Below are 56,833 nucleotides of genomic sequence, written 5' to 3' on the forward strand. Positions count from 1 at the left end.
CGGCGCGCACCGCGGCGTCGACGTGTGCGGCCGTCGCGAATTCCTGCCAGCCGATCGCCGCACCCGTCGACGCGTCGAAGATCGGCGCGCCGGGCGCGTCGGCATGCGTGCGTACGGGCTGGCCGGCGATGTGCGCCGCGGGCAGCACGAACGTGGGGGTGGAACGGGAAAGCTCGGCAGTGGACATGAGGGTCATCCTGTCGGTCGGGTTAGCGGTAGGCGACGCCGGGCATCACGCAGAGCATCTCGAACGCGAGGTTCGCGCCGGTGAGCGCGGTGGTGCCGGTCGGGTCGTACGGCGGCGCGACTTCGACGAGGTCGGCGCCGACGATGTTCAGGCCCTTCATCCCGCGCACGATCTCGAGACCTTGCTGCACGGTGAGGCCGCCGATTTCCGGCGTACCGGTGCCGGGCGCGAACGACGGATCGAGGCCGTCGATGTCGAAGCTCAGATAGACCGGCGTGTCGCCGACGCGTTCGCGCACCTGCGCCATCAGCGGCGCGAGCGACTTGTTCCAGCATTCTTCCGCCTGCACGACGGTGAAGCCCTGCTGGCGGCACCAGTCGAAATCGTCCGCGTGGTAGCCGGTGCCGCGCAGGCCGATCTGCGTGACCTTGTCGCATTGCAGCAGGCCGTCTTCCACCGCGCGGCGGAACGGCGTGCCGTGCGCGATCTTCTCGCCGAACATCGTGTCGTTCACGTCCGCGTGCGCGTCGACGTGCACGACGGCGACCTTGCCGTACTTCTTGTGCAGCGCGCGCAGGATCGGCCACGCGATCGTGTGGTCGCCGCCGAGCGTGATCGGCCGGCAGCCGTTCGCGACGATCTCGTCGTACGCCTCTTCGATGCGGCGCACCGAATCCTTCAGGTCGTACGGGTTGGTCGCGACATCGCCGATGTCGGCCACCTGCAGCGAATCGAACGGTGCGGCGCGCGTGGCCATGTTGTACGGGCGCAGCAGCACGGATTCGGTGCGGATCTGGCGCGGGCCGAAGCGCGAGCCCGAGCGGTTCGACGTGCCGAGATCGAGCGGCACGCCGACGAAGCACACGTCGAGGCCGTCGGTCGTGTCGGCTTGCGGCAGCCGCATCATCGTGGCGATGCCGCCAAAGCGCGGCATTTCGTTGCCGCCCATCGGTTGATTCAGTTCGCGGGGCATGGGCCGTCTCCTTTTTTGTGAGGTCAAGCGATCGGCCGATGGTAGAGGAGAACGTCCGCGCGAAGATTTTGAAGTCGCAACGTTTACATCGACGGGCTTCGATGCAAGTGGCGCCGCCGCATCGACGCGGCGCAACCGAAGGCGGCCGCGCGGCGCGGCCGGGCGCGTCAGCGCGGGATGGCGGGTGGTGTGGCGCCGTCGTGCGAGCCGGCGGCAGGGAAGGCGGTGGATGCCGAACCCCATGCGGCGAGTTCGCGCTTTGTGCGCACGCCGAGCTTCGCGAACGCACGCTTCACGTACGACTCGGCCGACGCGACCCGCACGCCGAGGATCTCGGCTGTCTCCGGCACGGTCTTGCCGGACAGCAGGTGCTTGCAGGTTTCGTATTCGCGCTTCGACAGCTTCACGCCGTCGGCCGCGATCCGCGCATCGAACTGTGCGAGCGGATGGACTTCGGGTGTCGGGTGCGCGACGCGCCGCACGGCCGTGGTCGACGCGTGCAGTTCGAGCAGCGGGAACAGCACGTCGCTGATGCTGCGAAAGCGGTTCATCTCGGCGAGCGTGAACGGCGGCCGGTCGCGGCCGCGCTCCAGCGCGATCGAATGCTGCGAATAGCGCGTGCCGCGCGCGAGCACGCATTCGTGGCCGATATGCACGTCGTCGAACAGCCGCTGGCGGAATTCGCCGGGCGGGATCGCCGCGATGTCGCGCACCACCAGCATCGTGCCCGTCTTGCCGCGCAGCCCCGCGAACAGCGGGTCGCTGTCGAGAAAGCGCTCGTAGTAGAGCGTCATCACGTCGGAGATTTCGGTGGATTCGGTGTCGATGCCGCTGCTGCCGATCCATTCGCATCGGTAGCCGGTGGGCATCGAGCCGTCGACGCGCGAACGTTCGACGTGCGCGACGTCGAGCGGAACCACGTCATTGAGCAGTTGCGTGAGGCGCGGCACGAAGTGCGGCGTGCCGACCGTCTCGATCAGCTCGCCCAGCGCCTTGAACGACACGTTGAAGCGGTCGTTGTCGCGGTGGAAGGGGTTCACGTTGAGCAGCATGCGGTTCCCCGGGTGAAAGGCGGCGCGATTGTAGCGGTCACAACGAAAAACGTCATTAGGGGGAAACACCGTCGGTTGTCCTGCCGACCCGTTTGCCCCGGAAAACACCGCTTGTCCCCCCCGGAGGGGGGCATACCGGGGCAGTGTAAATGAGTAACTTTGTCTCTGCTTTTTTCAATCAAGAGACGAAAGATTCACATGACCAAACTGATCAAGGACATCCTGCCGCTCGGCGCAGGTATCGGCGAATTCACGAAGCTCGACTTCGGCATGGACGAGAGCGACTGGCGCGCGGCGGAAGGCAAGAGCGGCAACTACATCATCGGCTGGTGGGAAGGGAAAGTCGGCTCGGTGGAGTTTCCGGAAACCGCGGCTGACGAAGCCGTGTGGCTCGTCGAGGGTCGGATCGCGCTGACCGACGTCGAAGGCAACCGCAAGGAATTCACGCCGGGTCAGGGCTACCTGCTGCCGGCCGGCTTCGCGGGCCGCTGGGAGACGATCGAGGACGCGAAGAAGTTCTACGTGCTGCTCGAGAAGTCGTGATGCCTGAAACCGCCGCCGTGGTGTCGTCGTCCGTGTGACGCGCGCACGGCGGTGGTTTCGTTTTTCGCGTGTGATGGCTGGGATCATGGAAATGGAAGTCAAAGCAAGAGAGACTGCACCGGTGCAGACGCACGCAATGCGTGGCGCGCCGGTCGCACTGGGCGTCGAAGCGGCGCTCGCGAATACGAAGCTGTTCCCGTACTGGCTCGACAATCCGGCGGCGCCGGCCACCGAGCCGGAACTCGTCGGCGACGTGACGGCCGACCTGCTGATCGTCGGCGGCGGCTTCACGGGGCTGTGGTCGGCCGTGCAGGCGAAGGAACAGATGCCGCACCTGAACGTGGTGCTGATCGAGGCCGGCAAGGTGGCGCACGGCGCGTCGGGCCGCGCGGGCGGGATCATCTCGACGTCGGTGATGCACGGGCTGCCGAACGCGGTGCGCGTGTTCCCGAACGACATCGCGCAGCTCGAGGAATTCGGCCATCACAACCTCGACGGTTTCGAGGACACGCTGAAGCGCTACGACATCGACGCCGACATCGAGTGGAACGGCGAGATGACGGTCGCGGTCGATCCCGAGCACATTGCGCACCTGAAGGGCGACTACGACCTGCATCGCGAGTACGGCCACAACGTCGTGCTGCTGAACCGCGAGGAAACGCTCGAACAACTGAATTCGCCGCTGTTCGCGGGCGCGCTGTGGTCGCGCAATCGCAGCGGCATCGTGCACCCGGCGAAGCTCGCGTGGGGGCTGAAGCGCGCGGCGCTGAAGCTCGGCGTGAAGCTGTACGAGCATACGCCGCTCGTGACCGTGACCGACGAAGGCAGCACGGTGTTCGTGACGACGCCGAAGGGCAGCGTGCGCGCGCCGCGCGTCGTGTTCGGCAGCGGCACCGCGAAGGTCGGGATTCCCGACATCAACCGCCGCGTGATGCAGGTGCGCGACCACGTGCTCGCGACCGAGCCGCTCACCGACGAGCAGCTTGCGCGGATCGGCTGGAAGAACCGCCAGGGCGTGTACGACACGCGCACGCAGCTCAACTATTTCCGGCTGACGAAGAACAACAACATCATCTTCGGCGGGCTGGTGAGCTATCACTTCGACGGCGATCCGGAGCCGCACCAGGACGGCCAGCGCGAAACCTACCACCGGCTCGCGGAAGCGTTCTACCGCACGTTCCCGCAACTGTGCGACGTGCGCTTCTCGCACGCGTGGGGCGGCCCGATCGACTACTGCTCGCGCGGCTCGGTGTTCGCGAAGCGCTATCTCGGCGACAAGGCCGTGTTCGTCGCCGGCTATACGGGCTTCGGCGTCGCGGCGAGCCGGTTCGGCGCGTTCATGGGGCTGAACATCCTGTTCGATCGCGACAGCCCCGAGCGCAAGCTCGACATCGCGAACCAGAGCCCGAGCTACATCCCGCCCGAGCCGATGCGCTGGGTCGCCGCGAAGATCACGTTCCATGCGTTCGACGGCGCGGATGCGGAAGGCGGCTGGAAGCGCGCGTGGATCAGCGGCATCAAGGCGATGGGCTTCCCGATGTAAACGACGATGCGGTGGCACGGCGCCACGCCGGGCCGCCGCCGTAGCGATACCAAAAACGATCCCCAGAGGACACGGTTCGCCCCGCGGACACGGAGAGAGACACCAGATGAATGTAGTCAACCTGCAGGATGAAGCGCGACAGGAAAGCGCGCTGTTCGTCGTCGTGATGCTGCTGCTCGGCATGCTCGGGCCGACGGTCTTCCTCGGCCTGCCCGCGATCGTCGGGCAGGTCGAGCGTCATTGGGGCTTCGGCGAAGCGGCGCTCGGGCTGTCGAGCTTCATCGAGGTGCTCGGCGAATCGACGGGCACGCTGCTCGTCGCGTTCGTGCTCGGCCGCCAGCCGGTCCGGTGGGTGCTCGCGGGCGCGGTGACGCTCGCGGCCGGCGCGAACCTCGGCACGCTCGCGACGCACGGGCTCGTCGCGTATTCGGCGTTGCAGTTCATCGCGGGCGTCGGCTCGGGCGGGCTGAACGGCATCGCGCTGCGCTACCTGTCGTATTCGCGCGCGCCGGAACGCAATCTCGGGATCATGCTGATGGGGCAGGTGACGTGGAGCATGGTGTTGCTCGCTTATATCTTCCCGATGCTGAGCGACACATGGGGCGCACATGGCGTGTTCGGGTTCGTCGCGTGCGTGCTCGGCGTGTTCGTGCTCGCGACGCCGCTGTTTCGCCGCGGCGAGACGCTGGCCGCACCGGCGCCCGACGGCGTGGCCGGCCGCATCGACCGCAAGGGCGCGATGCTCGTGCTGTGCGCGCAGCTCGCGCTGTACGGCGGCGTCGGCGTCGTGTGGACCTTCCTCGAGAAGATCGGCACCGCGGCGGGCCTGAGCGGCAAGTCGGTGTCGCTCGTGCTCGGCGCCGCGAACATCGCGAGCCTCGTGATCTGCGCGGCCATGCCGACGCTTGGTGCGGGCGCGGGCCTGCGCCGCTGGGCGCTCGTGAACCTCGGCGGCTGCGCGGTCGCGGCCGTGCTGCTCGCGCTGCCGGCCTCGGCCGTGACGTTCACGCTTGGCGCGATCGTGTTCATCGGCTGCTGGACCGGCGGCGCGCTGCTGATCTACGCGACGATTCCGCAGTACGACCTGGTCGGCAAGTCGGCCGCGCTGTCGCCGGGCTGCGTCGCGCTCGGCTACGGCGTGGGCTCGGTCGCGGGCGGCTCGCTGATCGAGAGCGCGGGCACGCAGTCGGCGCTGATCGCGGCGATCGTGCTGTGCGCGGTGGCGTTCCTTTGCTACCGGCGGCTGCGGCCGGCCGTGTTCGGCATGGAACGCGCGCTTGCGGTAGTACCTGAGTGACGGTTACGACGCGCGCTGCTGCCGATGGCGGCGCGCGTCCGGTTCGGTTCATCGGCGAAGGCGGCCGGCGTGGCGTGCAACGCGCGACGTGTCGGCCAGGTAACGCGCTCACGCGCAGCGGCTTGAAGCATGTTCTCGAATACCTCTGATCTCGATCTCCGGCTCATCCGGGTCTTTCTGGCCGTCGTCGACGCACGCGGCATCACGGCCGCCGAGGCGTCGCTCGGCGTGCGGCAGTCGACGATCAGCACGCAGCTGTCGGCGCTCGAAGCGCGCGTCGGCTTCAAGCTGTGCGATCGCGGGCGCGGCGGCTTTCGCCTGACGTCGAAGGGCGAACGCTTCGCGGCCACCGCGCGCACGCTCGTCGCGGCAACCTCCGAATTCGTCGCGCGGGTGCGCGACATCGATCGCAAGCTGGTCGGCACGCTGTCGATCGGCCTGATCGGCCAGGCGCCGCTCGTCGAGAACGCACGCGTGGCCGATGCGATCGGCGCGTTCCGCAAGCGCGACCAGGCCGTCACGTTCGCGATGAAGGTCGCGTCGCCGCAGGAGCTCGAGGAAAGCCTCGTCAACAACCAGCTCGATCTCGCGATCGGCTATTTCTGGCATCGCGTGCCCGGGCTGCTCTACACGCCGCTCTTTACCGAGCAGCAGGTGATCTACTGCGGGCGCGGGCATCCGCTGTTTCATGCGTCGCGGCCCGTGACGGCGGACGACCTGCAGCTTCACGACTGGGTCTGGCGCACCTATCCGGTGCCGGAGGAGCAGTATCCGCTGCCCGAGCGGCGCGTGACCGCGAGCGCGGACAGCATCGAGGCCGCGACGATCCTGATCCTGTCGGGCGGCCATCTCGGCTACCTGCCCGCGCACTACGCGGAGCCGTTCGAACAGCGGGGGCTCGTGAAGGCCGTCGGCCGTTCGACGTTCAGCTTCGACGTGCCGCTGCATCTCGCGATGAAGCGCAGCGCGAGCGACAAGCCGATCGTCGATGCGTTCTGCGAGGATCTGCTGCGCGCCTTCAACATCAAGGCGGCCGCACTGGCTGCATAAGCGCACGCCGCGCGTTCAGCAGTCCACCAGCACCCAGTCGAACAGCTCGCGGCGCGTGCGCACGCCGAGCTTCGCGAACGCGCGCTTCACGTACGACTCGGCCGTCGACAGCTTCACGTCGAGCTGCTGCGCGGCCTCGGGCACCGAGCGCCCGCACAGCATCAGCCGGCAGATCTCGTGCTCGCGGCGCGACAACTGCACGTCCTGCCGTTCGAGACGCGCGTCGAAGCTCGCCTGCGACGCGGTATTCACCGTTCCCGACGCCACGCGCCGCGCCGCGCAGCTACGCGCATGCAGCTCGAACATCGGGAACAGCAGGTCGACCATCTGCCTGAAGTGGAACAGCTCGTCCATCGTGAACGCGGGCCGCCCGACGGTGCGCGCCAGCCCGAGTGCGTATTGCAGGTGCGCGTTGCCGTGCACGAGCATGCATTCCTGCGCGATGCCCGGCTCATCGAAGATCCGGCGGCGAAACTCGCCTTGTGCGATCCCTTCCACGTGGCGCTGCACCAGCAGCGTGCCGGCCTTGCCGCGCAGCGGCGCGACCAGCGGATCGACCTGGCAGTAGTCCTGGTAGTAGACATCCATCACGCGCAGCGTATCGGCCGCGAAGCGCAGGCTGCCGCTGCCGAGCCATTCGACGACGAAACCCGACGTGCTCCCCGTATCCGCGCGCCAGCGTTCGAGGTGCACGGCGTCGGCGTCGATGCTGTCGTTGACGAACTCCGTGACCGCGCCGACGAAATCCGGCGTGCCGACCGCGCGCAACGTCGCGCCGAGCGTGTCGGGGCGCACGCCGATCAGGTAGTGGCCGCGGGCGGCCGGGTCGGGCTGGAGAAGTCGCATGGTCGGGCGTGGGCGGTCGGGGGACAGCGCGACGTTACGCGAACGCTGCACATGCGTCAGCCGGGAATTCACCGGATCAGCCCCACCAATTTCATGCGTTGTCCCCAAAACGATGACAAGACCGTGCGCGCGGCGGCCGGAATTCGCCCGAGCCCCCGCGGCGGGGGGGCATACCGCCGCGAATCGTCTGCCTATAGTGAAAGCACTTCGAAAACCTGATCAACAGAAAGGACAGGCCATGCAGATGCAACCGACGCCCGCCGCCAAGGATTCGACACCGGCGGATTTCGTTCTGACCAACGCGAAGGTCTACACCGTCGATCCGCACAAGCCGTGGGCACAGGCGGTTGCCGTGCGCGACGGACGGATCGTCCACGTCGGCGATACGGCGGCCGTGCAGGCGTACGTCGGGGCGGACACGAAGGTCGTCGACGCGGCCGGCCGGCTCGTGCTGCCGGGCTTCGTCGAATCGCACTGGCACTTCGAGACGACCGCGTTCGCGTTCCAGGCGTTCGTGAACTACGAGGATCCGCAGAAGGTGCTCGCCGCGCTGCGTGAGTACGTCGAATCGCATCCGGACGAGCCGGCGATCACCGGGATGGGCTGGGTGCAGGCGACCATTCCGCCGGCGCTGCTGCGCAAGGAGACGCTCGACGCGGTCTGCGCGGATCGCCCCGTGTGCCTGCTGTCGACCGATTTCCATTCGATGTGGGTGAACTCGAAGGCGCTGGAGATCGCCGGCATCGATGCCTCGACGCCGCCCGTGCAGGAAGGCGCGAGCTGGTTCGAGAAGGATGCCGTGACCGGCGAGCCGACCGGCCTGATCGTCGACGGCGCCGCGTATTCGTTGCTGATGCAGCGGATCAGCGCGGCCGGCCTGCTGCCGACCGGCATCGACCTGTACCTGAAGTCGATCCCGCCGTGGCAGAAGAAGCTGTGCGCGGCCGGCGTGACAACCGTGTTCGACGCGGGCTTCTTCGATCCGAGCGGCGACCAGTCGCTGCTGTACGAGACGCTGCAGACGATGGAGCGCGCGGGCGACCTGAAGCTGCGCGTGGTGGGCAGCGTCGCGGTGATCGGCGAGATCGACGATCCGGTCGGCACGCTCGTCAAGTATCGCGAGCAGTACGATTCGCCGCTCGTGAAGGCGCGCGCGCTGAAGCTGTTCCTCGACGGGACGGAAGCGAACCACACCGCCTACCTGCTCGAACCGTACGCGGACCGCCCCGACACCTGCGGCGCGCCGACGATGCCGGCCGACACGTTCAACCACTACCTGGTCGAAGCCGATCGCGTGAACGCGAACGTGATGGTGCATTGCGTCGGCGACGCGGCCGTGCGGATGGCGCTCGACGGTTTCGACGCGGTCAACCGCACGAACCCGCCGCGCGACCGCCGCCACGTGATCACGCACGCGTTCCTCACGCATCCGGACGACATCCCGCGCTTCCGCCGCGCGGGCGTGATGGCGAACACGCAGTTGCAGTGGGGCGTGGTCGACGCGTACACCGAGCAGCTGCGCGACCACTACGGTCACGAGCGCTGGAGCAACATGTACAAGTTCCGCACGTTCCTCGACGAAGGCGTGACGGTGTCGATCGGCATGGACGGCCTCGCGTGCCAGTGCCGCTGCCAGCACAAGCCGCTCGAGCACATCGAGTCGGGCCACACGCGCCAGCTCGCGGGCGAGCCCGATGCGCCGGTGTTTCCGGACATCGCCGAGCGCCTGAGCATTCCGCAGCTGATCGCCGCGTACACGATCCACGGCGCGTACCAGCTCGGGATGGAGCACGAGGTCGGGTCGCTCACGCCCGGCAAGCGCGCGGATCTCGTCGTGCTGGAACACGACCTGTTCGAGGTAGGCCAGTACGACATCGGCCGCATCGACGTCGCGCTGACGATGATGGACGGCCGTGTCACGCACGTGGGCGAGGACTTCGGCGTGCGCACGGGCGTGCAGGCATCCTGAGCGGTTTTACGCCGACCTGACGAAGCGGCAGCGAAAGCTTTCAAATCGCTTCCGCTTTGGGTCGATCGGGGCATCCGACCGGAACCGGATGCCCCGATTGTGCGGCGTGTCCCCCTATTGGCAGGGCAGACCGGCCAATTTCCTCTGGCTACATTTTTCCGGACCGAAGCACACACCGTTCATCGCGAGCGGATCATGATATCGACGGAGGAAACCATGGCAGGGGATTGGAGCAAGCATCTGGGAACGGCATGCGCGGCGCTCGCGCTGGGCGGCGTCCTGTGGGCCGGCGCGCCGGCGGCGCACGCGGCGGACGTCGTCAACGTGTACAACTGGGGCAACTCGATCGGCAAGGCGACGATCGCGAACTTCGAGAAGGCGACCGGCATCAAGGTGGTCTACCAGGAGTTCGATTCGAACGAGACGCTGCAGGCGAAGCTGCTGTCGGGCACGTCGGGCTATGACGTCGTGGTGCCGTCCGACATCTTCTGGGCGCGGCAGCTGCAGGCGGGCATCTACCGCAAGATCGACAAGAGCCAGGTGCCGAACTACGGGCTGCTCGATCCGGAAATCATGAAGGTGCTCGCGAAGGACGATCCGGGCAACCAGTTCGGCATTCCGTGGACGTGGGGCACCGACGGGCTCGGGATGAACGTCGAGAAGGTGAAGGCCGCGCTCGGCAACGACGCGCCGCTCGACAGCTGGGCGCTGCTGTTCGACCCGAAGTACGCGCAGAAGCTGAAGCACTGCGGCATTTCGGTGCTCGATTCGCCGGTCGATGCGTTCGGGATGGCGTTCGTCTACCTGAAGAAGGATCCGAACACGACGAACCCGGCCGACTACCAGGCCGCGTACGAGCTGCTGAAGACGGTGCGGCCGTACATCACGCAGTTCAATTCGAGCAGCTACATCAACGATCTCGCGGGCGGCGACATCTGCCTCGCGCTCGGCTGGTCGGGCGACGTGAACTCAGCGCGGATCGCGGCCGCTTCCGCGAAGAAGCCGTATCACATCAAGTACGTGATCCCGACCGAGGGCAGCGCGATGTGGTTCGACATGATGGCGGTGCCGAAGGATGCACCGCATCCGGACGCCGCGCTGAAGTTCGTCAACTTCGTGCTGTCGGAGAAGGAGAGCGCGAACCTGACCAACGACACGTCGTACCCGTCGGCCGTGCCGTCGTCGAAGCACATGGTGCGCGCCGAAGTGACGAGTGATCCGGCCGTGTTCCCGCCCGCCGACGTGATCCGCAAGCTGAGCCTCAGCAAGCCGGTGCCGCCGGAGCTGATGCGTCTGCAGAACCGTCTCTGGACGAAGCTGAAGACCGAGTAAGCCGGCCGCCGCTTCTCCCCACTCCCGCTTACCTTTCGCGCGCCCCGCCGCTCATCGCGGCGGGCGGGGGCGCGCTCGTCCCGACGACCACCCACAACATGAAAATCAAACACATGACGGCGCTGTGCCTGCTGGCGTTCGAAGCCGTTTCGGCATTCGCGCACACGCCGCAGGCAACCGACGCGAGCAAGATGAAGGCGCTGGAGGCGCAGGTCACCGCGCTGCAGCAGCAGGTGAACGAGCTGCGCGCGAGCATGCTCGCGGCGAAGCCTGCCGGCGCGGCAACGACGGCCACCGCCGCCTCGGGCGGCGCGAAGATTGGCACGATCAACACGGCAGCGGCCGCCGCGCCGGCCGCGGATGCGGCGCCGGCGTTCACGAACGACGACCTGCAGCAGATGCGCGAGCAGATCGCGAATGCGTCGCTGAAGGTCGACTCGCTACAGGAAGCCGCGACCACCGGCCCGCTCGCGGGCCTGAGCATCACCGGCTACGTCGATCCCGTGTACCTGTTCAACCGTGCGCAGCGCACGTCCGGCTTCCAGTTCCTGAACCACGATCCGGGCGCGTACGACTACTTCAACAGCACGATCGGCGACGTCTACCTCGACATCAAGAAGACCTTCGGCGTCGGCCCGATGGCGCCGTCGGCGGAAGTCGTGATCCAGCCGAACCGCGGCTTCGGCAACGTGTTCAGCAATTCGCACGGCGGCGTCGGCAACAACATCATCACGCAGGCGGTGGTCACCGTGCCGCTCAGCACGACCCGCACCTTCGAGGTCGGGATGATGCCGAGCCTCGCCGGCTACGAGGTGCAGCCGTCGACGCAGATGCTGACGCTCACGCACGGGCTGCTGTACGACTTCAGCGAGCCGGGCAACCTGATCGGCGTCGGGCTGAAGGGCTCCAATGCGGCGATGACGCGCTTCTGGCAAGTGGTGATCGGCAACGAGGTGCTGCGCACCGCCGGCGCGATCGCGAACGCGGCGAACAACACGACGAAGACCAACTGGACGCCGACGATCACCGCGCGCTTCGACAACGCGACGTCGACCGCCTTCGACTTCGGCATCTCCGGGATGCTCGGCCGGCAGTCGCTGTTCTCGCCGTGCGCGCAGGCGGGCGGCTACGGCTACCAGTGCAACGGTTCGTCGCCGACCGGCCTCTACAAGTACGTGGAAGCCGACGTGACCTATACGCACGACAAGACCCAGGTCAACGCGCAGGTCGACTACGGCGAGCTGCAGAAGGGCGCCTGGAACGGCGGCACCGCGCGCTGGTACGGGATGTCGCTGCTCGGCCATACGAAGTGGACGACGTCGTGGGTCGGCCGCATGGGCGCGACGCTGCGCTTCGACTACCTGAACAACACGTCGAACGGCGGCGGCGGCACCAACATCCAGTACGGGCTCGCGGGCGGCAATCCGTCGGTGAACGGGTCGAGCGGCTTCGGCATCGATCCGGCGTGCTTCCAGGGTTCGTCGACGAACGGCACCGAGTGCAAGGGCGCGCAGCGTTATGCGATCACGGCCGACCTGCTGTTCTATCCGACGCAGCAGATCACCGTGAAGCTCGAATACCGCCACGACGCGGCGAACCATCCGGTGTTCCTGAAGAGCAACGGCACGTACGCGCGCAGCAACGACCTGGCCGGGATGCAGTTCATCTATTCGTTCTGATCGTGCTTGCCGTACCGACCGGCGCGCGCGCCGGTCGGGCGGCTGCGCGATGCATCAGGTTCCGGGCCGCGCAGGCCCGGAACGCATTCAACCCAGGAGAGTTGACCTTGAAGCTGCACACCTTCGTGACCGACATCACCGATCCGCGCGAGCGCGGCCGCCTGATCGGCGAGCGCTTCGCGCCGGAGATCCGCGAGACGGTCGCACTTTATCTCGCGTTCTTCCCGAAGCTCGGCATCGCGCCGCAGCGCGCACGGGAGATCGGTGACGCGAGTCTCGCCGCGCTCGGCGCGTGGTGCCCGCGCCTTGCCGCCGAAGTCGAGGCGATCGCCGACGGCGTCGACCTGCCGCGCTGGCAGCTCGCGTGCCTGAACGCACGCACCGAGATTCTCGCGACTGCGCCTGCATCGGCCGAAGGCGAGTGCTCGACGACCGTCTATGCGCCGGCCGGCCCGCATGCGCCGCGCACGCTGCAGACGTGGGACTGGCACGACAGCCTCGCACCGCAGGGGCTGCTGATGCAGTTCGCGACGCCGCACGGCCGTACCGTCAAGCTGTTCTCCGAATTCGGGATGCTGGCGAAGCTCGGTGTGAACAGCGCGGGGCTCGGGCTGCACTTCAACATCCTGCATCACGCGAGCGACAACGACAGCGCCGGCGTGCCTGTGCACGCGATCGCACGACGCCTGCTCGAAGACGCGACGACGGTGCAGGAGGCGATCGAACTCGCCCGCACCGCACGCGTGAGCGCATCGACGGTGCTGACCGTGTTCACGCGGCACGACGCGAACCCGCGCGCGGCGAGCATCGAGCTGAGCCCGTCGGGCGTCGGCGTGGTGGTGCCGCGCCCGGACGGCTGGCTGCTGCATACGAACCACTTCCTCGATCGCGCGCTGAGCGGTGGCGAGTGCATGCCCGACAGCTCGACCACGCGCGAGCGCTTTGCGCACCTGAACGACGTTGTGAGTGGAATGACGAGCGCCGACGTACGCGAGCGCGCGGCGGCGATGTGCGGGGAGGCCGGCGACCAGGCCGTCGTGTGTTTCCACCCGGACCTGTCGATGCCCGACACCGAGCGCTGGGAGACGCTGCTGACCGTCGGCATCGATACCGATGCGTGCGCGCTCGACTACGTGGCGGGCAATCCGCACGTTCTCGCGCGTGACGGGGCTCAACGGTTCTGACGCGACGTGCGATGCGCGGGCAGCGGTAGCGGTAGAGCCGGGCGGCACGCGCGGGCCGCCCGTGCGTTGCCGACGCTCATGCGTCGATGCGCTCGACCTTGCCGACGAGCAGCCCGTACGACAGGCTGCCCGCAAGCGCCATCGCGGCGATGTAGGTGATCGCGCGCGAGAAGTCCGCGCCGTTCACCAGCAGCCCGATCACGATCGGCGTCGCGATCGCGGACAGGTTGCCGATCAGGTTGAACACGCCGCCCGTGAGGCCGAGCAGCCGCGCGGGCGCGAGCCCCGACACGAGCGACCACGTGATCGACGCGAAGCCGTTGCCGAAGAACGCGATCGTCATGAACGCGATCACCCAGCCGGTCGACGTCACGTAGTTCGCGCCGATGATGGAGGTCGAGATCAGCAGCCCCGAGATGATCGGCAGCTTGCGCGCGAACCCTTGCGATGCGCCGCGGCGCATCAGCCAGTCCGACAGCACGCCCGAGCACAGCACGCCGACGAACGCGGCGAGGAACGGCAGCGACGCGAGGAAACCGGACTTGATGAAATCCATCCCCCGATACTTGACGAGGTAGGTCGGGAACCACGTGAGGAAGAACCACAGCGTCGAGTTCAGCGCGAACTGGCCGAGATAGATGCCCCACAGCTTGCGCCGGCCGAGCACGACGCCGAGGTCGCGCCACGTCGACGGCGCGCGTTCGGTGCGCGCCGCGACGCGGTCCTCGAGATCGACGAGGCCGCCACCGTCGCGGATCAGTGCGATCTCGGCCGCGTTGACGCCGCGAAACGCACGCGGCTCGCGATACACCGCATACCAGATCGCGGCCCACGCGATGCCGGCGAGGCCGGTCGCGACGAACACCATGTGCCAGCCGAGATGCACCTGCAGCCATGCGAGCACCGGCGTGAGGAACGCGAGGCCGACGAACTGGCCCGACGTGTAGCCGCCGATCGCGCTCGCGCGTTCGCGGGTCGGGAACCACGTCGTCACGACGCGGTTGTTGATCGGGTACGCCGGCGCTTCGAGTGCACCGACCGCGAGGCGCAGCACGATCAGCCCGACGAACGAGCCCGCGAAACCGAGCAGCAGCGTCGCGGCCGACCACAGCGCGAGCGCACCCGCATACAGCACGCGCGGCGACACCTTGTCGACGAGCCAGCCGCCCGGGATCTGCATCAGCGCGTAGGTCCAGCCGAATGCGGAGAACACGAGGCCCGCGCGCACCGGATCGATGTTGAGTTCCTTGAACAGCGCGGGCGCGGCGATCGACAGGTTGCTGCGGTCGAGATAGTTGATCACGACGGTGACGAACAGCAATGCGAGGATCAGCAGCCGCTTGCGGCTCGGTGGCGTGGCCTGCGCGGCCGCTGCACGGGTGGCGGAATCGGATGCAGTGCCGGCGTGCGCGTGCAGCTGTTCCGGCGGGTTGGCGTGGGTGCGTGACGCGGAATGAGCCACGGTTGTCTCCTGTGTTCTGTGCCCGGCCGTCGCCCGCGAGCGGGGCGGCCGAATCGAATGGCGTTGGGGCGAACGTTAGAGCCGTGGCGGGAAGCGCGTCAACATTTGGACAGGGATCCCTATTAATGGGACGTGGTGCGCTCAATATGTGGGAAGGTGCCGGCAACTCGGTGCCGGCGCGTGGTTGGCTCGCGTGTCTACGCTATTTCCTGCAGTAGTCGTCCGAGTCGAAGCAGAAGAGAACACCTGCCCGGTCGTTGCACGGACGTTTCAGTGCGTCGCTAGCAAACGTATCGTACGCGGCGGCGGTCTTCAGCAGCGGAGATGCGGAGCGACAATACCCGGCTTCGTAGAGCGCTCGCGCCTTGGTGGCCGTGAGTTGCCCGGTCAGTGCGGCGAGCTTCGGAGTATCGATTGGGGAGCTTGCTTGAATGCTGCGGCTGGCGTCGATCGCCAGCTTCAGCGAATTGGCGGCCCCAAGCCAGTCTTGTTGTGCGGCAAGCGCCATTCCCTTCTGTCCTTGGGCGAACACGAAATCGGGATTGGTCTTGTCGAGTGTGCGAGCGACTCCGTCGAAATTGATCACGGCCGCAAGCGTCTTGTATTGCGGTGGCTTGGCCTTGATGTTCGCCAGTGCACCATCAAGGGTGTTGTCGCATGACCGCGCCGCGCAGACGAGGGCGTTGAAGCGATTTGCGCTGTCGATGGCGAACTGGGTCGAGGCGTCCGGCTGTATCGAGGCATCGGAAAGGGCGCTCGCCGGCGACAGTGCCGTCTGAACAGCCGATGTGTCGATCCTCGAGCCACCTGCGGCGACATAGGCCGAGAGCCATTGCGGATGCCCGGTGCTTTCATTCGCAATGGTCGTTGCGACGATTGTGTCGAGTATGTTCGGTAGATGCTTGTTGAAGAAGTCGCTCTGGAAGCGCGAATCGGCGGGCAGGTCGCCATGGGGGCTTAACAGGCCGACGGAGTTGGAAAACATATCCCGAGGTGCGGACGCGAGGCTTGCGCTGGTGATCGGCACGCGACCGTCGCCCTGCACGGTATTCCATCCGTCTTTGCTGCGAGCGGATTGCGCGAGGATCGCGAAGCCTTGCGGGTCGATCAGCGTTTCACGCTGATTGGGAACCTCATAGAAAATCGAGTAGTAGAGCCATACCGGTACGTCGAGCCGATCGGCAACGAAGCCACTGCGAAAATCGCGTGCTTTGGCCAGGACGTCCTTGTATTGCACGGGCAGCGTGTAGCTTCCGAGCAGACCGTGCCCGACGGGGAGTGACCAGAACACAGGATCGTAGTAGCTGACATTCTTCGTGTCCGCCATGTCCCGACCAGGACGAGGGACATGGAGGCAAATGAAGTCTGCGGCGCGATCCGACGGACGAGGCGTGAGTTCGATTGCACCAGGCCAGGTCAGGATCAGGGGGCGAACACCTTGCGTGAGTTCGGAGGTCAGGTGATTGCCGACATCGGCCTTGATCGTCTTGAAGAGGGTCGCAAAGCCTTCGACCGGATTCGGCAGCGGCTGGTCGCTGGCCGCAAGCTTGTCACCGATAGTCGGCTGCACGTAACCTCGCTCGATCATGCGGATGATTTCGCAACTTCCGACCAGTGGCGAACCAAGCGTAACCAACTGCATCAGCCGATGTTTCGGTGTTGCATCGTGCGCGTGCTGCATGGCCCATTGCCATGACACGAGTCCGCCCATGCTGTGCGCGACGATGATGATGCGTCTTCCGCGCGGCAAGCTGTCGATACATCGATCCAGTTCCCGCGCGCCTGCCCGGATGTCACGTCGCCAGTCGTAGCCACAAGCCAGAAACTGGACGTGCAGGTCGCTCGTGGCCTGTTTCATTTGCTGGAGCGCCTTGCCGTAGAAATCCATGCCCGCCATGCCTTCGAGGACGGTTGACCGGATGGTGCTGCTGGCGTTCTCGTCAATGAGCGCTGCCGGAAGGGCGAGATGATCGATGAAGTCGTCGTAGTGCGTTGCGAGATACGGCAGACTCATGTTGCCCCAGATCTTCCTGTTGTCCGCAGTATCTTCGAGCGCGGAACCGAGTATTCCTGGAACGAACACGACGACAAGTGAAGACGCGACGCTGTCGAGTTCAGTCGCGAGAGCGGTATCTTTTTTTGCTGCCTGCTTGAGCGCAATGACGGCGGAAGTCGCATCCAGCGGATTCGTGATCGTGGTTCGCGTGAATGGGATGTAACTCAGATCCGCTGCTGGAGAGAGGGTGGAAAGAACGCAAAGAACCGCTGCGATCAGTGCCGCTTCGATGCTGCGCATGGCATATCCCCTTGGTCTCACGCTGTTTGTGTGATTCTTTTCAGTCTTGGTCGAGCGGCTGTCGATTCAGGATCGTCAGTCCGCTTCTGCCGATATCCGTGACGTGCCGATTCGCCGGATAGGCTATCGCTGGAATCCCGCAGGATCCGGGGTATTCACCGGGCTGCGTATTCGGGGCGAATATTCATTGATATAGAAGAACATCGCATCAGGCGCAACCCTTTATTTGCCGCAGGGGCCCAACGCGCACGTGATGTATCGGCCGGCTGAATGTCGATGTGACCCAGCGCGTTGGGTAAAAAATGTTTCTTTACGCACTTTCTTAACGCTGGTCGTCAACGGCGGATTGCCGTCCGACATCACGAATCAGTTGCCCATCGCTTCCTTCGCACTGACCCAGCCCTGCACCGCGCCCGCATGCGGGTTGCGATACCGCACCTTCAGCCACTGAAAATCGGCACTCGCGTCGATCAGTTCGACCGTGTCGCCCGCGACGACGTAGCGGCGCGTGGGCGCGTCGGTCATCGCATAGTGCAGCGGCAGGCGCGCCGGGCGCACCTTGAACGTGACGGTGCCGCCGCCGTATGCGTCGGGGCGGCGCGAGACGCGCTTGCCTTGCGCGTCGTAGGTCAGCAGCATCGACGACGGACCGGAATCGGCATCGAGCAGGTCGCGCAGGTCGTCCGGTATCGCTTCGCTGGACTGGTACAAGTACATCTTGCCGCCGGCATCGAAGCGGTACGCGTCGGTGTACCAGATCGGGCCGCCGCGGCACGAGCTGTACAGCGTGCGCTCTTTCGGCTTCGCTTGCACGTTGACCAGGTCGTCGCAGTTGCCGTGCGGCATGTTGCTCGCCGGCAGGTGCAGCGGCTCGAACTGCTGGCGTGCCGGGTCGTACAGGTAGATGCCGTAGCTGTCGTTGACCATGCCGAGCGTCGCATGCATGGCGAGATCGCGGTGGCCGTCGAAGTTGTAGTCGTCCGACGAGAGGTGATAGTGGCCTTCCTCGTCGGCGGCGATCACGTCGAGCGTTTGCGTCTTGCCGCTCGGCAGGAAGCGCACGGTGATGTGCTCGCTGTCAGCTCGTTCGACGCGGGCCGTGACGGTGTCGTCGACCTTGAACGTGAGCAGCGGCTTGGCCGCGTGTGCGGCGGGCGCGAGCGATGCGCACGCGGCGAGCAGCAGTGCGGTCGCGGCTAGGCGGGGAAGCGGGGAGCGCGTCATGGGCAGGCGTAAGGGCGAAGGTCGAGGGTGAGCGTGCCGACGGCTGCCTAGCCGCGCGTGCTGTCGTCCTGAAAGCCGTTCTTGCCGACGAAGATCTCCTTCAGCGCGGCGCGCAGCTTGACCGGATCGTACTGGCCCGGCGCGAGATGGATCACGTAGCGCGTCTGGCCGTCGAGGCGCGCGGCCACGGCGGGCTCGAGCTCGACGTCGATCATGGTGTCCGTCAGGCGCACCGACAGATCCTTGACGCTCGTATTGATCTGGTCGCGCACCATCACTTCGATCAGCGCGTCGTCCGGGAAGCGTAACAGCGAGAAGCAATAGTTCTGCTCGGCGTCGTGACAGTAGATGTTGGCGAAGCTTTCGTCGTCGTCGAGATCGGACGTCGCCGCGCCGATGGTGGCGTGAAGTTCCATGAACGGATTCCTGCGTAAGAGATAACAGTGGTCGGGGTTATCGGGTTGAATGAAGGGCCGTTTCTTTCGCGGCTGCCGCGCCGGGCGCGACGCCGGCATCGCACGACGCATCCGCATCGCGCGCCTTCAGCCACAGCCCGAATTCGCGCATGACGTCGACAATGGGTCGCAGCCGGTCGCCGTCGGCGGTCAGATCGTACTCGACCCGCACCGGCACTTCCGGATAGACGGTCCGCCGCACGAGCCCGGCGTCTTCGAGTGCGCGCAGGTCGAGCGTGAGCATCCGTTGCGAGATGCCGGGCATGTCGCGCCGCAGGTCGCTGAAGCGCCGCGGCCCGTCGAGCAGATACGACACCAGCAGCAGCCGCCAGCGGCCGCCGAGCAGGCGCATCGCTTCTTCAACGGAACATCCTGTCGCACTCGTTTTCATCGTGCTGAATCCTGGTCGGTAAATTTTTTGTGACTACGGCACAAACGACTGCCGTCTTCTCAGCGTTGCGCCGATGCGAGATATTAGCGCCCGCGTCGCGGCGAATCGATACATGGACAACCCACGAAGGACACGCATGAAGCTCTATCACGCTCCCGGAAGCTGTTCCCAGGCCATCTGCATCGTGCTGCGCGAAGGCGGCATCGACGCGGAGATCATCCAGGTCGACGCGCGCAAGCACGTCATTGAAGACGGGCGCAATTACTACGATGTGACCGAACTCGGCTACGTGCCGCTGCTCGAACTCGACGACGGCACGCTGCTGCGCGAAGGGCCGGTGATCGCGCAGTATCTCGCGGATCTGTGTCCGCAAGCCGAACTCGCGCCCGCGTACGGCACGCTCGACCGTTATCGGCTGATGGAGTGGCTGAACTTTCTCACCGCGGAAATCCACAAGGGTTTCATTCCGCTGCTGTACGCGGTGCAGGCGGGGAAATACGTCGACCCGGCGAGAGCGAAGCTCGACAGCCGTTTTGCGTGGATCGACCGTCAGCTTGAAGGCAAGGCGTTCGTCACGGGCGACACGTTCACGGTCGCCGATGCGTACCTGTTCGCGCTGACGGGCTGGGGCAAGGCCGAGTGGCTGCGGTCGGTGTACCACGCGGATATCGACCTGACCCGGTATGCGCATCTGCGTGCGTGGTACGAGCGGGTGCGGGCGCGGCCGGCGGTGCAGGCGGTACTGGAGGCCGACGGGCTCGTGCGGTAACGAGTTGTGGCGGTGGCGGAGCCGATGCGTCGTTCCGCCGTATCGACACACCGCCACACGGCAAAACCCCGCGCTATAATCCCCGCCATGAAATTCCTCCGGACCATCATCCTGCTGCTGCTCTGCGCGGTGCTGCCCATCAGCGGGCTGGCAGCCAGCGGCCTGGCCGGGGAATGTCCGATGATGCAGCCGGGCATGTCGATGGACATGGACGCCGGCATGTCAGCCGACATGCCGGGCTGCGATTCGATGAAGTCGTCGTCCACCGACAAGGCTCACGCGAAAGCGAAGGGCACGTCCTGCAAGCTGACGGCGCAATGCCAGTTCGGCAGTCTCTATCATCCGGCCGCTCGTGCTGAAGTCAGTCGTCCCGCTGCCTACGCCAGCACCGTCGCGTTCCACTACGCGCAAATCCTCCCGGTCCGCGATCCGAACGGATTGTGGCGCCCTCCACGCATCAGCTGATCCCGATCCGATAGGTTCGCCGCATTCGCGGTGAGGTTCGTCCTGTATCAGGACGTGGAATCCCTATGGGGTTCCGCCGTTGGGGTTAAACCATGTCATTCCATTTCGGCACGCCGCCTGCGCGGCGTGCGCGTCGGCGCGCGCCCGTGCTTTGGGCGGCGCTGCTGGTTGCGGGCGCCGTTCACGCGCAGCAACCGCCTGTCACGCTGGACGCCGCGCTGCAGTCCGCGACCGATCATTCCGCTTCGATGCAGGCTGCCCAGGCGTCGGTGCGCGCCAGTTCGGAGGCGGCCGTGAAGGCCGGCCAGCTGCCCGACCCGATGCTCAAGGCCGGCATCGACAACCTGCCGGTCAATGGCGGCCAGCGCTTCACCGTCGGCCAGGACTTCATGACGATGCGTCGCATCGGCATCGAGCAGGAGTGGGTGTCCGGCGACAAGCGGCGCCTGCGCTCGGCGCTCGCCAACGAGCAGGTCGGGCGCGAGCGCGCCGGCTATTTCGCGCAGCTCGCGAGCGTGCGCCAGCAAACCGCGACGGCCTGGCTGAACGCCGTCTACGCAAAGCAGGCGCTCGCGCTGCAGCAGGCGCTGCTCGATCACATGAACCATGAACTCGACGCGACGAAGGCGTCGTATCGCGGCGCGAAGGCGAGTGCGGTCGATGTCGTCCAGGCGCGGACCATGCTCGCGCAGACGCAGGATCAGCTGTTGAAGGCTCAGCAGGTCTACCAGACCGCGCTCATCGCGCTGTCGCGCTGGACCGCCGTGCCGGCCGACGACGTCACGGGCACGCCGCCCGCGCCGGAGTCGTTCGTGTCGTCGTTGCCGCCGGACGAGCTGCGCCTGTCGCAACCGGCGCTGATCACCGCCGCCGACGATATCTCGGTCGCCGAAGCCGATACGGCCGTCGCGAACAGCGAACGCAGCCCGAACTGGACGTGGGAAGTCGCATACCAGCAGCGTGGCGGCGCGTATTCGAACATGGTGTCCGTTGGCGTGACGATCCCGCTGCCGCTCAATCGCAAGAACCGCCAGAACCGCGACGTCGCCGAAAAGGCCGCGCTCGCGACGAAAGCGCGCCTGATGTACGAGGACACGCTGCGCCAGGTGCAGGCCGATATCCGCACGCAGTCCGCGACGCTCGCGAGCGGTCGTACGCGCATCGCGAATCTCGGCGACGCGTTGCTGCCTGCCGCGGACCAGCGCGTGCAACTGGCGAACGCCGCGTACCGCGCCGGCACGGGCTCGCTCGCGGATACGTTCGCCGCGCGCCGCGCACAACTGGATGCGCAACTGCAGGTGCTCGATCTCCGGCGCGAGGTCTCGCAGACCTGGGCGCAGCTCGAATACCAGGTCGTGCCGTCGACGCTGGCCGCCGCGCAATAAGGGAGAGCGACATGACGAAGCAAACATTGGCCCGCGCGGCCGTGCTGGCGTTCGCCGGTACCGCGCTGCTCGGCGCGGGTTATTTCGCGGGCGCACGCCATGCGGCAACGGCCGCAGCGGCAACGGACACCACCGTTGCGGCATCGACGTCGCCCGGAAACATCGACCCGAAGACCGGCCGCAAGGTGCTGTACTGGCACGACCCGATGGTGCCGAACCAGCATTTCGACAAGCCTGGCAAATCACCGTTCATGGACATGCAGCTGCAGCCCGTCTATGCGGATGAAGGCGGCGGCGCGTCCGGCATCCGGATCGATCCGGGCCTGCAGCAGAATCTCGGCATCCGTTATGCGACCGTGCGCCGGCAGCAGACGGCGGCCGGTTTCGATGCGGTGGGCACCACGCAGTTCGACGAATCGCGCGCGGACGTCGTCCAGTCGCGCGTCACCGGGTACATCGACCGTCTCTATGCGCGTGCACCGATGCAGCGCATCGCGAAGGGCGCGCCGGTCGCATCGCTGTTCGTGCCTGACTGGCTGGCACCGCAGGAGGAATACCTCGCGCTCAAGCGCAGCGGGATGGACGCCAGCCTGCTCGACGCATCGCGCGCACGAATGCGGGCGCTGTCGATTCCCGACGGCATGATCGCGGGCCTCGATCGCACCGACAAGGCCCAGACGCACGTCGTGCTGACCGCGCCGGAAACCGGTGTCGTCAGCGAGCTGAACGTGCGCGACGGCGCGATGGTCGCGCCCGGTCAGACGCTCGCGAAGATCTCCGGGCTGTCGACGCTGTGGCTCATCGTCGAGGTGCCGGAAGCGCTGGCGCTGAACGTGCAGCCGGGGATGGCGGTCGACGCGACGTTCGCGGGCGACCCGGCGCAGCATTTCACGGGGCGCATCCGCGAAGTGCTGCCCGGCATCAGCACGAGCAGCCGCACGCTGCAGGCGCGCGTGGAAATCGACAACGCGGCGCTGAAGCTCACGCCTGGCATGCTGATGCGCGTGCAGGTCGCCGCACGGCAGACCGTGTCGCGCCTGCTCGTGCCGTCCGAAGCGGTGATCGCGACGGGCAAGCGCTCGATCGTCATCGTGAAGAACCGCGACGGCCGGCTTCAGCCCGTGACGGTGACGACGGGCAACGACGTCGGCGGCGACACCGAAGTGCTCGGCGGGTTGAACGAAGGCGACACGGTCGTCGCATCGGGGCAGTTCCTGATCGATTCCGAGGCGAGCCTGAAAAGCGTGCTGCCGCGGCTGGAAAGCGGCACCGGCGCAAGTAGCGCGGCGGCAACGCCCGCGTCGGCGCCGACAGCGGCGGCACCGATCTACGAGACCACCGGCAAGGTCGAGCAGGTCACGGCCAACGACATCACGTTCTCGCATCAGCCCGTTCCGGCGCTCGGCTGGGGCGCGATGACGATGGCGTTCGGCAAGCCTTCGGCCACCGCGTTCCCGGACGTGAAGCCGGGCCAGACGGTGCGCTTCGCGTTCACGCAAAGCGACGACGGCTACCGGCTGACGAAGGTCGAACCGCAGGGAGGCGAACGATGATCGCGCACATCATTCGCTGTTCCGTCCGCAACCGCTTCCTCGTGCTGTTGGCCACCGTGCTGATCGCCGCATGGGGTGTCCATTCTCTACAGCAGACGCCGCTCGATGCGTTGCCCGACCTGTCGGATACGCAGGTGATCGTGAAGGCGTCGTATCCGGGCAAGGCGCCGCAGATCGTCGAGGATCAGGTGACCTATCCGTTGACGACCACGCTGCTCGGCGTGCCCGGTGCGAAAACCGTCCGCGCGTATTCGTCGTTCGGCGATGCATTCGTCTACGTGCTGTTCGACGACCGCACCGATCCGTACTGGGCGCGTTCGCGCGTGCTCGAATACCTGAGCCAGGTGCAGAGCCGGCTGCCTGCCGGCGCGACGGTCTCGCTCGGGCCGGATGCGACCGGTGTCGGCTGGGTGTACGAGTACGCGCTCGTCGATCGCACCGGGCATCACGATCTCGGGCAACTGCGCGCGCTCAACGACTGGTTCCTGAAGTTCGAGCTGAAGGCCGTGCCGGACGTGTCGGAAGTCGCGAGCATCGGCGGCATGGTGCAGCAGTACCAGGTCGTGCTCGATCCGGACAAGCTGCGCGCGTACGGCATCACGCAGGCGGAAGTCGCGACCGCGCTCGGCAACGCGAACCAGGCGTCGGGCGGCTCGGTCGTCGAGCTGGCGGAATCGGAGTACATGGTGCGCTCGACCGGCTACCTGCGCACGCTCGACGATTTCCGGCACGTGGTGCTGCGCACGACCGACGCCGGGACGCCGGTGCTGCTCGGCGACGTCGCGCGCATCCAGGTCGGCCCCGCGATGCGACGCGGGATCGCCGAGCTGAACGGGCAGGGCGAGGTGGCGGGCGGTGTCGTCGTGATGCGCTCGGGCAAGAACGCGCTGACCACGATCGATGCGGTGAAGGCGAAGCTGGCCGACCTGAAGCGTTCGCTGCCGCCCGGCGTCGAGATCGTCACGACCTACGATCGCTCGCAGCTGATCGAGCGCGCGGTGGGCAACCTGAAGGACAAGCTGATCGAGGAGTTCGTGATCGTCGGGATCGTCTGCGCGGTGTTCCTGTTCCATCTGCGCAGCGCGTTCGTCGCGATCCTGTCGCTGCCGCTCGGCGTGCTGGCCGCGTTCATCGTGATGCGCTACCAGGGCGTGAACGCGAACCTGATGTCGCTCGGCGGGATTGCAATCGCGATCGGCGCGATGATCGACGCGGCGATCGTGATGATCGAGAACGCGCACAAGCATCTCGAAGCGCACGACCACGCGCATCCCGGCGAGCCGATCACGGCCGCGCGACGATGGGAGCTCGTCGCGACGTCCGCCGCGGAAGTCGGGCCCGCGCTGTTCTTCTCGCTGCTGATCATCACGCTGTCGTTCATCCCGGTGTTTTCGCTGGAAGGGCAGGAAGGCAAGCTGTTCGCGCCGCTGGCGTTCACGAAGACCTACACGATCGCCGCCGCCGCCGGGCTGTCGGTGACGCTGGTGCCGGTGCTGATGGGCTATCTCGTGCGCGGCCGCATTCCGCACGAACACGCGAACCCGATCAACCGCGTGCTGATCCGCGTGTACCGGCCGCTGCTCGAAGCGACGCTCAGGCGCCCGTGGGTCGCGATCGGTGTTGCGGTCGTCGCGCTCGTGCTGACGGCCGTGCCGGTGTCGCGGCTCGGCGGCGAATTCATGCCGCCGCTCGACGAAGGCGACCTGCTGTACATGCCGACCGCGCTGCCCGGCATCTCGGCCGACAAGGCGAGCGAACTGCTGCAGCAGACCGACCGGCTGATCAAGACCGTGCCCGAAGTCGATACGGTGTTCGGCAAATCGGGCCGCGCAGACACCGCGACCGATCCCGCGCCGCTCGAGATGTTCGAGACGACGATCCGGTTCAAGCCGCGCAGCGCGTGGCGGCCCGGCATGACGCCGGAGAAGCTCGTCGACGAACTCGATCGCACGGTGAAGGTGCCGGGGCTGTCAAACGTGTGGGTGCCGCCGATCCGCAACCGGCTCGACATGCTGTCCACCGGCATCAAGACGCCGGTCGGCGTGAAGATTTCCGGGCCGGACCTGGCCGGGATCGACGCGATCGCGAAGCAGGTCGAGGCCGCGGTGAAGCCCGTGCCGGGCGTGACGTCCGCGCTCGCGGAACGGCTGAACGGCGGCCGCTACATCGACGTCGACATCGACCGGCTCGCGGCCGCGCGCTACGGGCTGTCGGTGGCCGACATCCAGTCGGTCGTGTCGTCGGCGGTCGGCGGCGACGACGTCGGCGAAGTGATCGCGGGGCGCGAGCGCTTCCCGATCAACATCCGCTACCCGCGCGAGGTGCGCGACTCGGTCGAGAACCTGCGGCAACTGCCGGTCGTCACCGCGCGCGGCGCGCAGATCCGCCTGGGCGACGTCGCGCGCATCGCGATCGCCGATGGTCCGCCAATGATCCGCAGCGAGAACGCGCGACTGTCCGGCTACGTGTACGTCGACATCCGCGGCACCGATCTGCAGAGCGCCGTGCGCGCGATGCAGCAGGCCGTCGCGCAGCAGGTCGCGTTGCCGCCGGGCTATTCGATCGCGTGGTCGGGGCAGTTCGAGTATCTCGAACGCGCGGCGGCCAAGCTGCGCACCGTCGTGCCGGTGACGCTCGTCGTGATCTTCGTGCTGCTGTTCCTCACGTTCGGCTCGGCGGCCGATGCGCTGCTGCTGATGTCGACGGTGCCGTTCGCGCTGGTCGGCGGCTTCTGGCTCGTGTGGGCGCTCGGCCATGCGGTGTCCGTCGCGACGTCGGTGGGCTTCATCGCGCTCGCGGGCGTGGCCGCCGAGTTCGGCGTCGTGATGCTGCTGTACCTGAAGGGCGCGCTGCAGCGCCGGCTCGATGCCGGCGAACCGCTCACCGATGCGCTGCTGCTCGACGCGATCCGCGAAGGCGCGGTGCTGCGCGTGCGGCCGAAGGCGATGACGGTCGCCGTCGTGCTCGCCGGCCTCGTGCCGATCATGGTCGGGCACGGCGCCGGTTCCGAAGTCATGCAGCGCATCGCCGCGCCGATGGTCGGCGGCATGGTCACGGCGCCGCTGCTGTCGATGTTCGTCATTCCCGCCGCCTGGCTCCTGCTGCAGCGCCGTCGCGCGCGAAGCATGGGCCGCGCGCGGCATTCCGAAGCAGTTCCTCACGGCACGAACGTGCCATCCATCCCAACCGGAGAATCCCGATGAAGAAGTTGATCACTGTTACCGTCGCTGCCGCCACCATTCTTGCTGCCGGCACGTTCGTCACCCCCGCCTTTGCAGCCGGCGACATGGCAGGCATGGACATGTCCGGCATGAAGATGTCGTCCGGCGGCATGGCCGAGTCGAATGCCGCGCTGACGGACGCCGAAGTGAAGAAGGTCGATGCCGCGACCGGCAAGATCACGCTGAAGCACGGCGCGCTCGACAACGTCGGGATGCCGCCGATGACGATGGCGTTCAAGGCGAAGGACGCAGCGATGCTCGAGCACGCGCATACGGGCGACAAGGTCAAGGTGCGGATCGAGAAGGTCGACGGCACGCTGACGATCGTCAAGCTGGTGAAGGCGTCCTGACCTGACGATGTGCCGGTGCGCAGCCCGTCCGCAAGGCGGGCCGCCGCACCGGCGCCGTGCGTACCGGGCCGGAAGCGGCGCGCGCGGCTGCGGTTGACGGTGCGCGACGGGGTTGAGCACCGCCGCGCACGGGATCGGCGCCATCATTTCAACAATACTTGAAATATCGAAATGATGGCGCTATCCTTCGCGCCATGGACTCCAATCTCGTCGTGCGCGCCCTGGGCGCGCTTGCTCATGAAGCGCGCCTGGCCATCTTTCGCGCGCTGGTGGTGGCCGGGCCCGAAGGGCTGCCGGCCGGTGCGATCGCGCAGCAGATCGGGCTGTCGCCATCGAGCCTGTCGTTCCATCTGAAGGATTTGTCGCATGCGGATCTGGTCACCGCGCGACAAGAAGGCCGGTTCATCTTTTACGCGGCGAATTTCGAATCGATGAGCGGGCTCATCGGGTTCCTGACCGAGAACTGCTGCGCTGGCGCGGCCTGTGGTGTACCGGCGGCGCCCGATTGCTGCGGAGGCGACGCATGACCGGCTCGGACGTTGCACGGCCGCAAGTCGCGGCGGCGCAGCCCGCCATCGGATTCTTCGAGCGCTACCTGACCGTGTGGGTGGCGCTCTGCATCGTGCTCGGCATCGCGCTGGGCCACGCGCTGCCCGGGCTTTTTCAGCATATCGGCCGCATGGAATACGCACAGGTCAACTTGCCCGTCGGGCTGTTGATCTGGGTGATGATCGTGCCGATGCTCGTCAAGGTCGACTTCGGCGCATTGCATGAGGTTCGGCAGCACGTGCGGGGGATCGGCGTCACGCTCGTCGTGAACTGGCTCGTCAAACCGTTTTCGATGGCGTTGCTCGGCTGGCTGTTCATCCGGCAGCTGTTCGCGCCGCTGCTGCCGGCCGACCAGATCGACAGCTATATCGCCGGCCTGATCCTGCTGGCCGCCGCGCCGTGCACGGCGATGGTGTTCGTGTGGAGCCGACTGACGGGCGGCGATCCGCTGTTCACGCTATCGCAGGTCGCGCTGAACGACAGCATCATGGTGGTCGCTTTTGCGCCGCTGGTCGGCCTGTTGCTGGGGATGTCCGCCATCACGGTGCCGTGGGCGACGCTGCTCACGTCGGTCGTGCTCTACATCGTCATCCCGGTGATCGTCGCGCAAGTGTGGCGCCGGCTGCTGCTCGCCAGGGGGCAGGCGGCGTTCGACCGCGCGATGGCGAAGATCGGTCCGTGGTCCATTGCCGCGCTGCTCGCCACGCTGGTGCTGTTGTTTGCGTTCCAGGGCGAGGCGATCCTGAAGCAACCGCTGGTGATCGCGCTGCTCGCGGTGCCGATCCTGATCCAGGTGTTCTTCAACGCAGCGCTCGCCTACGGGCTCAATCGCCTCGTCGGCGAGAAACACAGCATCGCGTGTCCGTCGGCGTTGATCGGTGCGTCCAATTTCTTCGAGCTGGCCGTGGCGGCCGCCATCAGCCTGTTCGGCTTCCACTCCGGCGCAGCGCTCGCGACCGTCGTCGGTGTGCTCATCGAAGTGCCGGTCATGCTGCTCGTCGTGCGCGTCGTCAACCGTTCGAAGGGCTGGTACGAGTGCGCGTGAAATCATTCAGGAATCCAGAGATGACCGACATCACGATCTATCACAACCCCGATTGCGGTACGTCGCGCAACACGCTGGCGATGATTCGCAACACGGGCGTCGAGCCCCGCGTCGTCCTTTATCTGGAAACGCCGCCGGGTCACGAAGCACTGCGCGCGCTGATCGCGGCGATGGGCATCCCGGTGCGCGACGTGCTGCGGCGCAAGGGGACGCCCTATGAAGCGCTCGATCTCGACAATCCGAAGTGGAGCGACGACGACCTGATCGGCTTCATGGTCACTCACCCGATCCTGATCAATCGCCCGATCGTCGTGACGCCGCTCGGCACTCGGCTGTGCCGTCCGTCAGAGCAGGTGCTCGATATCCTGCCCGATCCGCATAAGGGGCCGTTTGCGAAGGAAGACGGCGAAATCGTGATCGATGCGGAGGGCAAGCGTGTCTGACCGTCTGAACGATCTGCCGCAACTCGATGCCGTACTTTTTAGCGTACCGGACGCGAGCCGGCTGCAGCCCGCACAACCGTCGACGCATCCGCCTCGAATCGTCCTGCTCTATGGGTCATTGCGTACGCGCTCGTTCAGCCGGTTGCTGGTCGAGGAGGCGGCGCGGTTGCTGACGGCGACGGGTGCCGAAGCAAGGATCTTCAATCCGTCCGGCTTGCCGCTGCCTGACGATGCGCCTGACAACCACCCGAAAGTGGCGGAGCTGCGCGAGCTCGTGCAATGGTCGGAGGGCATGGTGTGGTGCTCCCCCGAGCGGCACGGCGCGATGACCGGCGTGATGAAATCGCAGATCGACTGGATTCCGTTGTCGGTCGGCGCGGTACGGCCGACGCAGGGCAAGACGCTTGCGGTCATGCAGGTCAGCGGTGGATCGCAGTCGTTCAACGCGGTCAACCAGATGCGCGTGCTCGGGCGCTGGATGCGCATGCTGACCATTCCGAATCAGTCATCCGTCGCGAAGGCGTTCATGGAATTTGGCGACGACGACAGGATGAAGCCGTCCGCGTATTTCGATCGGGTCGTCGACGTCATGGAGGAGCTGGTCAAGTTCACGCTGCTGACGCGCGACGTCGGCGTGTATCTGACTGACCGATACAGCGAGCGCAAGGAAAGCGCCGAGCAACTGTCGCAGCGTGTGAACCAAGCGCGCATCTGAGCCGCTTTCCGGCGTGCGGCGCGATGACGCTTCGTTCGCGCCGGGCAGCGGAATCGTGCCCGGCGCGTTCGTTGAGCAGGATCAACGCGCCAGCGTCAGGAACAGATACCCCGCATAGCCCGCGCCGTTCGCCAGCAACGCCCAGATCGCGAGCCCGCGTGCGCGTGCATTGAAGCGCAGCCATGCCGCCGCCGCGAGCGTGATGATCACGCCGGTCAGCACTTCGGGGCGCGGCTCCCACGGCGTCAGCATGATGCCGATCGCGGGCAGCAGCGTGCCCTGGAACACCATCGCGCCGGTGATGTTGCCGAACGCGAGGGTGTCCTTCTTGCGGCGGATCCACAGCACGCTGTTGACCTTCTCCGGCAATTCCGTCGCGATCGGCACGATGATCAGCGACAGCAGCAGCGCCGATACGCCGAGCACGTGCGACACGCCTTCCACCCCGTGAATGAAGCCCTTCGCGCCGCCGACCAGCAGCGCGACGCCGATGAGCAGTTGCAGCGCGATCGTCGCGAGGCTGGTCGGCATACCGAGGCGTGACAGGAACATCTTGTGCGGCGCCTCGGTGCCATGCCCGGCATCGACGAGCTGGTTCGATGCGCGGAACGTCATCACGACATACATCACGTAGATGCCGACCAGCATCGCCGCGAGCAGCGCGCGCACGGCCCAGTTGTGGTGCGGGACGAACATCGCGGCGGTGGCCAGCGAGAACGCGGCGAGGAAGTAGTTCATGTCGCGCACGAAGCCCGTGCGTTCGGGGGCGATCGTGCCGCGCAGCCCGCGCGAGCGGATCACGGCGAGCGTCATCAGGAAGGTGGTGAGCGTCGCGAGCATCAGCGGCGCGCCGAGAATCGCGCCGACGCCGATCTCCTCGTTCACGGCCTGGTTTGCCGTGCCGCCGGCGAGTGCGAGCAGCGGCACCATCGTTTCGGGCAACGCGGTGCCGACGGCGGCGAACAGCGAACCGGTGACGCCTTCGGAAATCTTCAGGCGTTCGCCGAGATGTTCGAGTGCGTTGGTGAAGACCTCGGCGGCGACGAGGATGACGAGCAGCATGAACGCCAGTTCGACAAACATGAAAGTCATGCGGCACCTCCGCAGGCATGCGCGCGGACGGCGGCGAAACGCGGGGAGAGGGCGGTGGGGAACATGGGGACTCCGTGGTCGGACGCTGACGAACCATGGCGCGTCCGACGACGTCCGACCAGGAACGACGCGATGCACCCATGGTCTCGCCAAGCCGATCAGGCTGATCGTGCCACGGCCGCAGGCCGAGTGTGTTGACACGATCGCTTTCCGGGGACGGAAAGCAGGCTACTCCCCAAAGACGAAGGGCAGTCTAGCCGAGCGGATTTCTTTCGGCAAGCCTTCATCTCAAAAAATATACCCCTCTCCCCTATAGGGGAAGCTTCCTGGGGATATACTCCCCCTCCCTATCCTGGAGTCTGCCGGCGATGAGCCATACCGTTCGTGAAAAACAGAAGCTGCTGAACCGCGTGCGCCGTATCAAGGGGCAGGTCGAGGCCATCGAGCGCGCGCTCGGGGAAGAGCGCGGCTGCAACGAGGTGCTGCAATTGATCACGAGTTGTCGCGGTGCGATGAACGGGTTGCTGGCCGTCGTGCTGGAAGACCACATTCGCGAGCACATGGTCGATGCACATGGGCCGGACGAGCACGAAGGCAGCGCGACCGAGCAGCTGATCGACGTGGTGCACAGCTATTTCAAGTAATCGGGGCGGAACATGGGCAATTTCACGAATGATGCGTTCGGCGCGGGGCACGACCATATCTTCCTCGGCGCTGCGCACGAGCAGAACGAGCGGCGGACGTGGATGGTGATCGGCCTGTGCTCGGCGATGATGGTGGCCGAGATCGTCGGCGGTACGCTGTTCGGTTCGCTGGCGCTCGTCGCCGACGGGCTGCACATGTCGACGCACGCGGGCGCGATGCTGATCGCCGCGCTGGCCTATACCTATGCGCGCAGGCATGCCGACGATCCGCGCTTCGTGTTCGGCACTGGCAAGCTGGGCGACCTGGCCGGGTTCACGAGTGCGATCGTGCTCGCGATGATCGCGATCCTGATCGGCTACGAGGCTGTCGCACGTTTGCTGGCGCCCGTTCCCATTCACTTCGGTGAAGCGATTCCGATTGCGGTGCTGGGGCTCGCGGTGAACCTCGCCAGCGTGTGGCTGCTGAGCGGCGACCATCACCATGCGCATGGTCACGGGCACGGTCATCATCATGGGCACGATGACGACGATGACCATCACGCGCATCACGATCACGGTTCGCACGCGGCCGCTCATCGCGACCACAACATCCGGTCGGCCTACGTCCACGTGATCGCCGACGCGGCCGTGTCGGTGCTGGCCATCGTCGGCCTGCTGCTCGCGCGTGCATTCGGCTGGGTCTGGATGGACCCCGTCGCGGGCATCATTGGCGCACTCGTCATCGCGAACTGGTCGTACGGGCTGATGCGCGATACGGGCGGCATCCTGCTCGACGTCAACGTCGACCGCAAGCTGGCGGAGCGCGTACGTCATGCGATCGAGGCGCTCGGCGACAAGGTCAACGATCTTCACGTGTGGCGCGTCGGCCCCGGCCATATGAGCGCGATCGTGTCGGTCGAGACCGTCGATGTGGCGCGCGACGCGCGCTTTTATCATGCACTGGTCGAAGGTTTCGACGGCGTGTCGCACGTGACCGTCGAAGTGATGACGCCTGCGAAGGCGGCCTGATCGTGGCCGTGAAATCGCCGTGTATCGAGCTGTGCGCGTTCGATGGCCGCACCGGATTCTGCGTGGGCTGTTTGAGAACGCGCGACGAGGCACGTGACTGGAAGAAACTGACCGACCATCGCCGGCACCAGATACTGAACGACCGTAATCGCCGCCAGGCGAAGATCCGGCGCGAGCCGGGGGAGTGAGGGCGTTCAGCGGTGGTGGTCGTCGCGCTTCGTTTGGCGTTGCATCGGCCGTCACACAGATGCGAGTTGCCAGGCGAGCGGCTTACCCTTCGGCGCCGCGCGGAAAATACAGCGCAAACGATGCGATTCTGCCAAGGACGTTCGTGGAGGGGGGCGATACACGTACCACCGCGACTCGTCGACGCGAATCTGCTCACTCCATGTGCCGGCCACTCATGGATGCCGACACGGTCGCCAAAATGGATAGGCAAGGGGCTGCGGAACTCGAGGACGCGATGTTGGACTGTCTGGCGACGAAACCTTCCGTAACAGTCGTGCCGCCGGAAGACTGCCCGTGCCTCTACGACCTGCGTGGGTTTCGCTTGATCTGGCAAGTCGTCTTCATTTTTGTCGTTGGAATTGCCGGGGCTTTGATTACGCTGAGACCGGTTCTCTTGCGAATCGCTATTCAAACGTTATGCCCGACGTCAAAATAGTCCCGTATTACCAACTGGTCTTGGCCGTCGTCGGCATATGCCTGGTTGTCGCGATTGCATGGATGTTCCTGCCAGCCGACGCGAGGAACGCGATCACGCTTTTCTCGCTCAAGAATGCGAAGGGCATGATCTTCACCATCACGTCGATCATCGTCGTGCTCTACGTCTGTCGGCTTGTCAGAAATATCGACCATTTCAGCCGAACGAAGCGCACAGGACTGGCGATCGTCGCGCTGGGCTTCCTGGCACTTTTCCATCTCGTCAATTTTCGCGGGATCACGACCGACGACACCGATTGCCAGCGATTCAACTACAACGCCAAGCTGAACGGCGGCATCAAGCAGATCGATGGCACAACCTATCTCGTCAACATCTGCGGCAGTGGCCGCAGCAGCAATGGCCATTTTACGGACCAGAACGAGCAGGTCAAAATCGTCGTGGCCGATGTGCACGGGTCGACCCTCGCGACACGGCTATTTTTCGTCTTTTGGGGCGGCCGGCCCGGCAATGATCCGATCGAGATTCACGACGGCAAGCTGACCTACTTCGACGCATCGGATGCGTACGACAGCACGCGGACGATCTCGATGCCGCCTACCACGATGGATTGGGTCGCGGCGAGAATTCCGCTTTCGCTGCGCTGATCCGAGCGCTGAAACACATCGTCGTCTCTGCGCGACATGTCGGCCCGGACCACATGAGTGCGATCGTGTCAGTCGAGCCTGCCGTCACGCCGATGCGAATCGCCGAGCGAACGGCTTACCCTTCGGCATCGCGCGGAAAATAAAGCGCAAACGTCGTGCGCCCGTCACGGCTTACGACCTCGACCTTGCCGCGATGCAGCTCCATGATCGACTTGACGATCGCGAGCCCGAGCCCCGCATTGCGCGCCGCGCCGTGCCGCGACGAATCGATGCGGTAGAAGCGCTCGAAGATCTTGTCGACCTGCTCGGGCGGAATCGCGGCGCCGCGATTCGTGACTTCGACGACCGCATACCCGGCTTGCGCGGAAACCGCCAGCTCGATCGTCGACGCGGCTTCCGCATGTTCGAGCGCATTCGACGCGAGGTTGCTGACGGCGCGCCGGAACAGCGTCGCATCGGCGACGACCGGCGCTTCGCCATGCACGTCGATGCGCATGCCGGCTTCGTCGGCCAGCGCCTGGAAATACGACGCGAGCCGGCGCAGCTCGCTGCCCGCGTCGAGCTCGGCGGTTTTCAGGTGCTGCCGCGCATTGTCGGTGCGCGCGAGAAACAGCATGTTCTCGATCATCCGCTGCAGCCGTTCGCATTCCTCGATGTTCGAATCGATCAGTGCTTCGTATTCCTCGGTCGTGCGCGCGCGCGACAGCGTGACCTGCGACGAGCTGATCACGTTGGCGAGCGGCGTGCGCATGTCGTGCGCGAGATCCGACGAGAATTGCGACAGCCGCACGAATGCGCGTTCGAGGCGGTCGAGCATCCGGTTCACCGACGTTGCGAGTTCGTGCAACTCGACCGGGCCGCCGCGCGCGTCGAGCCGTGCGTTCAGGTTGTGCGCCTCGATGCGCGACGTCTGCCGGCCGAGGCTCTCGACCGGGCGCAGGCCGCGCGACGCGACCGCGTAGCCCAGCGCGCCGACCAGCAGCGCGCCCACGGCCGCCGCGAGCCAGATGTCGACACGGTAGCTTTCGAGCAGCGACTGGCGATCGGTCGCCGTGCGCGCCAGCGCGACCTGGATCGCATCGCCGGACGGCAGCGTGGCACGTGCGTACACGCAACGCGACGTGCCGATGCCGGGCGGCGAACACGTGAACGGGCCTCTGGCTTCGCCGGCCGGATGCGGCGCCGAGATGACCGAGGTCAACGTATTGCCGGCTTCGTCGGAATGCTCGACGAGCGCGCGGTTCTGCGCATCGTAGATGCCGAGATACACGCCTGGGTGCGACAGCAGCACCTCATGAAACACGGCAGGATCGGCCCGCAGCGCGGCGATCGATCCGCTCGCGTGCGCGAGCTGCAGGAACTGGTTGAGCTTGCCGGAGATCTCGATGTCGTCGCGTCGCGTGAGTTCGGCGGACAGCGAGCGATACAGGTACGCACCGGTCAACGCAAACACGAGCGCGGCGACGACGGCGAACGCGAGCGTCAGCCGCCGCAGCAGCGAATACGAGCCGGGATGGCGCGTCACGAACGATCCTCGAGCACGTAGCCCATTCCGCGGATCGTGTGGATCAGCTTCTTCTCATGGGCGTTGTCGATCTTCGCGCGCAGGCGCTTGATCGCCGCATCGACGACGTTCGTGTCGCTGTCGAAATTCATGTCCCAGATCTGCGACGTGATGAAGGTGCGCGTCAGCACTTCGCCCTCGCGCTCGGCGAGCAGTTGCAGCAATGCGAATTCCTGTGCGGTCAGGTCGATGCGGGTGTCGGCACGCCGCACGCGGCGGCGGATCAGGTCGACTTCGAGATCGGCGACATGCAGGATGTCGCGCACGTTGCGTGGCGCGCGTCGCAGCAGCGAGCGGATGCGTGCCAGGAACTCGGCATACGCGAACGGCTTGAGCAGGTAGTCGTCGGCGCCCAGTTCGAGCCCGGCGACCTTGTCCTCGATCGCCTCGCGCGCCGTGAGCAGCAGCACGGGCGTCTGCTTCTGTGCGCGCAGCCGCTTGAGCACCTCGAAACCATCCATTTCCGGCAGCATCACGTCGAGCACGACGAGATCGAAATCCTCGTGCAGCGCGAGGAACAGACCGTCCTTGCCGTTTTCCGCGACGTCGACCGTGTAGCTCGCCTCCATCAGCCCTTTCCGGAGGTACGACGCCATCTTGGGTTCGTCTTCGACTATCAGTATCCGCATGGTGAGGCAGGCCGTCCGTGATTCATCCGTGATTCCAGCCGGTCAGTGTAACGCGTGAGCTTACGGCGCCGCGCGTGCGCGAAGGATGATCGCCGGATGACGGAATTGTCATGAAGCGTGTGCGTTGCGCCGCTCGCGGTTCATGAAAATTCCGTCATGTTTCGGCCATGTCGTCGTCACCGCGGCGGCGATAAGCTGCGGCCGTCTTGTCCCCGGAGCGCGCCGTCGCGGCGCCGCACCGGCCCATCCGGTCGTTGCCTGCCTGATTCCGCATCCATGTCGTACTGGCGCAAATTCCTCCTCGTCGTGCTGCTGGCGCTGAGCCTGCCGATCCAGTCGTTCGCGACCGTGTCGATGGCATGCGCAGGCACGGGCACGGTCGTTGCCATGCCGCACGCGGAAGATGGGGCAAGCGCTGTCGAGGCAATGCCACATGCAATGCTGGGCGTGCAGGGTGGCCAGCATGAGCGTCAGCACGAACACGCCGATCATGCGCGACATGCACAGCCGTGCTCCGCGTGCGGCTCCTGTTGCCTGGGCAACAGCATGGCGGATCTCCCCGCGATGTCCGTTGCGCCGGGTATCGGCGTCACGATCATCTCTTTCGCGCCGACGCCCGTCGTCGTGTCGTTCCTGACCGGCGGCATCGACCGGCCGCCGCGCCGGCTTCTCGTCTAGCTCCTGCCCGCGGCCCCGACCGGCCGCGCTCCGCAATCCGCTCCGGCGGCGGCGTTACGCCCGCCGGACGACTCACGACGAGACCCACTCATGCGATTGATTACTGCGGCGCTGCTTGGCGCGGCGGCCCTCGTGCCGTCGCTCGCGCCTGCGCAAACCCCGCTGCCTGATCCGGCGGACGCCACTGCGGCGGTGCCGGATGTCACCGTGACGTCCGTGTTCGACGGCTACCGGCCGTATCGGGACGACGAAGGCCCGGGCTGGAAACAACTGAACCGGGACGTGATGGAGCGGCCCGCGAAAGCACGTACGACCGGCGGCGTGCCCGGAAGCGGCGCCGCGCACTCGAAGCACGGAGGCGCCGCGCAATGACGATGCTTGCGATATCGCCGAGGATCGGTGCGGCGGCGGCCGTGCTGGCTTTCCTTGCGGGCTGCACGACGTTCTCGAAGGATGGCGGATTCGACGCGGTGTCGTCCGCCGCGTCAGAACGCATCGGCAAAGACGCAGTCGTGGTCAAGACCGACGCCGACCGCGAAGCCGTCGACAGGCGCACGAAGGAACTGCTGGCCAGGCCGCTGTCGATGGACGATGCGGTGCAGGTCGCGCTGCTGAACAACCGTGGCCTGCAGGTGTCGTATGCGGAACTGGGGTTGTCGGAAGCCGATCTCGTCCAGGCCGGCCGGCTGCCGAACCCGCGCTTCGCTTTCAGCCGCACCCGCGCCGGCGACGGCGAGCTGACGCTCGGCCGCACGTTCTCGGCGAACGTGTTCGCGCTGCTGACGATGCCGCTCGCGACGAACATCGAGCGCCGCCGCTTCGAGCAGACCAAGCTCGAAACCGCCGACGCGATGCTGAAGGTGGCGGCCGACGCGCGCCGCGCATACGTCGAGGCCGTCGCCGCCGAGCAGGCTGCGAACTATGCGCAACAGGTGCGCGATGCCGGGAGCGCGGCCGCCGAACTCGCGCTGCGCATGCGGCAGGCCGGCAACTTCAGCCGTCTCGATTACGCCCGCGAGCAGGCGTTCCACGCCGATGCGGTTGCGCAGCACGCGAAGGCGCGCCAGCAGGCCGTGGCCGCGCGCGAGAAGCTCACGCGCGCGATGGGGCTGTGGGGCGAACGCACGCGGTACGCGCTGCCTGAGCGCTTGCCCGACCTGCCGAAGGCGCGGCCGAACCTGCCCGATCTCGAGCGGTTCGCGATGAGCAACCGCTTCGACATCCAGGCCGCGAAACTGCAGACGCAGGGCGTCGCGTCGTCGCTCGGCCTGAGCAAGGCCACGCGCTTCGTCAATGCGGTCGATCTCGGCTACGTGAACAACTACGAGACCGGCAAGGGGCACGAGCACGGCTACGAGATCAGCGTCGAGATTCCGCTGTTCGACTGGGGCGGCGCGAAGGTCGCGCGGGCCGAGGCCGTCTACATGCAGTCGGCGAACCGGCTCGCGAAAACGGCCATCGATGCACGCTCCGAAGTGCGCGAATCGTATGCGGCGTACGTGACGAGCTACGACGTCGCGACGCACTATCGCGACGAAGTCGTGCCGCTGCGCAAGACGATCTCCGACGAACTGCTGCTGCGCTACAACGGGATGCTCGCGAGCGTGTTCGAGCTGCTGACCGATGCGCGCGAACAGGTCGGCGCGGTCAACGGCTACATCGATGCGCTGAAGGATTACTGGCTCGCCGAAACCGATCTGCAGATGGCCGTCGGGGGCCGGCTGCCGACCGAGAGCGCCACGCCGCGCTCGACGCAATCCGTCGAACCCGCATCCACTTCAAACACCGCCGCTGCGCCGCAGCCGGCATCCACCCCCGCGGCGCAACCGATGCCCGCGACGCAAACGCATCCGGAAGGTCATTGACATGGTGTCCCGTCGACAATTTCTCAGCGGCTCGGGCGCCGCGCTGCTGGGCGCCGCGATGGTCAGCAAGGCCGGCGCCGCGTCGCTGCCCGAAGCGCCCACGATGGCGAAAGCCGCCACGCAGCCGCCGCTCGTGCCGCCGAACGGCCGCCCGTACACGCCCGTCGCGACGCTGAACGGCTGGTCGCTGCCGTGGCGGATGAAGAACGGCTGGAAGGAGTTCCACCTGACGGCCGAGCCCGTCGTGCGCGAGATGGCGCCCGGCATGAACGCGCACCTGTGGGGCTACAACGGCCAGTCGCCGGGCCCGACGATCGAGGCCGTCGAAGGCGACAAGGTGCGCATCTTCGTGACCAACCGGCTGCCCGAGCACACGACGATCCACTGGCACGGGCTGCGGCTGCCGAACGGGATGGACGGCGTCGGCGGCCTCACACAGCCGCATATCCCGCCCGGCAAGACTTTCGTCTACGAGTTCCAGCTCGAATCGCACGGCACGTTCATGTATCACCCGCACGCCGACGAGATGGTGCAGATGGCGATGGGGATGATGGGCATGTTCATCGTGCACCCGAAGGACCGCGGCACGATGCCGGTCGATCGCGACTTCGTGTTCCTGCTCGCCGCGTACGACATCGATCCGGGCAGCTACACGCCGCGCGTGAACGAGATGACGGACTTCAACATGTGGACCTTCAACTCGCGCGTGTTCCCGGGCATCGATCCGCTGCCGGTGCGCGCGGGCGACCGCGTGCGGATCCGGTTCGGCAACCTGACGATGACGAACCACCCGATCCACCTGCACGGCTACAGCTTCGAAGTCGCGGGCACCGACGGCGGCTGGATTCCGCCGGCCGCACGCTGGCCGGAAGTGACGGCCGATGTCGCGGTGGGCCAGATGCGCGCGATCGAGTTCACCGCCGATCGTCCGGGCGACTGGGCGTTCCATTGCCACAAGTCGCATCACACGATGAATGCGATGGGCCACCAGGTGCCGAACCTGATCGGCGTGCCGCAGAAGGATCTCGCGAAGCGCATCGGCAAGCTCGTGCCCGACTACATGGCGATGGGCAGCACGGGCGGCGCGATGGGCGGGATGGAGATGCCGCTGCCCGACAACACGCTGCCGATGATGACGGGCACGGGCCCGTTCGGGCCGCTGGAGATGGGCGGCATGTTCACGGTCTGCAAGGTGCGGCAGGGGCTCGGCCGCAACGACTATCGCGATCCGGGCTGGTTCCGGCATCCGAAGGGCACCGTCGCGTACGAGTACACCGGCGAACTGCCGGACGGCTGAGCAGCAGCATGCGGCGGCTGCGCACAGGCGGCCGCCGGTTTCATTTCATTCACTGGGGAGTCGACACGATGAAGAAGGGACTGGTTTCGATGGCAATCGGGTGTGCGCTGGCGTTTTCCGGCGCGTCGTACGCGGCCGGCGACATGGCCGGCATGGACATGAGCGGCGGCGCGCAGCAGGAAGCCGCAGCGAAAGAGGGCATGTCGCACGGCGAAATCCGCAAGGTCGACACGGCCGCCGGCAAGCTGACGATCAAGCACGGCCCGCTGGAAAACCTCGGGATGGACGCGATGACGATGGTGTTCAAGGTGAAGGACCCGGCGATGCTGTCGCAGGTGAAAGCCGGCGACAAGATCGATTTCGTCGCGGAAGACGTGGACGGCGCGCTGACCGTCGTCGAGCTGAAGAAGCCGTAACGCGGAGCGTGAGCATGAAGATCCCGAACCTCACGCGGCTGGCCGCGATCGTTGCGACCGGCGCGATCGTCGCGGCCGCGCCGATCGCGGCATCCGCGCACGGCAAGCTGGAAAGCGCCGCACCGGCGACGGGCAGCACGGTCGACACCGCGCCCGACACGTTGCGGCTCACCTTCAACGAAGACCTCGAACCGGCGTTCAGCTCGGTGAAGGTGTCGGACGCGAACGGCAACGCCGTCACGCAGGAAAAGGCGAAGGTCGATGCGGCGAACCCGCGCGTGATGACCGTCGCGCTGCCGAAGCTCGCGCCCGGCGCGTACACGGTGCAGTGGGCGGCGATGACGGCCGACGCACATCGCACGAAGGGCACCTACACGTTCAGGGTGAAGGGGTGAACGACGGCGTCATCGGTCTCCTGCGGCTCGTGTCGGTGGCGATCCAGAACGCCGGGTTTGCCGTCGTCATCGGCGCGCTGCTCGGCAGCCACTGGCTCGCGCGCGGCGCGTCGGCGTGGCAGCACGGGATCGGGCGGCGGCTCGTCGCGACGCTGCGCAGCGCGTCCGTCGTCTCGCTGGTCGCGAGCGTCACCGCGTTCTGGGCGCATTGCGCGCTGATGAGCGAGGTGTCGTTGCTCGAAGCGGGGCCTGCCGTCTGCTCGATGCTTGCGGGTACCGGGTTCGGTCATGCGTGGCTGGCCGGTGCGGCGTTCATGCTCGTCGTCGTGGTGTTGTCGTTCGTCAGGCGCGCGAACGCGTCGCGCTTGCCGTTCGCGATGTGGGCCGCGCTCGCCTGCGTCGCGCTCGCGCGCAGCAACGGCGGGCATCCGGTGGATGCCGGCGTGTTCAGCGTGCCGGTGTGGATCGACTGGCTGCATCTGCTGGCGATCAGCGCGTGGGTCGGGCTCGTGCTCGTGACGGCATTCGGCGTGATGCCGAGGCTTGCCGCGATGCCCGCGAGCGAACGCACGACCGGCGCATCGTTCGTGCAGTCGCTTTCCGATGCATCGACCTACGCATTGATCGTGCTGTTCGCGACCGGCGCGTACAACGGCTGGCGCGGCGTCGATACGCCCGCCAACCTGCTCGCGTCGACGTACGGGCAGATCCTGCTGCTGAAGCTCGCGCTCGTGCTGATCGCGGCGGCGCTCGGCGGGCACAACCGCTTCTTCGGGATGCCGAATCTGTTGGCCGCGCTGAAGAATCCGGCTGCCGCGATGCCGGCCGGTTCGTTGAAGCGGTTCGGCACGGTGTTGCGGATCGAGGCGGCGGTGCTCGGCGGCGTGTTGATGGTCGCGGCCGTGCTCGTGTCGAGCGCGTTGCCGGGCACGGTGTAGCGCGGCGCCGCGACGCTGCGGCAGCGAGGGCTCGCGGGGGAATCGTCAAGGGGCGAGGCGTTTTTTCATCAGACGATTTCCCCGCTTTTCAAGGGGCAAACGTGCGGTTGATGGCGATCGCGCCACGATAAAAATAGTTACATATACCTGTCTTTCGATTACCAAAAACTGTCATTGAGCGCCGCTAAGCTTTCGCCACCCTCACAACCGGGATTCCCCGTCATGCGCTCGACAATCCGCCTCATCACCCCGCTATTGCTGCTCCCGACGCTCGCCGCGCCGGTTTTCGCCGCCACTGCCGCGCCCGTCAGCCCGAACTGCGGCGGCAGCACGACGCCGATCGCCGATATCCAGGGGCCGGGCGCGCCGTCGCCGCTCGCCGGCCAGAACGTGTCGATCGAAGCCGTCGTCACCGCTGATTTCGGCGGCACGGACGGCTTCGGCGGCTTCTTCGTCCAGCAGGCCGACGCGCAGCGCCGCAACCAGCCGGGCGTGTCCGAAGGCCTGTTCGTCTATGCGCCGAAGGTGCGTGCGAAAGCCGGCGACCTCGTGCACGTGACGGGCAAGGTCGAAGAGAAGTACGGCCAGACGCAGCTCACGCAGTCGGGTGCGATCGCGGTGTGCGCGAACAACCAGACCGTCACGCCCGCGACGCTCACGCTGCCGGTCGACAGCCCGAACGCGTTCGCCGCGTATGAAGGGATGCTCGTGCGCCTGCCGCAGACGCTGAACGTCACCGACAACTACGAGCTCGGCCGCTACGGCAGCGTGATGCTCAGCAACGGCCGCCTGCGCACGCCGACGAGCGTCGTGCCGCCCGCCCAGGCGCAGACGCAGATCGATGCGAACGCACGCAATCGCCTGGTTCTCGACGACGGCTCGAACAAGCAGAACCCCGCCACGGTGCCGTACCCGGCGCCGGGCCTGTCGGCCGCGAACACGCTGCGCGCGGGCTACACGGTGCGCGACATCGAAGGCGTACTCGAAGTGCGTTACGGCGCATGGCGCGTGCAGCCGCTGCCGGGCGCGGCCGTGCCGGCATTCGAGGCGCGCACGAACCCGCGCACCAACGCACCGGCGCGCGATCCGAAATCGAACCTGCGCGTCGCGTCGTTCAACGTGCTGAACTACTTCAACGGCAACGGTCTCGGCGGCGGCTTCGACGATCCGAACAACCGCGGCGCGAAGAACTTCCAGGAATTCCAGCGCCAGGAAGCGAAGATCGTCAGCGCGCTGAAGGCGATCGACGCCGACGTGATCGGCCTGATGGAAATCCAGAACAACGGCTACGGCGAACTGAGCGCGGTGCGCCAGCTCGCGGCGAAGCTCGGCAACAACTGGCGCGTCGTCGATCCGGGCGTGTCGCGCCTCGGCGGCGATGCGATCACGGTCGCGATGATCTACGACAGCCGCAAGGTCGAACCGGTCGGCCGTGCGGCCACGCTCGCGATCGACGACAAGAACCGCCAGCCGCTCGCACAGTCGTTCCGGCTGATCAACGGCAACAAGCAGTCGCTGACGGTGGCCGTGAACCACCTGAAGTCGAAGAACTGCCCGGATGCCGCGAACGACGATCTCGACCAGGGCGACGGCCAGGGCTGCTGGAACCCGACGCGCACGCGCGCGGCGGCGAAGGTGGCCGACTGGCTCGCCGGCAACCCGACGGGCGTCGCAGGCCAGGGCGTGCTGCTGATCGGCGACTTCAACAGCTACACGTACGAAGACCCGATCCGCACGCTCGAATCGCGCGGCTACCGCAACCTCGTCGCGCGCTGGATCGGCGCGAATGCGTACAGCTACGTGTACAACGGCGAAGCCGGCTATCTCGATCACGCGCTCGCGACGCTGCCGCTCGCATCGCACGTAAAGGCCGTGCACGAATGGCACATCAACGCGGACGAGCCGCTCGCGCTGCAGTACACGCTCGCGTACAAGTCGGCGGAGCAGCAGAAGACGTTCTACGCGCCGGATGCGTATCGCTCGTCGGATCACGATCCGGTGCTGATCGATATCGCGCTGCCGGGTGGCGGGAAGTAATGGCGGATTGAACGCGGAAGAAGCGCGGCGTGCGGCGAGGCTGCACGCCGCGCTTCATTTCGACCACGCAAGCCGGTCGGGGCGCGGGTAAATAATTCCGCCGAATTTTTCGGGAATTAGTGAAATCGGTATTTTATGGATGGCGTGATGCGGATAAGCGCATCGATTGAAGAATGGTTGAAGTGACTTGAATCATTGGATGGCGGACTATGCATGCCGTCACGCTGAATTAATCGATCTCGGATAATTAAAATGAAAGAAAAATCCCGGCGATCTGAAGGCTTTCGAGGCGCTTCATTAATACGGGAAAGGATTCAAGGTCACTCCGGAAAGGCATGGGATTCGGCGGATTATTGCCGGCAAAGCGTGCAATGCGTGAATAATCCCGCTTTCTTTCAATTGCCAGACACTGTCCGCCGTTAGCATCATTGCGGGATTTTTAATATCCGAATGATCTTTGACAACGCGGCGCAGCACCGCCTATTTTTGTGTTGTCGTAAATTTGGGTCATATAAAAGTTGTCCAAACTGCAGGGGGCGTCCGAGCACCATTCTCGCCAGCAGTTTGCTGTGTCTGTATCAAGTTCAGTCTCTTAGAAGTCCAATCCCCAACCGCCGACTGCCGACCGTGCAACGCGAGTGGCGGGTCGGTCTGCGCGTTTCGCAGGCGTTGGCGGCCTTTGTGAAGCGGTATCCGAATCAAAGGACAGAGATGAAACCAGACAGGAGCTGTACCGGCAGCCGCCGTGGCCGTCACGGCCGGTTGGCCGGGCTAGGTGCATTGACCGTCATGACTCTGGCGCTCGCGGCATGCGGCGGAGACGATTCGTCGTCCGTCGGTGCGTCGAGCCTCGCGCAGGCCACCGCCAGCCAGCAGGCCAGCGCGCAACAGGCGGCCGGGCAGACGCCGGCCAACCAGCCGTACGTCGACCCGGTCGCGTATTCGATGAATGCGACCGACGGCCTTGCACCCGGGCAGGTGTCCGAGAAAACGGCCGTCATGCACTACCAGTGGAAGAACGGCGGCACGACCGTCAACTACACGACGACCACCGGCCACCTGACCGCGCAGGACGCGAGCGGCAATGCGGAAGCGTCGATGTCGTACGTCGCGTACACCGCGCCGAGCACGAACGGCAAGCCGCGCCCCGTCACGTTCGTCTATAACGGCGGCCCCGGCTCGTCGTCGATCTGGCTGCGGCTCGGCTCGTTCGCGCCGACCCGCGTGGCCACGCCCGATCCGCTGTTCGGCAGCAACTGGCCGAACTATCCGCTCGTCGACAACGCCGAAAGCCTGATCGACACCACCGACCTCGTGTTCATCGACCCGCCCGGCACCGGGCTGTCGGAAGCCGTGTTGCCGAACACCAACCAGAAGTACTGGGGTTCCGATGCGGACGTGAACATCATGCGCGACTTCATCCAGCGCTACCTGAACGTCAACAGCCGCAGCACGTCGCCGATCTACCTGTACGGCGAATCGTACGGCACGCCGCGTACCGACATGCTGGCGCTCGCGCTCGAATCGGCCGGCGTGCACCTGACGGGCATCGTGCTGCAGTCGTCGATCCTGAACTACTTCGCGGATGCGGTGGAAGCCGTGGCGATCACGCAGTCGACGGAGGGGCTGCTGCTCGAGACCGATACCGTGGCCGGCTACTTGCCGGGCTATGCGGCGGTCGCGGCGTACTTCAACCAGGTGTCGCCGGCGCCGGTGAACCAGGGGCTGTACGCATTCCAGACGGAACTGTTCACGACGCTGATCTACAACCAGCTGCAGAAGTACTCGCAGTCGTGGGTGTTGAGCCAGCTCGGCATTCCGGATGCGCTCGGCACGCCGGTGTTCCCGAGCGATGCGACGCTGAAGCTGTGGTCGATTCCGTCGAGCCTCACGCAACAGGCGCTGCGCGGCTACTTCAACGCGAATCCGTTCGGCACGAGCCTGCTGCCCGGGACGACGATCGGCCGGTATGACGGACGCGTGTCGTTGCCGAACTCGGATCCGCGTCTGCAGAACGACGGCGACCCGTCCGACATCCTGATTTCGCAGCCGTTCACGAACGCGCTCGCGACGCAGATGCCGGATTACCTCGGCTACACCGCTCCGAACGCGACGTACCTGCCGCTGAACGACAACATCATCGGCGTCTGGGACTTCACGCACGACGGCCAGCCGATGCCCGACACGATCCCCGATCTGCTCGGCGCGCTGCAGCTCAACCCGAAGCTTCGCGTGCTCGCGGAGAATGGCTACCACGATCTCGCGACGCCGTTCTTCAACACCGAGAAGCAACTCGCGCGGCTGCAGACGGTGAAGGGCTTCAATCCGAAGCTGCAGGTGAACTTCTTCCAGGGCGGCCACATGATCTACCTGGACGACGTCGCCCGTCCGCAGATGAAGCGGGACCTGAAGACGTTCTACAAGGGTGCGCGGATTCCGACGGCGCTGACGCTGCACACGCTGCCGCCGCCGTGGCCGGATGAAAACCCGCCGAGCGTACCGACCGGCAGCGTCCCCGGCGCGACCGCCGCGACGACGCTGGCGACGGCTCCCTGAGCGGCCCTGAGCGACGGACTCCTTGTCAAAGGAACCCTCTATTCATCCATTGAATGCGAGTGATTATGTCCCTAATCAATTTGATGCGGCGTATGTCTCCGTTGATCGTCCTCGGTGCCGTGATGAGCAGTGCCTACGCGTTGCCGCCGCAGGCGGTGGCGCCGGTGAAGCTGCCGCACGGCGGGCGCGGTGTCGACGGTCCGTTCTTTCCCGCCACGAAAGCGGCGCCGGTGTTGCCGTCGACCGGCGCGACGCTGCAGCAGCAGGCGCAGCAGCGTGTCGATGCGAGGCTCGGCGCCAATACGGTGCTGAGCAACGGCGCGGCGGTGACGAAGGCGCAGGCGCAGAGCAGTGGCCTGGGTTTCGTGTCGAAGCACTTCGACGAGATCGATGCGAAGCACACCGGCCGCGTGACGATGAGCGATGTGCGGCAGTTCATCCAGCAGCGGCAGGTGCAGGCGCAGCAGGAACAGCAGGACGAGTGACGTAGCAGGCAGGGCGGCGGCCGGTGCGGACTCCTTCGCACCGGCCGCCGGAAGGTGAACGACAGGGCGAGCGACAGGCGCTAGATGGCCTGGCGCGCGTAGCGCTTCGCGGTGGCGGACGGCAGTTCGCCGAACATCGCGCGATAGTCCTGCGCAAAACTGCTCAGGTGCCAGAAGCCCCACTTGGTGGCCGCGGTCGTCACCGAGTCGCCGAGCCGCAGCTCGCGGCGCACGTGGTTCAGCCGCACGGCCCGCAGGTAGGCGATCGGGTTCAGGTTCAACGTGTCCTGGAATGCGTATTGCGCGGTGCGCCGGCTGACGCCGAGCTCCACGCACAGCTCGGCGATCGACAGCGGGCAGGTCGATGCATCCTGCAGCCGCTCCCGCACCGCATTGACCAGCGACCAGTATTTCGTCGGGCGCACGATCTGTGCGCCGGCGTCCGGCGTGGCGGCCGTCATTACTTCCGAGATCGCGTACAGCACGGTGCGTTCGAGCAGTTCGATCCTGTCCTGCGTCGTCACGTCGTCGATGCGCGTGGTTTTTGCGGCGGCGGCGAGCGTCTGGCGCAGCAGGTCGCGCAGATGGTCGGCCACATAGGTCGCCATCGGGATCACCGGTGAATGGGTTCGGGCACGCAGCGACGCGGCCACCGTGCGCAGCGCCTGCGTCGACAGGTTCTCCGGCTCGATCTCGACGTTCACGAGCAGATGCCGGTCGGGCGAATAGAACTCGAACTGCGGCTGGCTTGAGAACACGTGCAGGCTGTCGCGCCCGCTTTTTTCGCCGCACAGGCGCGCATGGCCTTCCAGTTCCAGCGGCACGGCCACGGCGATCCGCTCCGACGGCACCGCGCCTTGCTGCAGGATGACCTTGTCGAGATCCTCGACCAGCAGCTTGATGCCGCCCAGCGACATGATCGACGACGAGCCATGAAACAGACCGCTCGAGATCTGCGTGTAGTTCATGTTCCAGCCGTCGAACGAGCGCGCCTGTTCCTCCACGTCGGTGAACGCGCAGAACGCGACCGTTCGCGCGAACAGCGGGTCGCCGGAGAAATCGCTCGGGTGGGCAGGCGGCGTCATCGGGGGCGGGAAGGGGCGGACCGGATCGATTCATTGTAGCCGCTCGTCGCGCCGGTCAAAAAGCGCCGGACGGGTGTCCCTTCGCCAAAACCCTAACTTGCCGAAATCCGATAGTGGAAAACCTTTCGGCACCCTATCTTTGGCACCAATACGACGCTGGAGAGACGGTGATGGAACTTCCCCGTGGCGGATTCTGGAGAAACTGGGTCGGCAATCAGTCGTGCGTGGCCGCGCACCTGGCGTCGCCGACCCGCGAGGCCGAGATCGCGGAGCTGGTGCACACCGCGACGCGGCAAGGCAAGCACGTGCGGTGCGCCGGGTCGGGGCACTCGTTCACGCCCGTCGTGGCCACCAGCGGCCTGCTGCTGTCGCTGCAGGACTATCAGGGCATCGTGGAGGTCGACGAAGCGCGCAAGCGCGTGACCGTGAAGGCCGGCACCAGGATCAATGCGGTGACGCGCCACCTGAAGGCGCTCGGCCTGTCGCTCGTCAACCAGGGCGACATCGATTCGCAGGCGATTGCCGGTGCGTTGGCCACCGGCACGCACGGCACGGGGACGACGCTGAGCAACCTGTCGTCGCAGGTCGTCGGGATGCGCATCGTGCGTCCGGATGGCTCGATCATGACCGTGAGCGACCGGCAGGACCTCGACCTGCTGCATGCGACGCAGGTCAACATCGGGATGTTCGGCGTGGTGTCGGAGATCACGCTGCAGGTGACCGATGCGTTCTGGCTGCACGACCGCGTGTGGCGCGAGGACTTCGACGCGCTGATGGCGCAATACGACGACCTGGCCGCGAAGCACCGGCATTTCAGCTTCTTCTGGTGCCCGACCTCCGCCAGCCGCGATCTCTACTGCCTGCCCGACACCACGAAGGTATCGAACTCGAAGAAGGACTACGACGTGTGCGAGATCAAGGTGATGGATGTCACCGACGCGCGCACGTTCCATGAAAGCGAGCACGAGAAGATCGCCTACAGCTCCGAGGTGTACGCGATCCACTACGTGCCGAACTTCCACGAGCTCGAGTACGCGGTGCCCGCGCAACACGGCAAGGAGGCGCTGCGCCGCGTGCGCGAGCTCATCCTCACGAAACACCGCGACTGCATTTTCCCGGTCGAATACCGCTTCACGAAGGGCGATCCCGCGTGGATCAGCCCGTTCAATCACCAGGACAGCGTCACCATTTCATGCTCGGGCGGCCCGAACGGCGTCGACTACTGGCCGTTCCTGAAGGACGTCGACACGATCCTGCGCGATTACGGCTCGCGTCCTCACTGGGGCAAGCTGCATTTCACGAACCGCGAAGACGTCGATCGCTGGTTCCCGAAGGCCGAAGCGTTCCGCGCGCTGCGCCGCAGCGTGGACCCCGAAGGCGCCTTCCTCAACGATCACCTGCGGACGCTGTTCAGTTGAGCAGGCCGAACGAACCAGACTGGAGAACGAAACATGAATGTCAAGATTGACGGCCGCCTGGCCGGCAAGGTCGCCATCGTGAGCGGCGGCGCCGGCGGCTGCGGCGGCGCGGCGTCCGAACTGTTCGCCGCGCAGGGCGCGAAGGTCGCGATCATCGACCGCGACGGCGATGCCGCCGAAACGCTCGCATCCCGGCTGCGCGACGCGGGCCTTCAGGCGATCGGCCTCGGCGCCGACGTGTCGAAACAGGCCGAAGTCCAGCAAGCCGTGAACGTCGCGCGGGATCAGTACGGCAACGCGGACATCCTGTTCAATCACGCCGGCACGCTGATCGTCAAACCGTTCCTCGACATCGAGGAGTCGGAATGGGACTGGCTGATGGGCGTGAACGTGAAGAGCATGTTCCTGATGACGAAAGCGGTGCTGCCGCAGATGCTGGAGAAGGGGCGGGGCAGCATCGTCTGCACATCGTCGATATCGGCGGTGTGCGCGACGCCGGGCGAGGTGCTGTATGACGCGACCAAGGGCGCGTGCCACATGTTCGCGCGGGCGATCGCGGTCGAGTATCGCGACCGCGGCATTCGGTGCAACGCGCTCGCGCCGGGATTCATCCGCACGCCGCACGGGATGCGCGAACTCAGGGACCTGCAGGCGATGGGCGTCGACGCGACCGAGGCGGCGATCGCGGTTCAGCAAGGCCGGCTGTGCGAGCCGTCGGAAGTCGCCGCTGCCGCGCTGTTCCTTGCTTCCGACGAGTCGAGTTTCGTCAACGGCACGCATCTGTTCGTCGACAACTGTTTCTCCGCCGTCTGATTGTCGATGTTCGCAAGAAGTCGAAGGGCAGGCTGCACGCCTGCCTGATCGGCAAGTTCCGTCGAAGGTGTCGCAGCGATGCGGCCCTTCGATTTTTTTTGCGCGCCCGGCGCGCGGTGTCCTAGCGGAATGTCGGAATCCTTCTAGCTGAACGGGGGGCGCGTCTGATGGAATGCGAAGGCCGAAACACCATGCAGCCGGCAAGCCGCGGTCAGTCATTCACTCTCAACTGGTCAATCATCATGTTCAACCGCACCACCAGCACCGTCGCCAACGTCGATCCGGAACTTTTTGCCGCGATCGAGCAGGAAAACCGCCGCCAGGAAGATCACATCGAGCTGATCGCGTCGGAAAACTACACGAGCCCGGCCGTGATGGCTGCGCAGGGTTCGCAACTCACGAACAAGTACGCGGAAGGGTATCCGGGCAAGCGCTACTACGGCGGCTGCGAATACGTGGACGTGGTCGAGCAACTGGCGATCGACCGCGTGAAGCAACTGTTCGGCGCGGAAGCGGCGAACGTGCAGCCGAACTCGGGTTCGCAGGCGAACCAGGGCGTGTTCTTCGCGATGCTCAAGCCGGGCGACACGATCATGGGCATGAGCCTCGCGCACGGCGGCCACCTGACGCACGGCTCGCCCGTGAACATGTCGGGCAAGTGGTTCAACGTGGTGAGCTACGGCCTGAACGAGAATGAAGACATCGACTACGAAGCCGCCGAGAAGCTCGCGCAAGAACACAAGCCGAAGCTGATCGTCGCGGGCGCGTCGGCGTTCTCGCTGAAGATCGATTTCGAGCGTCTGGCGAAGATCGCGAAGTCGGTCGGCGCGTACCTGATGGTCGACATGGCCCACTACGCGGGCCTGATCGCAGCGGGCGTGTACCCGAACCCGGTGCCGCACGCGGACTTCGTGACGACGACGACGCACAAGAGCCTGCGCGGCCCGCGCGGCGGCGTGATCCTGATGAAGGCCGAGTACGAGAAGCCGATCAACTCGGCGATCTTCCCGGGGATCCAGGGTGGCCCGCTGATGCACGTGATCGCGGGCAAGGCCGTGGCGTTCAAGGAAGCGCTGTCGCCGGAATTCAAGGCGTACCAGGAGAAGGTGGTCGAGAACGCACGCGTGCTGGCTGAGACGCTGGTGAAGCGTGGCCTGCGGATCGTGTCGGGCCGTACGGAAAGCCACGTGATGCTGGTGGACCTGCGCGCGAAGAACATCACGGGCAAGGCCGCGGAAGCGGCACTGGGCGCGGCGCACATCACGGTGAACAAGAACGCGATCCCGAACGATCCGGAAAAGCCGTTCGTGACGAGCGGCGTGCGCCTGGGCTCGCCGGCGATGACGACGCGCGGGTTCGGCATGAAGGAAGCGGAGATCGTCGGCAACCTGATCGCCGATGTGCTGGAAGCGCCGGAAGATGCGGCCACGCTCGAGCGTGTGCGCGGGCAGGTCGCCGAACTGACGAAGCGTTTCCCCGTCTACGGCTGATGCCCGCAAGATTCAACCGCTGCAAGGCGGTTGAATCGCGTGGTTGTGCGTAGACATGAAAAAACCGACTCGCGGCATCGAGCCAGCGAGTCGGTTTTTTTTCAGCCTGCTTCGAAGGCGCCTCAGACGGACGGATCGACGTTCGCCTCGAGTTCACGGATGCGGTCGAGATTGCGCGTGTCCTTCAGCACCGGCGGCCCCGCGAACGTGTTGCGCACGCCGAAGCCATACCAGATCACCATCAGCACCACGACGAAACCGACGAGCACGTACAGCACCTTCTCGTTCGGCGGCTGGATGCCGACATATGCGAGCACGCAGGCGCCGACCAGCGCGAGCAGCGCACACGGCTTCGACCAGATCCCCAGTTGAAACGGGCCCTTGTCGGTCCACGTGCGGCCTTCGGCCAGCATCCCGGAGCCGATCGGCATCGCATACGAGATGAACAGGAACACTGCGCTGCCGGCACTCAGCACCGAGAACGCGTCGCCGTACAGCGTGACGACGATCGCGAGCACCGCACACGTCCAGATCGCGGGGCCGGGCGTCCGGTGCGTCGGGCTCACGCTGCGCAGCAGCTTCGACGCCGGCAGCCCGCCGTCGCGTGCGAACGCATACATCATCCGCGACGTCGACATGATCGCGGCGAGCCCGCACACGTAGTTGATGAAGAACATCGCGAGTTCGAGGGTGACGCGCAACGTCTTCGGAATCGGCGCGAGAATCGCTTCGAAGAAGCCGGTGCCCTGCTTCATGCTGGCGGTCAGGTCGGGCATCACCAGCACGAACGCGCACACCATCACGTAGCCGAACACCGCGGACCAGAACACCGACCCGATAATGCCGCGCGGCACGTTCTTTGCTGCATCGTGCGTCTCTTCCGACGTGTGCGCGGAAGCGTCGAAGCCGGTGATGGTGTAGGTCACGAGCAACAGGCCGGACAGGAACGCGAGCGGCGTGGCCTGCTTCGGCCATGCGCCGCCATCGACGCCGGTGAAGTTGGTGAACGTCACCAGCCGATGCGCATCGAACGCGACCGGCGAGTAGTAGAGCAGCGACACCACCAGCGCGATCGTCACCACGAAGATGAGATAGCCCGACAGGTCGGTGATCTTGCTCGCGATCTTGATGCCGCGTGCGTTCAGGATCGCCTGCGAGATCGTGATGAACGCGATGAACGCCGTCTGATGCCACCAGGTCAGGCTGTCCGGGCTGACACCGAGCATCGGCGCGATCAGCGTCTTGAAGAACGGGTCGTAGGTGCCGAAATTGATCGCGGCGATCACGAAGATCAGGCCGATCAGGTTGAGCCACGCCGTCATCCACCCCCATTTCTTCCCGCCGAGGATCGCGCCCCAGTGATAGAGGCCGCCGGCCGTCGGAAACGCGGACGCGATCTGCGACATCGACACCGCGACGATCAGCGCGAACAGCGAGCCCAACGGCCAGCCGAGGCCGACCGAGGCGCCGCCGGTGGCGGAAAACGCGAGCTGGAACGCGGTAATGCCGCCCGACAGGATGCAGATCACGGAAAACGAAACCGCGAAGTTCGAGAAACCGCTCATACGTCTCGACAGTTCCTGCGCATAGCCCATCTTGTGCAGCAGGCTTACGTCACTGTCGGTGCCTGAATCAGGCTGGAATTTTGCATCCATGGTCGCTCCGTCACGAATGTCCTGCGTGGCAGGACCGTCATCGCCGCCCGGGCCAAGCAAGATGGCCCGCTCCTGGGATTCGTCGGCGGCTCGCGATGCCCGGGGCCGAGCGGCAATCGCTTTCCAGTCCGATGCGTGAACGGTATGAAATCAAATTTCCCGGCTCTATCAGATTTCGGCAACGTAGTGAAAATCCGGAGGGATGCACCGGAAGGGGGCGGGGAGGTGGGGCGTAGCAGCTAGATCCGGTGCGACGCCGGATCCGGGTTCTCGCCCCCCGGACGTCCGGGGGACGAGCGTCGGAGCGTCAGTCACGCAGGGTCACGCATGGCCCGCCGCGAACAGCGCTTCCCAGCCAAGAAACGCGCCGAGCGGAATGATGTCCCAGTCGATCAGCCCGGCCTTGGCCAGCGGAAACTCGCGCAGTGCTTCCCGCGCGCTTTCCATCGAATCGCACTCCGCAATGATCGCGACGCCGGGGCGATCCTGGCGGAAATAGATGTCGCGGACGATGTCGCGCTTGAGCAGTTGCCAGCCGTAGCGCACTTCGTCGAGCATGTGCGGTTGATAGGCTTCCGGATTCGCGCCGGGCAGCGGGACGTCGAGGCACAGCAGTTTCATGTCGATCTCCTGGTAAGCGCGTTGTGCCGCTTATGCGCTGGCCGCGAACCGCGTCGCCAGTTCGGCGACGCGCTGCCCGAGGTGCGCGGCGGTTTCGAGATCGCTGGCGATCGGCGACAGTTCCGGCGACACGTCGTCGGACTGCGCCATCGCACCGAGCCAGCCGCCGATCCGGTTGCGCTCGTTTGCCGCGGTGCCGGCGAACAGGTCGAGGCCGACCCAGATCATGCCGTGCTGCGCCGCGAACAGCGCCATCGTCATCAGCGCGTTCAGCTTGTCGCCGTGCTGCGCGCCGGAGTTCGTGAAACCGGCCGCGATCTTGTTGCGCCAGGTTTGCGGAATCCACGCGGGGCGCGTCGAATCTTCCATGAACTTCTTGAGCCGCGAGCTGATCGACGCGTTGTACGTCGGCGAGCCGAAGATGATCGCGTCGCTCGCGGCGAGCGCATCCCACGGAATCGCGCCGTCGGCGACCGCGATGAGCCGCACTTCCGCGCCCGGTACGCGACGCACACCTTCCGCGACGGCTTGTGCCTGTCGCTCGGTATGTCCGTGGCCGCTGTCGAAAACGATGGTGGCAAGCATGAGCATTCCTTTGCAGTCCGTTGAACGATGGCCGCATTGTGGGCGGCGCGGGCCGCAACCAGAGGTTGGGTTCGGGTTGAGTCGCTCTCAACTTCAGGTTGATAATCGGCTGCAGTCGAAGGTGTACCGTGCAACGTGTCGATCGAAGGAGGCTGCTTTGGATTTGTCACAACGGACGCGTGCGATCCTGTCGTTCGTGCATGCGGCCGACGCGGGCAGTTTTGCGGCGGCCGGCCGCGTGCTGGGCATCACGTCGGCCGCCGTCAGCAAGAACGTCGCCGGCCTGGAGCGGGCGCTTGGCGTGCGGTTGATGAACCGCACCACGCGCACGCTGAAGCTCACCGATGAAGGCAGCGTGTTCCTGCGCCAGGCGCGCATCGCACTGGACGCGCTCGATTCGGCGGTCGACAGCATCGTCGCGCAGCGGCTCGGGCCGCAAGGGCGCGTGCGCATCTCGACCAGTGCCGCGTTTGGGCGCGAGCACCTGCAACCGGTGCTGCCCGGGTTGCTGGCGCGCTACCCCGGTTTGTCGGTGGAGGCCGATTTCGACGACCGGATCGTCGACGTCGTGCGCGACGGTTACGACATCGTCATCCGCGGCGGCAACATTCACGATTCCGCGCTGGTGTCGCGGCCGATCTTTCGCATGAATACGGTGCTGGTTGCGTCACCCGCCTATCTGGCGAGACACGGCATTCCGCGAGCACCGGACGATCTGGGTGCGCACCGGCTGATTGCACGCAGGTTTCTAGGCGGCGAGGTGTCGACGTGGAGCTTCAGGATGCGCGGCGGGAGCATCGTGGCGGTCGATCCGGGCGAAACGGCGCTGCTGACGTTCTCCGCGCCGGAGGCCGTGCTGCAGGCCGCGCGTGACGGCCTCGGCATCGCGGAGGTCGGTGTGCATCTCGCGTGGGCGCATCTGCGCGCCGGCTCGCTGAAGGTGTTGCTGCACCGCCATCATTTGCCCGGCACCTACGAAATGGCAATGCAGTATCCGCATCGTGCCTTGAAGGCGTCGCGCGTCCAGGCGACGGTCGACTATCTGCTCGACGTGTTTGCGTCGAACGAAAGCCTGCATGTGCCGTTGAAGGCGCTGGATGCGTATGGCGCGTGATGACGTGTGGAAGATACGGTGCGAAGCCGATGCGGCTTCAATCGACACGACTGCCCGGCCGCGCATCGAAGCATCGGCTTCGTACGCGAACGCGGGCGGCGTCGTGTGACGGGGCGATGTTCCGGTTCAGGCCGAGGCCGTAGCCGCACGCCGGGCGGACAACCGATTCCACAGCATGCCCGAGCGGTTGCCGCTGCGGCAGTACGCGAGCACCGGCTTCTGCAGCGTATCCACCAGCGCACCGAATGCATCGATCTCCGCGTCGCCGATGCCGTCGCGCTCGACCGGCAGGTAGCGCGCTTCGAGGCCCAGTTCGCGGGCTGCCGCGGCGATTTCATCGAACGCCGGATGCGCGTCGCCTTCGCCGTCGGGCCGGTTGCAGATGACCGAGCGGAAGCCAGCATTGCAGATCGCCTTCAGGTCGGCCGGCGTGATCTGCCGCGACGCGGAGAAGCCGTTCGCCGCCGTCGCGCGACACTGTTCGATCGCGTTGCGGAAACAGGCGATCGCGAAATCGACATCCTGCTCCGTCGTGAAGCGGCCGAAGCTCACGCGCACGGTGCGGCCTGCCGTTTCCACATCGAGGCCGATCGCGGTCAGCACGTGGGACGGTGCGCCGCTGGTGGAGTTGCATGCGGACGTCGACGACACGGCGAGCGCTTCGCCGAGCATGAACGGGAAGAAGCCCGGCGCATTCACCGTCAGGCTCAGCGTGTGCGGGATCCGGCGCGCGGCGGCTGCGTTCTGCGTGACATCGCCGAGTGCGACCAGTGAGTCCGTCAGGCGGGCGCCGAGCGCCGCGATCCGTGCGGTTTCGCCGTCGAGCTTGTCAGCGGCCAGTTCGCATGCCACGCCCATGCCGACGATCTGATGCGTGGCGAGCGTGCCCGAGCGCAAGCCGCGCTCGTGCCCGCCGCCATGAATCTGAGGCGCGATCCGGTCCGCGATGTCGCGGCGCACGAACAGCGCGCCGATGCCCTTCGGGCCGTACACCTTGTGCGCGGACATCGACAGCATGTCGATGCCGAGCGCGCGCACGTCGATCGGCGTCTTGCCGAGCGCCTGCGCGGCGTCCACGTGGAGCAGCGCGCCCGCGTCATGCACGATGCGCGAGATTGCGCCAATATCGGTCAGCGTGCCGAGTTCGTTGTTCACGAGCATC

The 56,833-nt window shown here is 66.0% G+C and carries 52 protein-coding genes, 1 pseudogene and 1 riboswitch (1 of these 54 cut by a window edge); of the genes and pseudogenes, 36 read left to right on the forward strand and 17 right to left on the reverse strand.

Annotated features, from left to right (window positions below):
- The 3 genes and pseudogenes from G3N93_RS01005 to G3N93_RS01015 form a co-directional block, all read right to left on the reverse strand.
- A pseudogene (locus G3N93_RS01005) lies at positions 1 to 187 on the reverse strand (aldehyde dehydrogenase); the annotation flags it as partial.
- Between the two features lie 22 nt (positions 188 to 209).
- Positions 210 to 1,160 (reverse strand): agmatinase, encoded by a 951-nt coding sequence (gene speB, locus G3N93_RS01010; RefSeq protein WP_174937922.1) that lies wholly within the window; start codon positions 1,158 to 1,160, stop codon positions 210 to 212.
- Positions 1,161 to 1,327: 167 nt separating this feature from the next.
- Positions 1,328 to 2,212, reverse strand: coding sequence for a helix-turn-helix transcriptional regulator (locus G3N93_RS01015; protein WP_174981313.1), 885 nt, complete (start codon positions 2,210 to 2,212; stop codon positions 1,328 to 1,330).
- A gap of 198 nt (positions 2,213 to 2,410) precedes the next feature.
- Between G3N93_RS01015 and G3N93_RS01020 the strand changes: the two genes are divergently transcribed.
- From G3N93_RS01020 to G3N93_RS01035, 4 genes are all read left to right on the forward strand, one after another.
- The gene (locus tag G3N93_RS01020) at positions 2,411 to 2,755 is read left to right on the forward strand and encodes a cupin domain-containing protein (protein ID WP_011356376.1); all 345 of its coding nucleotides are present in this window, start codon (positions 2,411 to 2,413) and stop codon (positions 2,753 to 2,755) included.
- 85 nt (positions 2,756 to 2,840) lie between these two features.
- Positions 2,841 to 4,298: an FAD-binding oxidoreductase gene (locus G3N93_RS01025; protein ID WP_206124612.1), complete on the forward strand. Its 1,458-nt coding sequence runs from the start codon at positions 2,841 to 2,843 to the stop codon at positions 4,296 to 4,298.
- 106 nt (positions 4,299 to 4,404) lie between these two features.
- Positions 4,405 to 5,595 (forward strand): MFS transporter, encoded by a 1,191-nt coding sequence (locus G3N93_RS01030; protein ID WP_206132100.1) that lies wholly within the window; start codon positions 4,405 to 4,407, stop codon positions 5,593 to 5,595.
- Positions 5,596 to 5,724: 129 nt separating this feature from the next.
- Complete coding sequence (locus G3N93_RS01035; RefSeq protein WP_041493671.1) at positions 5,725 to 6,645, forward strand: LysR family transcriptional regulator; 921 nt, start codon at positions 5,725 to 5,727, stop codon at positions 6,643 to 6,645.
- Positions 6,646 to 6,660: 15 nt separating this feature from the next.
- Here G3N93_RS01035 and G3N93_RS01040 read toward each other — a convergent pair whose 3' ends face one another.
- A complete protein-coding gene (locus G3N93_RS01040; protein WP_174932128.1) occupies positions 6,661 to 7,491 on the reverse strand; it encodes a helix-turn-helix transcriptional regulator in 831 nt (276 codons plus the stop codon).
- Between the two features lie 238 nt (positions 7,492 to 7,729).
- Between G3N93_RS01040 and G3N93_RS01045 the strand changes: the two genes are divergently transcribed.
- The 4 genes from G3N93_RS01045 (at position 7,730) to G3N93_RS01060 (ending at position 13,655) form a co-directional block, all read left to right on the forward strand.
- Positions 7,730 to 9,460 (forward strand): amidohydrolase, encoded by a 1,731-nt coding sequence (locus G3N93_RS01045; protein WP_206132101.1) that lies wholly within the window; start codon positions 7,730 to 7,732, stop codon positions 9,458 to 9,460.
- 216 nt (positions 9,461 to 9,676) lie between these two features.
- Positions 9,677 to 10,792 carry a polyamine ABC transporter substrate-binding protein gene (locus tag G3N93_RS01050; RefSeq protein WP_174937932.1) on the forward strand — a complete coding sequence of 372 codons (1,116 nt, stop codon included), beginning with the start codon at positions 9,677 to 9,679 and terminating at the stop codon, positions 10,790 to 10,792.
- Between the two features lie 98 nt (positions 10,793 to 10,890).
- Positions 10,891 to 12,471 carry a DUF3138 family protein gene (locus G3N93_RS01055; protein WP_206132102.1) on the forward strand — a complete coding sequence of 527 codons (1,581 nt, stop codon included), beginning with the start codon at positions 10,891 to 10,893 and terminating at the stop codon, positions 12,469 to 12,471.
- 107 nt (positions 12,472 to 12,578) lie between these two features.
- A complete protein-coding gene (locus G3N93_RS01060; protein WP_206132103.1) occupies positions 12,579 to 13,655 on the forward strand; it encodes a C45 family peptidase in 1,077 nt (358 codons plus the stop codon).
- Positions 13,656 to 13,731: 76 nt separating this feature from the next.
- Here the strand turns inward: G3N93_RS01060 and G3N93_RS01065 are convergent, their stop codons facing one another.
- From G3N93_RS01065 to G3N93_RS01085, 5 genes are all read right to left on the reverse strand, one after another.
- Positions 13,732 to 15,117, reverse strand: coding sequence for an MFS transporter (locus G3N93_RS01065; protein WP_206132104.1), 1,386 nt, complete (start codon positions 15,115 to 15,117; stop codon positions 13,732 to 13,734).
- A 202-nt stretch (positions 15,118 to 15,319) separates the two neighbouring features.
- Positions 15,320 to 17,413, reverse strand: coding sequence for a triacylglycerol lipase (locus G3N93_RS01070; protein WP_206132105.1), 2,094 nt, complete (start codon positions 17,411 to 17,413; stop codon positions 15,320 to 15,322).
- 366 nt (positions 17,414 to 17,779) lie between these two features.
- The gene (locus tag G3N93_RS01075; protein ID WP_206132106.1) at positions 17,780 to 18,637 is read right to left on the reverse strand and encodes a hypothetical protein; all 858 of its coding nucleotides are present in this window, start codon (positions 18,635 to 18,637) and stop codon (positions 17,780 to 17,782) included.
- A gap of 47 nt (positions 18,638 to 18,684) precedes the next feature.
- Positions 18,685 to 19,053, reverse strand: a complete 369-nt coding sequence (locus G3N93_RS01080; protein ID WP_206132107.1) for a hypothetical protein — start codon at positions 19,051 to 19,053, stop codon at positions 18,685 to 18,687.
- A 37-nt stretch (positions 19,054 to 19,090) separates the two neighbouring features.
- On the reverse strand, positions 19,091 to 19,483 hold the full coding sequence (locus G3N93_RS01085; RefSeq protein ID WP_174939935.1) for a helix-turn-helix domain-containing protein: 393 nt from the start codon (positions 19,481 to 19,483) through the stop codon (positions 19,091 to 19,093).
- A gap of 136 nt (positions 19,484 to 19,619) precedes the next feature.
- On the opposite strand from G3N93_RS01085, the gene gstA reads away from it, so the two are divergent.
- From gstA to arsH, 10 genes are all read left to right on the forward strand, one after another.
- Positions 19,620 to 20,252 carry a glutathione transferase GstA gene (gene gstA, locus G3N93_RS01090; RefSeq protein ID WP_206132108.1) on the forward strand — a complete coding sequence of 211 codons (633 nt, stop codon included), beginning with the start codon at positions 19,620 to 19,622 and terminating at the stop codon, positions 20,250 to 20,252.
- An 87-nt stretch (positions 20,253 to 20,339) separates the two neighbouring features.
- Positions 20,340 to 20,717, forward strand: a complete 378-nt coding sequence (locus G3N93_RS01095) for a hypothetical protein (protein WP_174937947.1) — start codon at positions 20,340 to 20,342, stop codon at positions 20,715 to 20,717.
- Positions 20,718 to 20,809: 92 nt separating this feature from the next.
- Positions 20,810 to 22,102, forward strand: a complete 1,293-nt coding sequence (locus tag G3N93_RS01100) for a TolC family protein (protein WP_206132109.1) — start codon at positions 20,810 to 20,812, stop codon at positions 22,100 to 22,102.
- 11 nt (positions 22,103 to 22,113) lie between these two features.
- Positions 22,114 to 23,655: an efflux RND transporter periplasmic adaptor subunit gene (locus G3N93_RS01105; protein ID WP_206132110.1), complete on the forward strand. Its 1,542-nt coding sequence runs from the start codon at positions 22,114 to 22,116 to the stop codon at positions 23,653 to 23,655.
- Entirely contained in the window at positions 23,652 to 26,858 is a 3,207-nt protein-coding gene (locus G3N93_RS01110) for an efflux RND transporter permease subunit (RefSeq protein WP_206132111.1), read from the forward strand. The genes G3N93_RS01105 and G3N93_RS01110 overlap by 4 nt, the downstream gene beginning before the upstream one ends.
- Positions 26,855 to 27,226 carry a copper-binding protein gene (locus G3N93_RS01115; RefSeq protein ID WP_206132112.1) on the forward strand — a complete coding sequence of 124 codons (372 nt, stop codon included), beginning with the start codon at positions 26,855 to 26,857 and terminating at the stop codon, positions 27,224 to 27,226. Before G3N93_RS01110 ends, G3N93_RS01115 begins: the two co-directional genes overlap by 4 nt.
- A gap of 194 nt (positions 27,227 to 27,420) precedes the next feature.
- Positions 27,421 to 27,753 carry a helix-turn-helix transcriptional regulator gene (locus tag G3N93_RS01120; protein ID WP_174938504.1) on the forward strand — a complete coding sequence of 111 codons (333 nt, stop codon included), beginning with the start codon at positions 27,421 to 27,423 and terminating at the stop codon, positions 27,751 to 27,753.
- Positions 27,750 to 28,820 carry an ACR3 family arsenite efflux transporter gene (gene arsB / locus G3N93_RS01125; protein WP_206132113.1) on the forward strand — a complete coding sequence of 357 codons (1,071 nt, stop codon included), beginning with the start codon at positions 27,750 to 27,752 and terminating at the stop codon, positions 28,818 to 28,820. The genes G3N93_RS01120 and arsB overlap by 4 nt, the downstream gene beginning before the upstream one ends.
- Before the next feature lie 20 nt (positions 28,821 to 28,840).
- A complete protein-coding gene (gene arsC / locus G3N93_RS01130; protein WP_206132114.1) occupies positions 28,841 to 29,263 on the forward strand; it encodes an arsenate reductase (glutaredoxin) in 423 nt (140 codons plus the stop codon).
- Positions 29,241 to 29,978: an arsenical resistance protein ArsH gene (gene arsH / locus G3N93_RS01135; protein ID WP_206132115.1), complete on the forward strand. Its 738-nt coding sequence runs from the start codon at positions 29,241 to 29,243 to the stop codon at positions 29,976 to 29,978. The genes arsC and arsH overlap by 23 nt, the downstream gene beginning before the upstream one ends.
- An 81-nt stretch (positions 29,979 to 30,059) precedes the next feature.
- On the opposite strand, the gene G3N93_RS01140 is transcribed toward arsH, so the two are convergent.
- The gene (locus tag G3N93_RS01140; RefSeq protein ID WP_206132116.1) at positions 30,060 to 31,070 is read right to left on the reverse strand and encodes a sodium:calcium antiporter; all 1,011 of its coding nucleotides are present in this window, start codon (positions 31,068 to 31,070) and stop codon (positions 30,060 to 30,062) included.
- Positions 31,071 to 31,151: 81 nt separating this feature from the next.
- Positions 31,152 to 31,319: riboswitch (yybP-ykoY riboswitch) on the reverse strand.
- Between the two features lie 119 nt (positions 31,320 to 31,438).
- Here G3N93_RS01140 and G3N93_RS01145 point away from each other — a divergent pair.
- From G3N93_RS01145 to G3N93_RS01160, 4 genes are all read left to right on the forward strand, one after another.
- Positions 31,439 to 31,714, forward strand: a complete 276-nt coding sequence (locus G3N93_RS01145) for a metal/formaldehyde-sensitive transcriptional repressor (RefSeq protein WP_039354022.1) — start codon at positions 31,439 to 31,441, stop codon at positions 31,712 to 31,714.
- 12 nt (positions 31,715 to 31,726) lie between these two features.
- Positions 31,727 to 32,722, forward strand: a complete 996-nt coding sequence (gene dmeF / locus G3N93_RS01150; protein WP_174937975.1) for a CDF family Co(II)/Ni(II) efflux transporter DmeF — start codon at positions 31,727 to 31,729, stop codon at positions 32,720 to 32,722.
- Between the two features lie 2 nt (positions 32,723 to 32,724).
- On the forward strand, positions 32,725 to 32,910 hold the full coding sequence (locus G3N93_RS01155; protein WP_021159996.1) for a DUF1289 domain-containing protein: 186 nt from the start codon (positions 32,725 to 32,727) through the stop codon (positions 32,908 to 32,910).
- Between the two features lie 496 nt (positions 32,911 to 33,406).
- Complete coding sequence (locus G3N93_RS01160) at positions 33,407 to 34,030, forward strand: hypothetical protein (protein WP_241026349.1); 624 nt, start codon at positions 33,407 to 33,409, stop codon at positions 34,028 to 34,030.
- A 115-nt stretch (positions 34,031 to 34,145) separates the two neighbouring features.
- Here G3N93_RS01160 and G3N93_RS01165 read toward each other — a convergent pair whose 3' ends face one another.
- A complete protein-coding gene (locus G3N93_RS01165) occupies positions 34,146 to 35,555 on the reverse strand; it encodes a heavy metal sensor histidine kinase (RefSeq protein WP_206132118.1) in 1,410 nt (469 codons plus the stop codon).
- Complete coding sequence (locus tag G3N93_RS01170) at positions 35,552 to 36,223, reverse strand: heavy metal response regulator transcription factor (protein ID WP_166955107.1); 672 nt, start codon at positions 36,221 to 36,223, stop codon at positions 35,552 to 35,554. Before G3N93_RS01170 ends, G3N93_RS01165 begins: the two co-directional genes overlap by 4 nt.
- Positions 36,224 to 36,499: 276 nt before the next feature.
- Here G3N93_RS01170 and G3N93_RS01175 point away from each other — a divergent pair, with 276 nt between their 5' ends.
- The 10 genes from G3N93_RS01175 (at position 36,500) to G3N93_RS01220 (ending at position 46,890) form a co-directional block, all read left to right on the forward strand.
- Positions 36,500 to 36,901: a hypothetical protein gene (locus tag G3N93_RS01175; RefSeq protein ID WP_206132119.1), complete on the forward strand. Its 402-nt coding sequence runs from the start codon at positions 36,500 to 36,502 to the stop codon at positions 36,899 to 36,901.
- A gap of 90 nt (positions 36,902 to 36,991) precedes the next feature.
- Positions 36,992 to 37,273: a hypothetical protein gene (locus G3N93_RS01180; protein ID WP_206132120.1), complete on the forward strand. Its 282-nt coding sequence runs from the start codon at positions 36,992 to 36,994 to the stop codon at positions 37,271 to 37,273.
- A complete protein-coding gene (locus tag G3N93_RS01185) occupies positions 37,270 to 38,766 on the forward strand; it encodes a TolC family protein (RefSeq protein WP_206132121.1) in 1,497 nt (498 codons plus the stop codon). Before G3N93_RS01180 ends, G3N93_RS01185 begins: the two co-directional genes overlap by 4 nt.
- A gap of 1 nt (position 38,767) precedes the next feature.
- Entirely contained in the window at positions 38,768 to 40,063 is a 1,296-nt protein-coding gene (locus G3N93_RS01190) for a multicopper oxidase family protein (RefSeq protein ID WP_206132122.1), read from the forward strand.
- A gap of 68 nt (positions 40,064 to 40,131) precedes the next feature.
- Complete coding sequence (locus tag G3N93_RS01195; protein WP_174939952.1) at positions 40,132 to 40,479, forward strand: copper-binding protein; 348 nt, start codon at positions 40,132 to 40,134, stop codon at positions 40,477 to 40,479.
- A 14-nt stretch (positions 40,480 to 40,493) separates the two neighbouring features.
- Positions 40,494 to 40,874, forward strand: coding sequence for a copper homeostasis periplasmic binding protein CopC (copC, locus tag G3N93_RS01200; protein ID WP_206132123.1), 381 nt, complete (start codon positions 40,494 to 40,496; stop codon positions 40,872 to 40,874).
- Positions 40,871 to 41,812, forward strand: a complete 942-nt coding sequence (locus G3N93_RS01205; protein ID WP_206132124.1) for a CopD family protein — start codon at positions 40,871 to 40,873, stop codon at positions 41,810 to 41,812. Before copC ends, G3N93_RS01205 begins: the two co-directional genes overlap by 4 nt.
- 222 nt (positions 41,813 to 42,034) lie before the next feature.
- Positions 42,035 to 43,849 (forward strand): ExeM/NucH family extracellular endonuclease, encoded by a 1,815-nt coding sequence (locus G3N93_RS01210; protein WP_174932157.1) that lies wholly within the window; start codon positions 42,035 to 42,037, stop codon positions 43,847 to 43,849.
- 711 nt (positions 43,850 to 44,560) lie between these two features.
- Positions 44,561 to 46,405, forward strand: a complete 1,845-nt coding sequence (locus G3N93_RS01215) for a peptidase S10 (protein ID WP_206132125.1) — start codon at positions 44,561 to 44,563, stop codon at positions 46,403 to 46,405.
- A gap of 53 nt (positions 46,406 to 46,458) precedes the next feature.
- On the forward strand, positions 46,459 to 46,890 hold the full coding sequence (locus G3N93_RS01220; protein ID WP_174938001.1) for a 2-oxoglutarate dehydrogenase: 432 nt from the start codon (positions 46,459 to 46,461) through the stop codon (positions 46,888 to 46,890).
- Positions 46,891 to 46,970: 80 nt separating this feature from the next.
- Here G3N93_RS01220 and G3N93_RS01225 read toward each other — a convergent pair whose 3' ends face one another.
- Positions 46,971 to 47,975: a helix-turn-helix domain-containing protein gene (locus G3N93_RS01225; protein ID WP_174938003.1), complete on the reverse strand. Its 1,005-nt coding sequence runs from the start codon at positions 47,973 to 47,975 to the stop codon at positions 46,971 to 46,973.
- Positions 47,976 to 48,145: 170 nt separating this feature from the next.
- Between G3N93_RS01225 and G3N93_RS01230 the strand changes: the two genes are divergently transcribed.
- The 3 genes from G3N93_RS01230 to glyA all read left to right on the forward strand — a co-directional run bounded on the left by G3N93_RS01230 (position 48,146) and on the right by glyA (position 51,696).
- Entirely contained in the window at positions 48,146 to 49,393 is a 1,248-nt protein-coding gene (locus tag G3N93_RS01230; protein ID WP_174938005.1) for a D-arabinono-1,4-lactone oxidase, read from the forward strand.
- 33 nt (positions 49,394 to 49,426) lie between these two features.
- Positions 49,427 to 50,206, forward strand: a complete 780-nt coding sequence (locus G3N93_RS01235) for an SDR family NAD(P)-dependent oxidoreductase (protein WP_206132126.1) — start codon at positions 49,427 to 49,429, stop codon at positions 50,204 to 50,206.
- A gap of 242 nt (positions 50,207 to 50,448) precedes the next feature.
- The gene (gene glyA, locus G3N93_RS01240) at positions 50,449 to 51,696 is read left to right on the forward strand and encodes a serine hydroxymethyltransferase (protein ID WP_206132127.1); all 1,248 of its coding nucleotides are present in this window, start codon (positions 50,449 to 50,451) and stop codon (positions 51,694 to 51,696) included.
- A 122-nt stretch (positions 51,697 to 51,818) separates the two neighbouring features.
- Here glyA and G3N93_RS01245 read toward each other — a convergent pair whose 3' ends face one another.
- The 3 genes from G3N93_RS01245 to G3N93_RS01255 all read right to left on the reverse strand — a co-directional run bounded on the left by G3N93_RS01245 (position 51,819) and on the right by G3N93_RS01255 (position 54,557).
- Entirely contained in the window at positions 51,819 to 53,351 is a 1,533-nt protein-coding gene (locus G3N93_RS01245; RefSeq protein ID WP_206132128.1) for an amino acid permease, read from the reverse strand.
- A gap of 321 nt (positions 53,352 to 53,672) precedes the next feature.
- A complete protein-coding gene (locus G3N93_RS01250) occupies positions 53,673 to 53,972 on the reverse strand; it encodes a superoxide dismutase (RefSeq protein ID WP_206132129.1) in 300 nt (99 codons plus the stop codon).
- Between the two features lie 30 nt (positions 53,973 to 54,002).
- On the reverse strand, positions 54,003 to 54,557 hold the full coding sequence (locus G3N93_RS01255; protein ID WP_174939968.1) for a flavodoxin family protein: 555 nt from the start codon (positions 54,555 to 54,557) through the stop codon (positions 54,003 to 54,005).
- A 157-nt stretch (positions 54,558 to 54,714) separates the two neighbouring features.
- Between G3N93_RS01255 and G3N93_RS01260 the strand changes: the two genes are divergently transcribed.
- Positions 54,715 to 55,671, forward strand: a complete 957-nt coding sequence (locus tag G3N93_RS01260) for a LysR family transcriptional regulator (protein WP_206132130.1) — start codon at positions 54,715 to 54,717, stop codon at positions 55,669 to 55,671.
- Between the two features lie 126 nt (positions 55,672 to 55,797).
- On the opposite strand, the gene G3N93_RS01265 is transcribed toward G3N93_RS01260, so the two are convergent.
- Positions 55,798 to 56,833, reverse strand: the 3' portion of a protein-coding gene (locus G3N93_RS01265) for an aminotransferase class V-fold PLP-dependent enzyme (RefSeq protein ID WP_206132131.1). The gene runs 455 nt beyond the window's last position; only the last 1,036 of its 1,491 coding nucleotides appear in the window; the start codon falls outside the window, past its right edge — the gene reads right to left on this strand; the stop codon is at positions 55,798 to 55,800.

Source organism: Burkholderia sp. Se-20378, from assembly GCF_017104665.1.
Classification (GTDB): Bacteria; Pseudomonadota; Gammaproteobacteria; order Burkholderiales; family Burkholderiaceae; genus Burkholderia; species Burkholderia lata.

Coding starts and splice junctions, on each gene's coding strand:
- G3N93_RS01050 (WP_174937932.1), top strand. CDS start 9,677: ATGGCAGGGGATTGGAGCAAGCATCTGGGAACGGCATGCGCGGCGCTC.
- G3N93_RS01020 (WP_011356376.1), top strand. CDS start 2,411: ATGACCAAACTGATCAAGGACATCCTGCCGCTCGGCGCAGGTATCGGC.
- G3N93_RS01170 (WP_166955107.1), bottom strand. CDS start 36,223: ATGCGGATACTGATAGTCGAAGACGAACCCAAGATGGCGTCGTACCTC.
- G3N93_RS01140 (WP_206132116.1), bottom strand. CDS start 31,070: ATGACTTTCATGTTTGTCGAACTGGCGTTCATGCTGCTCGTCATCCTC.
- G3N93_RS01120 (WP_174938504.1), top strand. CDS start 27,421: ATGGACTCCAATCTCGTCGTGCGCGCCCTGGGCGCGCTTGCTCATGAA.
- G3N93_RS01145 (WP_039354022.1), top strand. CDS start 31,439: ATGAGCCATACCGTTCGTGAAAAACAGAAGCTGCTGAACCGCGTGCGC.
- G3N93_RS01025 (WP_206124612.1), top strand. CDS start 2,841: ATGGAAATGGAAGTCAAAGCAAGAGAGACTGCACCGGTGCAGACGCAC.
- G3N93_RS01030 (WP_206132100.1), top strand. CDS start 4,405: ATGAATGTAGTCAACCTGCAGGATGAAGCGCGACAGGAAAGCGCGCTG.
- G3N93_RS01215 (WP_206132125.1), top strand. CDS start 44,561: ATGAAACCAGACAGGAGCTGTACCGGCAGCCGCCGTGGCCGTCACGGC.
- G3N93_RS01175 (WP_206132119.1), top strand. CDS start 36,500: ATGTCGTACTGGCGCAAATTCCTCCTCGTCGTGCTGCTGGCGCTGAGC.
- G3N93_RS01075 (WP_206132106.1), bottom strand. CDS start 18,637: ATGACGCGCTCCCCGCTTCCCCGCCTAGCCGCGACCGCACTGCTGCTC.
- G3N93_RS01055 (WP_206132102.1), top strand. CDS start 10,891: ATGAAAATCAAACACATGACGGCGCTGTGCCTGCTGGCGTTCGAAGCC.
- G3N93_RS01115 (WP_206132112.1), top strand. CDS start 26,855: ATGAAGAAGTTGATCACTGTTACCGTCGCTGCCGCCACCATTCTTGCT.
- G3N93_RS01015 (WP_174981313.1), bottom strand. CDS start 2,212: ATGCTGCTCAACGTGAACCCCTTCCACCGCGACAACGACCGCTTCAAC.
- gstA (WP_206132108.1), top strand. CDS start 19,620: ATGAAGCTCTATCACGCTCCCGGAAGCTGTTCCCAGGCCATCTGCATC.
- arsC (WP_206132114.1), top strand. CDS start 28,841: ATGACCGACATCACGATCTATCACAACCCCGATTGCGGTACGTCGCGC.
- arsB (WP_206132113.1), top strand. CDS start 27,750: ATGACCGGCTCGGACGTTGCACGGCCGCAAGTCGCGGCGGCGCAGCCC.
- G3N93_RS01235 (WP_206132126.1), top strand. CDS start 49,427: ATGAATGTCAAGATTGACGGCCGCCTGGCCGGCAAGGTCGCCATCGTG.
- G3N93_RS01250 (WP_206132129.1), bottom strand. CDS start 53,972: ATGAAACTGCTGTGCCTCGACGTCCCGCTGCCCGGCGCGAATCCGGAA.
- glyA (WP_206132127.1), top strand. CDS start 50,449: ATGTTCAACCGCACCACCAGCACCGTCGCCAACGTCGATCCGGAACTT.
- G3N93_RS01070 (WP_206132105.1), bottom strand. CDS start 17,413: ATGCGCAGCATCGAAGCGGCACTGATCGCAGCGGTTCTTTGCGTTCTT.
- G3N93_RS01110 (WP_206132111.1), top strand. CDS start 23,652: ATGATCGCGCACATCATTCGCTGTTCCGTCCGCAACCGCTTCCTCGTG.
- G3N93_RS01045 (WP_206132101.1), top strand. CDS start 7,730: ATGCAGATGCAACCGACGCCCGCCGCCAAGGATTCGACACCGGCGGAT.
- G3N93_RS01255 (WP_174939968.1), bottom strand. CDS start 54,557: ATGCTTGCCACCATCGTTTTCGACAGCGGCCACGGACATACCGAGCGA.
- arsH (WP_206132115.1), top strand. CDS start 29,241: ATGCGGAGGGCAAGCGTGTCTGACCGTCTGAACGATCTGCCGCAACTC.
- G3N93_RS01225 (WP_174938003.1), bottom strand. CDS start 47,975: ATGACGCCGCCTGCCCACCCGAGCGATTTCTCCGGCGACCCGCTGTTC.
- G3N93_RS01180 (WP_206132120.1), top strand. CDS start 36,992: ATGCGATTGATTACTGCGGCGCTGCTTGGCGCGGCGGCCCTCGTGCCG.
- dmeF (WP_174937975.1), top strand. CDS start 31,727: ATGGGCAATTTCACGAATGATGCGTTCGGCGCGGGGCACGACCATATC.
- G3N93_RS01220 (WP_174938001.1), top strand. CDS start 46,459: ATGCGAGTGATTATGTCCCTAATCAATTTGATGCGGCGTATGTCTCCG.
- G3N93_RS01210 (WP_174932157.1), top strand. CDS start 42,035: ATGCGCTCGACAATCCGCCTCATCACCCCGCTATTGCTGCTCCCGACG.
- G3N93_RS01100 (WP_206132109.1), top strand. CDS start 20,810: ATGTCATTCCATTTCGGCACGCCGCCTGCGCGGCGTGCGCGTCGGCGC.
- G3N93_RS01195 (WP_174939952.1), top strand. CDS start 40,132: ATGAAGAAGGGACTGGTTTCGATGGCAATCGGGTGTGCGCTGGCGTTT.
- G3N93_RS01035 (WP_041493671.1), top strand. CDS start 5,725: ATGTTCTCGAATACCTCTGATCTCGATCTCCGGCTCATCCGGGTCTTT.
- G3N93_RS01040 (WP_174932128.1), bottom strand. CDS start 7,491: ATGCGACTTCTCCAGCCCGACCCGGCCGCCCGCGGCCACTACCTGATC.
- G3N93_RS01080 (WP_206132107.1), bottom strand. CDS start 19,053: ATGGAACTTCACGCCACCATCGGCGCGGCGACGTCCGATCTCGACGAC.
- G3N93_RS01095 (WP_174937947.1), top strand. CDS start 20,340: ATGAAATTCCTCCGGACCATCATCCTGCTGCTGCTCTGCGCGGTGCTG.
- G3N93_RS01245 (WP_206132128.1), bottom strand. CDS start 53,351: ATGGATGCAAAATTCCAGCCTGATTCAGGCACCGACAGTGACGTAAGC.
- G3N93_RS01105 (WP_206132110.1), top strand. CDS start 22,114: ATGACGAAGCAAACATTGGCCCGCGCGGCCGTGCTGGCGTTCGCCGGT.
- speB (WP_174937922.1), bottom strand. CDS start 1,160: ATGCCCCGCGAACTGAATCAACCGATGGGCGGCAACGAAATGCCGCGC.
- G3N93_RS01190 (WP_206132122.1), top strand. CDS start 38,768: ATGGTGTCCCGTCGACAATTTCTCAGCGGCTCGGGCGCCGCGCTGCTG.
- G3N93_RS01230 (WP_174938005.1), top strand. CDS start 48,146: ATGGAACTTCCCCGTGGCGGATTCTGGAGAAACTGGGTCGGCAATCAG.
- G3N93_RS01085 (WP_174939935.1), bottom strand. CDS start 19,483: ATGAAAACGAGTGCGACAGGATGTTCCGTTGAAGAAGCGATGCGCCTG.
- copC (WP_206132123.1), top strand. CDS start 40,494: ATGAAGATCCCGAACCTCACGCGGCTGGCCGCGATCGTTGCGACCGGC.
- G3N93_RS01185 (WP_206132121.1), top strand. CDS start 37,270: ATGACGATGCTTGCGATATCGCCGAGGATCGGTGCGGCGGCGGCCGTG.